Below are 57,671 nucleotides of genomic sequence, written 5' to 3'. Positions count from 1 at the left end.
TGTTAAAATTATACTTACATATAATTCATTATGGTTTAAACAACATTGTGACAAGTTGGGTTGCAGAACCTGCGACGACAACACCGATTGCCCACCGTACAAATGTATCTTTTCCGATGTAGCGTCCTGCATAACCAATTGCTAAGCACAAGAGGATAAGGGCAGCAGCAACAGGAATAATATGGTCAATAAGATCTGTTTTCAGAGTATCTAAAGCTGTCTTTGCCTTGCCCAAAACTTGCGCTTGAGTGCATATGGGATGTGCCATAGAGAATACGGTTAAAGCTGCAGAAAATGCAATAATTCGATTATTTTTTGATTTAGATTTACTTAATTGTTTCATTTTCTATTCTCTTAAGAGTTTTATCGTTATTTTCAACACCATTGAGATTATTACTAATTTATTTAAAATTAATAAGTAAAATCTATTTTGTTAAAATTATACTTACGTATAATTCATGGAGCTGTTCCAAATAGCATTTTGACAAGTTCAGCTGCTGAACCAGCGATGACAACACCAATTGCCCAGCGTACAAACGTATCCTTTCCGATGTATCGTCCTGCATAACCAATTGCTAAGCACAAGAGGATAACGGCAGCAGCAACAGGGATAATACTGTTAATAAGATCTGTTTTCAGAGCACCTAAAGCTGTCTTTGCGTTGTTTAAAACTTGCGCTTGAGCGCAGATGGGATGTGCCATAGAGAATACGGTTAAAGCTGCAGAAAATAAAGCAATTTTATTACGAGCTGTTGTGTGAAGAATATTTAATTGTTTCATGTTCTTTATCCTGATTAAGATTAAAACTCCCACAAATGACCCCTCGTTCATGAAGAAACTTAAAGAGATATTTTGGATCAGCCCAAGTTCTTAATTTTCCTCTTTGTGTAAGTAACGTATATTTATTTGGCTTTCCGGTGATTGGATCATCGGAAATAAACGTGAAATACCATTCTTTTTCTGAAAGCATCACGACCGTAATCTCACGTGCCGCTTTTTGACTAAATGCTATATCAACGCTGTTTTGTTCTATCATTTTCATTATCTTTGCCCTCAATTAGAAAAGATTTTGTTCAATCTTACTAATTAGAGCTTTAACATTTTCTTATCTACCTTTCATTATAATATCCTATCAAAATTCTAGTGTTTCGTGAAAATATCAGTTGTCACTCTAGCGATCCTCTCGATGAAGAAGAATCTTCAGCTGAAAAAGCATCGCGGGCGCCACTTTCTTTATGTGTAAATGCATCTTCCTCTCCTTTTGAAGAGAGAGGAAGAGAATCTACTTTAGTTGTCTGTTCTGGTTCTTCTTTTTTAAGCTTTACAGGCTCCTGCAAATCTTCATTTTCTTGTACAGCAGCCTTTGCTCCAATATATGAAGTAACTTTCTGCACAGAGATGTTGTTTGAATTTTCTGTATCGTAAAAATTCAGCACAGACTGCAAAGTCGCTTTTTCAAAGATGCGCTTTGATGTTGTTTGTTCATAGCAGTAAGTTAAAGCGCTTTGTTCAGCTTTAATATTTCTGCAAAAATCAAACACATCAAAAAGAGAACACAATTTCACATTTCCAACACTAATTTTCCCTGAAATTATGTTGAAATTATGTTTATTCTGTTTAAACTGTTCAGCTGTTGCGATTGTTTTCTCAAGCTGAGATGATTGATAAAACAAGTTATCTTTATCATCTGTTACATAGACATTGTCCTGTGCTTCTTGCTCGGCGATAACTGAAAATGTCATGGGGGGGGGCGTATTGGACATGTATGCAGCAGCAAAAAATGTTAAATCTGGAACAATCATTAGCAATACACCTTATTATGAAGAATTTTATTAATATAAATGCTCATTCTTTGTGGTGCTTTTTCTCGTTGTTTTTTGATTTTATAAATTTGCAGAACGAGATTGTTTAGCTTAGAATATCCCTTGTGATTATTGTTTTGTTTTCTCCTAAGAATATTTTTAATATATGCGAATATCCAACAAGAAAGATAAAAGCGTGGAACAAAATAGAGCATATTACGCCAACCAATATTATTGGAACCACGAGAAAAGACGGAGTTTTTAAAAAATAATAATCTTCGATACTGTATTGAAGCTGCTTGTTTTATATAATTCTCTAGTTGAAAAAATCTCTTCAAAAAACATTTATACGAAGTAAAAAGCCGCTGTGTGTGAGCGGAGGTTTTATTGTTATAACGAACTACACCATCATTATACAGAGAGGGCTTGTTCTTTGTTGCGTATTGCCATAACTTATAGAGTGATGATTTATATTTACTTTTGACACCTGATTTATGAGAGTCAGAGAGGTGTGATGGTGCTTGAGCACTGCATTTAGTAGTTCCAGCAATTGAACTGAAAAAAGATGCAGTGGTGGTAATTGATATACCAATAAATAGCTCTTTGTGGTCCAAAGCACATCTCCGTCAAAGTGATATATGTATCGTAATTTTAATTTCGATAATAAATAGACAGAAATTGTCTATAATTGTGTTTAAAATATGGCAAGAAAAGATTCTTTTTTGCAAGGGGAGTAATTAAGGTGAATGATCTCAAGAATATGAATTTTGATGAACTACAAGAGATGCGTACACAAATCGATGTGGAATTAAAAAAACGGCAAGCAAAGGAAAAGCAAAATGCGCGACGAAAAATTCTTGAAATTGCTAATGCCCATGGAATTGATATCGCTGATCTTGTAAGCAAAGAGCGCCATTATAGAAATCCCAATAACCAATGGGAATTATGGAATGGGCGTGGACGTAGACCTAAGTGGATTAAAGAGTGGTTGGAGAATGGGTATACACTTGATGAACTCGAAGTAACGTAACACGTGTGCGATATTTAAAAGATAAGGGAATACCAAGGAATGTAAATGCAAGAAGTGTGCTCTTTTGGGTAATTTGATTGTATAAACATACTGAACAAATATATTAAAGTATTGAGTGACCAAATACAATGATAGGGAGCATGAACAAATTTATTTAAATGCAAAAGGTTTTGTTGTTATAATCTGGCAAGCATAATGATAATGCCAGATTAAAATATTATAATTGCTTTTTGGCATTTGAGAGAGGGGGATATTTTGCTTCTTTTTATCGTTTTATTGACATTGCTCTTTTTCGTCTATGCAAATAAAGAGTTTTATCAATTAAGAGGTTGATAAATTAGCATACTTATATTTTTGAAATACTGTTCTGTAGAACAATCCTGATATTATAGAGTTTGTTTGGCCTTTTTTCTGTAAGATATATATGAGGCATTTACTTTGTTTATCGTTGGTTTAATTGAGATGAGTGAGTGTGTAGAAAATGAAAAATTTCTATGGCTGTTGTGGGTTTATAGAATTTATGACATATTTTTGAGCGTTTGTGATTAAAATTCATTTGTGAGCATTTATGAATAATGAATAAAGAGCGTATTTGAAAATAAAAGAATTGGGTTATTTCTATTGCGGTTTATCTTCTTTTATGGTGTGAAATAGGGGGGTGATATACAGGTTTACAATTGTGTGTGATGGTATAGAGTACGGAACACTTTAATTATATATCAGAATATTTTTCCTGAAATCATGTGGTATTCCACAATAAGTTAAAGAGTCTGTTTGAGAAACAGAATGCTCCAAACGCAATACATTTGTGTTACCAATTTACGCGCTTTTTTAAAAAAAACGTTTCAAAGCAATTAAGCTTATTTTACGGCGCTTCTCGTGAATAGTATAACGTAAAAGTTCCTATGATCATATAAGATCCATTGTAGTCCACCATTTTTTACTTCAATAAAAAGTGTAAGCTGGCGCCATTATACACTTACTTGCTTCCACTGCTGCTAAAGCTCTTGGTACTTGAGAGGGGGAGGCTTTTTATTGCTTTGTTTAATTGTTTTTATTTATAGGACACTCTCGCTTGTGATGTGCAAGCGAATGATTTTGATTGCTTTAACATGAGAGAGATTTGAAATAAGAGTATTTTATGATCTTCAGCTTTCTCATTCAATATAAGAATAATGAATTATTATTATAAATAAAAGTGTTGTGTGCTAAAAAGTCTTGTTTATTTCGTTATGACGTGAAATGTCTTCTTTTATGGTGTGGAGGTATAAGGCAACTTTTTTGAGACATTTTTTTTCAGTGCGTAGTGAATATTCTTAGAATGTAGCTTGCTTGTCGAGTCTTATGTGAAGTGAAATATGGGAGGAGGAAGTCAAGAGAGAATTACTCGACAGGAATCTGGTTTGTAAACAGATTGTATGAGATAGGAGTTTTTTGTTCTTTGAAGGAGAGAGGTAAAGGTTGTAGAATGGTATGAATTTTTTCTTAAAGTGGGAAGCCTTGTAGAAGACGTGGGGCATTTGGAGTGAGTCCGGCAGCTTCTTGAATGAAGTATTTTTTTATTTTGGGCGCTTGATTAATGATTCCAAGGCCGGTATCGCGGAGCATCCGTAAAAGAAGGCTATCATTAGAAAAGAGTTTATTAAGCCAATCATTGCTTAAAGCCATACGGACGATTTCAAAACGTCTCCAGCTTTGATAGCGCTCTAAAGCAGTGAGAGAGCCAATGTCAAGGCCTAGACGTGCTGTTTCAATAATCACTTCAGCGAGGGCAGCGCTATCGCGTAATCCTAAATTGAGTCCTTGTCCTGCAATGGGGTGGATGGTATGGGCGGCATCACCAACGAGAGCAAAACGTGGTTTAACGCATTGACGTGTTAAAGAAAGACTCAAAGGAAAAGCTTGACGTTCGCCATCCCAAGAGAGTTTGCCTAATCGATGGCCAATGCGTCTTTCGAGTTCTGCTTCAAAAATAAGTTCATCAGCTTTGAGATAATATTGCGCAGTTTTATGACCTTCATTCCACACAATGGCGGATCGGTTGCCTTTGAGAGGGAGAAGAGCAAAAGGACCGGCAGGTAAAAAATGTTGAATTGCTTGACCATTATGAGGTTTTTCATGTTCAACTGTGCAGATGATTGCTGTTTGTTTATAGGGATGAGAAAAGTTTTTAAGGCCTGCTTTTTGGCGTAATTTCGAATGGGCTCCATCGGCTGCAATAAGCAATTTTGTTTGCCAAACCTCTTCATTATTTAAAGTGACAGTTGTATGCTGGTCTTCTTGATGAAAATCAATGACACGCGTGTTTGCAATAACAGGGATATTGAGATCTTTGACACGTTTTTTTAAAGTGTTGATGAGCTCTCTATGCTCTACCATAGCAGCAAAGGGCTCACCAGGGTTAATGTCGCCTTCAAAGGTTAAAAGAGTGGGTTTGACAGGATCACTTGTGCTTGTATCTGTGATGATCATTGAATGAATGGGTTGCGCATAGGGTTTTATAGGTTCCCAACATTGTAATTGTTTTAACATACGAATAGAAGCAGCAGCAAGGGCAATGGTTCGTATGTTAGAAGCAGGGGTATCTCCTTGTGGAGCAGCATCAACGATTTTTATTTTCAGATTAGGGGCTGTTTGTTTGAGTGCTATCGCTAGAGTTAAACCGACAGCCGCTCCTCCTGCAATGAGCAGATCACATTGTTTCGTTTTATGAGATTTTATTTTTTTATTGGGTTGTACGTCTTTATTGCGATTAGAACACACAATACTTCTTCCATTGTTTATAGTTTGCTTTCTTTTAAAAAGAATATCTTTTTACATTGCCTAACATATCTTAACTTTTACTTTTCTCTCTGCTTTATAAAACGAGGTTTATTTTTAGCGCCAATCTGATGATAGATTGGTTTTTCAGAGTTCTTCTGCTTAATCATTTATGTGACTCATTTTGCAGATTTATCGGATAAGCTTTTTTTGAATATCCTCTTCAATTCTTTTTACACTTGGTTGATAAAAAAGAAAACTAAAAATAAACAAAGGTGGTCGTGTATTTTTAAGTTGTATGAGTTACTTCAGTGTTACCTGTTCTGAAGGGGGACATTTAGTTAGTATGATAGATAAAAAATTGTGTTCATTCGTGATGGTTAAAACAGTATTCATATTTTGCCGTTATCATGATGTAGCGTAAAAAACATCATCTGTTTAGGAAGGTGCTGTAGCACCCATGTAACACTTTACACATGAGGTATTTTTTGGTTGATCGTGTGATAAATATTCAGGAAAAGCTTTTTATCCGCCTTATGAAGGATTGTCTCTTAGAGTGGTAGTATATGAATGATATGAAGTGGTTAGAAGGTAGAACGCGCTAGATGAGAAGTCGGATTGTTTACAGGCTATTTGTTTACAAATCGGCATAGAGTTTAAGCTTCATCCTTTTTAAGAGAGAGAGGGAGTTATAACTCTTTAAAATATGAAAGTTTTGTATTTGGAATTGATAGATGCACCGAAGTTCTTCTCCTTATGATTCATTAGAAGTGCGAAATTCTCAAAGTTCGCGTCTTATTGAGATGTTTTTACGTCAGATAGGGGTGTTTATTGGGCTTGGGCTTTTGGGCTTTATTATTTTTTGTGTGTTTGCTTTGGCGACGTGGAATGTTGCGGACCCATCTTTAACCCATGCAAGTACAAATGAGGTTACAAACCTTATGGGGTGGATGGGGGCAATTTTTTCAGATTTTATTATGCAGTTTTTTGGCTTGGCAAGTCTTGCTGTTTTGTTGCCGCCGTTATTTTGGTCTTTTCTCTTGTTGGCGCAAAAGAATATCTACAATTTGACTTTTCGCTTTTTTTTATGGGTGCTATCAACCATTTGTTTTTTAATTGCTTTTGCCCTTATGTCACCTGTTGCTTCTTTTACTTATTGGCCATTGCCAATGGGATTGGGAGGGGTTTTAGGAGATAAAGTTTTAAGTGTTGCTTCTTCAGTCTTTCCTCTTTTTCTTTCTCCTCCTTACACGGTGTTTTTCAGTGTTGTTTTTATTCTTTTAGGGTTTTTTACTGCTGCTTTTGCTGGCAATGTGATATGGCGGCGTCGAACAAAGAAAAGAAAAGAAAAAAGTATTCCAAAAGACGAAATCGTTAATCCAGTTTTTGAGTTGGAAGAAGATACGGAATATGCCGCAGAGGATGAACGTGAAAATCATGGTTTTTTTGCGACAACTTGCGGCGCTTTTTTACATCTTTTTTATTTTTTACAAGCGCGTTTTTTTCGTTTGTTCTGTTTCAAAAGGCGTTTTCAAAGTAAAGGGAAAGGAAAGTCATTTGATCGGATTGAGCCAACTTTTTTGGGTGAAAAAGTAAAGTGTGAGGAAAATCAAAATAAAGCCTATGTTTCTCCTGCTAAAAATCGAAAGTCTTTAACAGCTTCTTCAAATGGTGGTTTTGTTCTTCCTCTTGTAGATTATCTTTCGGTTCCACCGCCGTCTGTTAGGGATGCAAAACTTTCTCCTGCTGTTTTAAGAGCAAATTCTCAGGAACTTGAAGGGGTTTTGTTAGATTTTGGAGTCAAGGGGCAAATTATTGATGCTTGTCCTGGACCGGTGGTAACTTTGTATGAATTTGAACCGGCTGCTGGCATTAAGTCCTCCCGTATCATTGGTTTGGCAGATGATATTGCACGCTCAATGCGTGCGATTTCGGCGCGTGTTGCGGTGGTTCCAGGACGCAATGTGATTGGAATAGAATTGCCTAATGCAAAGCGTGAGATGGTTTATTTACGAGAAATGTTGCAGGCGCAAGAATTTATTGACAGCAAAGCAAAGCTAGGACTTGCTTTGGGTAAGACAATCGGGGGAGAAGCTGTTATTGCAGATTTAGCAAAAATGCCCCATCTTTTGGTTGCTGGTACAACAGGATCGGGAAAGTCTGTTGCTATCAATACAATGATTTTATCATTGCTTTATCGTATGACACCTGAACAATGTCGTCTCATTATGGTGGATCCGAAAATGCTTGAGCTTTCAGTTTATGATGGCATTCCTCATTTATTAACACCCGTGGTGACAGATCCTAAAAAAGCCGTGATTGCTTTAAAGTGGGCTGTGCGTGAAATGGAAGAGCGCTATAGTAAAATGTCAAAATTAGGCGTTCGTAATATTGATGGGTTTAATGCACGTCTTAGGGAAGCAGCAAGTCAGGGAGAGACAATGGCGCGGACAATTCAAGTTGGATTTGATCGCGAGACCGGAGAGCCTCTTTATGAAACGGAAACGCTTGATTTTAGTCCTATGCCCTATATTGTTGTCATTATTGATGAAATGGCTGATTTGATGATGGTTGCTGGTAAAGATATTGAAGGCGCGGTTCAACGTTTAGCACAAATGGCACGTGCTGCCGGTATCCACGTAATTATGGCGACGCAGCGTCCTTCTGTCGATGTTATTACTGGGACGATCAAAGCTAATTTTCCTACACGTATTTCTTTTTCAGTGAGTTCAAAAATCGATAGCCGAACAATTTTAGGCGAGCAGGGGGCTGAGCAGTTATTGGGACAAGGAGATATGCTTTTTATGATGGGAGGAGGACGTGTTCAACGTGTGCATGGTCCTTTTGTTGCGGATGATGAAGTGGAGCAGGTTGTTGCGCATCTCAAAGCACAAGCACGACCGGATTATTTGGAAACAATTACGCAAGAAGTTGAAGAGGATGGTGCCGATGTTTCTTTGGCTTCTCCTTCAGAAGATGATCCTTATAGCCAAGCTGTTGCTATTGTGCTTCGTGATCGTAAGGCTTCGACTTCCTATATTCAACGCCGTTTAGGCATTGGTTATAACCGTGCTGCGACATTGATTGAGAGGATGGAAGAAGAAGGTATCATTAGTCCAGCAAATCACGCAGGGAAACGAGAAATTTTAGTGCCTGCCGAAGAAGAACGCTTTTGAAAAATCTTTATAGTTGCTTTTATAATATCTTATAAAACAAGTGTTTATTCTACTGTATCGTAGAAAGTCTGCATTTTCATATACCAGTTCTCGATTTGCGATAGCTCCTTGGCACTTGAGACTCTTTATAAGGGGATTCTTATATCTCATATAACTTTTATCCATACACCAACCTTGCTTGTAACGTGCAAGCAAATGATGTGAATTAATTCAATATGAGAGAGTATAAGATGAGAGAATCTTACTGTATTTGGCGTTATGATTTAAGTTAAAAAGATAATTTATTATAAATCAATATCTTGGTATAAAATAATGTCATTGCGAATGTAGGGGTATAAAAGCATGTAAGTCTTGATATTTAAGTGTCTTTTAAAGTGCGCTCTAAATATTTAGGGCAAGGCTTATCTGTCGAGCCTTATATAAATGAATCTATGGGGTAGGAAGCTAAGTGAAATCTGCTAAACTTCAAACTGTTTACAGATTGGTTCCGGTGGAAATTTTTATTCTTTTGGGTTGGAAGGAAGTCAAAAAAGCATTTTTGCCACTTAAAAAAGCTTTTAGATTCGCGAGCAATATGCTTAGTACTTAATCCGTTATGTATTGACTATAATTTATGTTGTTTCATAGATTAGGAGTGGGAAAGAATATATTATGCGTTTAGAAAAGCAGGAATTTGGATGCTTTCGGAAACTTAAATGCAGACTGATTATTTGGAAATGATACCGCAAGAGCTTGCAAGAAATAAAGAAGGATGTTTTTTATCTTTTTCTTTAGTAGATGATCCCTATAGTCAAGCTGTTGCTATTGTGTTTCGTGATCGTAAGGCTTCAGCTTCTTATATTCAATGTCTTTTAGGTATTGATTATAATCGTGCCACAACATTGATTGAAAAGATGGAAGAAGAAGGTATCATTAGTCTAGTAAATGATATGGTTAAGCGGAAAGTTTTTGAGACTGTCGAAGAAGAATACTTTTAAAAATCTTTTGATAGTTTTTTCAAACAATATCTTATATTTTATAAAGAAGGGTATTTATTCATCGTTGGTCACTTAAGTTATAAATTATAAAGTCAATTAAGCATTGCTTGGGAGCATTTTTTATGAAAACGTCTTTTTTGCCGCAAAGAAGAGTCTTTGGGTTGGTGGGAATTATTATCTTTTGGTATTTCACTTTTCCTGTTTTTTCGCAAGCATCTAATAAAGTGATAAAGGCGCAAAATGTTGTAAATCACTTTGCGGCAATCAAAACAATGACAGGTGATTTTATCCAGTTTAGTCCAAAGGGGAAAATGTCTCAGGGGACATTTTATTTAGAGCGCCCAGGGAAAATTCGTTTCATTTACAAAAAAATGCCTTTACAGATTATTGCAGATGGCCAATTTGTAGGTATTAACAATCGGGCTTTGAATACTTGGAATTTTTCACAACTTTCGCAAACGCCAATGAAGTTTTTGCTAGATGATAAAATTGATGTATCTTCTGGGCGGTTATTCGCATTTCGCGAAGATCCAGGGGCGGTGACGATTGTTCTGCGTGATAAAACGATTGGGGCAGGGCAAATAAGGATGGTTTTTGATTCTAAAGGCTCTGCTTTGCGGCAGTGGACAATTGTTGACCAACAAAATTTGGAAACTACTGTGCAGATTATGAATGTGCGGACAGACGTCCGGTTCGCTAATGGAATGTTTACACTTCCTTCGAAGAAATAGTGCTGTGTTATTTCATTGGGATTGAAATGGATGTTCTTTCGTATTGCAACTTGGAATATTAATTCTATTCGTTTGCGTCTTGCACAGGTTTTTCAGTATTTGGAACTCTTTTCCGCAGATGTTTTGTGCCTACAGGAAACGAAATGTCCAGATGCTTTATTTCCAGTGGAGGCTTTTGAAGCAGCGGGTTATAAGCATATCGCATTGAGTGGACAAAAATCTTATAACGGGGTGGCTATTGTTTCTCGTTTGCCTTTTAAAAAGGTAGAAAAGCGTTTCTTTTGCCAAAACCAAGATTGCCGTTATATCTCAGTTATTGTGGAAGCCTATGGGAGAAGCTTGCGGATTCATAATTTTTATGTTCCTGCTGGGGGAGATATTCCTGATGCTGATGTGAATGAAAAATTTCGGCATAAGCTTGATTTTTTAGAAGAAATGTCCTCCATTTGTGCTGATCAAGGAGATGGTCTTTCTTCTCTTTTGGTGGGCGATTTGAATATTGCTCCTTTGGCAGAGGATGTTTGGTCTCATCAGCAATTGTTGAAGGTTGTAAGCCATACTCCCATTGAAACCGAGCGTTTAAAAGCTTTGTGTTGTCAAGGTGGATGGGTTGATCTCATGCGGTTGCATATCCCTGTTCCTACCAAGCTTTACACATGGTGGAGTTATCGTGCACGCGATTGGGCATTTACCGATTATGGGCGGCGGCTTGATCATGTTTGGTCTTCTCAAGATTTAGTACCTTTTGTTGTAGATCTTTCGATTTTTCGTGATGCGCGCGGATGGGAACGTCCTTCAGATCATATTCCTGTGCAAACTGTGTTTGATTTTTCACGTCAAGTTTGAAATAAGAGGTAAATAAAGTATTAATATTAAATAATGATTCTGAAAGAATGCGGGAGACTGAATGTATATCAGAAATCTCAAATGGGGCGCTTCTCGTGGATTATTTTCTAGTGTCTTGTTGTGTTTGCTTTTGTCAGGATGTATGGTTGGTCCTAATTACCAGAAAACATCTTTTCGTGTTCCAGCAGTTTGGGGAGAAAAATCTGCACAGATTGCAAGGCAGTCAGTTGCGCTTGCCGGATGGTGGCGGCGTTTGAATGACCCTGTTCTAGATGCGTTAATGGATTACGCGATTTCTGGAAATAATAATGTTGCTGTTGCCAAAGCGCGGGTACGTGAGGCGCGTGCGGGTTTGGGACAGGTTGTGGGAACTCTTTTGCCAAATGTGTCCAATTCAATTTCAGGAACCCGTAGTCGTTCTGGACAGTCTGATGTGTCTTTAAACCAGTATAGTAGTGGTTTTGATGCAAGCTGGGAGCTTGATTTTTTTGGTGGGCATAAACGAGCGGTTGAAGCAGCGCGTTATGGTCTTGATGCGGCTGTGGAAGATATGCGCGCTACCATGGTGACACTGCTTGGAGATGTGGCAACAAATTATGTGCAAATGCGTGGTTGGCAACAAAAGTTGTTTATTGTGCGGCAAATTGCTGTATCACAACGTAAAACCTATGAATTGATGCGCGCTAGATTAAAAGCTGGTGATGTTTCAGAGCTCGATGTTTCAAATGCGCAAGCACAAATGGCAAATACAGAAGCAGATATATCACAGATGGAAGCGAATTTAGCAATGAGCGTTCATCGCCTTTCTGTCTTAACAGGTCGTGTGCCGACGGCATTGAAGGATCTTTTACAAAAAAATGCTAAGCATGCAAAGATACCACAACCACATTGGCCAATACCAGCAGGAATTCCGGCTGATATTTTATTAACACGTCCGGATTTACGACGGGCGGAGCGTCAATATGCGCAAGCGACAGCGCGAATTGGTCAACGTGAAGCAGATCGCTATCCATCACTTACTTTAACAGGTAATATTTCGACAGCAGCAACGGCAATTGATCAGTTATGGAAAAATTCAACGATTGGCTGGTCTTTTGGACCTGGTCTGCGTTTTCCTCTTTTTAATGGAGGTCAGGTTGAGGCTTCTATTGTGGTAGCGCGTGCACAGCGTGATCAAGCTTTTATTGCTTATCGAGCTGCTGTGTTGGAGGCTTTAGAAGATGTAGAAAATGCGCTTGTAAGATTAACGAAGGAACATCAACGCTTAGAAAAGCTAATCGTTGCGAATAAAGCGTCTCTTCATTCCTTAAAACTTTCACGGAGCCTTTTTGAGAATGGAAATACTAGTTTTCTTGAATTGTTAAATGCTGATCGCTCTTATTATTCTGCACAAATGGCGCTTAAAGATAGCCGTGTTTCTTTGGTTACGCAATATATCACGTTGATGAAAGCATTGGGGGGAGGCTGGGATGGCGTTGTTGATGTATCGCGTCCAGAAGTCGTTGATAATGCACCTCGTTCGCGTGCAAAGGTAGGGAAATGAAAAAAAACTTACTCAAAAATTTCATTACAAAACACAAAAAACTTTCCTTCTTTTTAACTGCTATATTTCTCATTCTCTTGTTGTGTTTACGTTCTGTTTTTTTTGGAACATCTACTCCAACTTATATCACAGCAGTGGTGAAGCGTGGAGATATTGAGGAAAGTGTTTTAGCTTCTGGTCTTGTGCGTCCTTATCGGTTGGTGGCTGTTGGTGCGCGTGCAACAGGGCGTGTGGTGTCAATGCGCGTTTCCCCTGGGAGTGTTGTGAAAGAAGGCGATCTCTTGGCAGAAATTGATCCTACAGATCAGGAAAATGATTTAAAAAGAAAAAAAGCAGCATTATCGCATTATTATGCGAGTTTAGTAGAGCAAGAAGCCTATCTTTCTCTTGCACAGAAAAATTTAGAGCGTCAGAAAAAAATGATCGAAACACGTGCGATTTCACGGGCGAACCTCGATGAGGCTACGACACAGGTGAAAATACGCGAGGCACAAATTGAACAACTTCGTCAGCAGATTGTGCAAGCACAAATTGATGTAGAAAGTGCAGAGGTTAATTTAGGTTATACACGCATCACGGCTCCTTCAGCGGGAACGGTTTTGGCAACAGTGGTGGAAGAAGGGCAAAATGTGAATGCGGTTCAGTCGGCGCCAACAATTGTTATTTTGGGTGATTTATCAAAGATGACGATCAAGGCGCAAATCTCAGAAGCCGATATTCTTAAAGTCCAAGCTGGACAACCACTTTATTTTACAGTTCTAGGTAATTCTCAGCGTCGTTATGAAGGCGTTTTAGAAAAGGTAGAACCGGCTCCTGAAGCAATTCGTGCTGATGTGAGTATTAATCCTGGTATGGTGGGCGGTTCTAGTGCTTTAATATCGTCGGCTATCTATTACAATGGAATTCTACATGTTGATAATGCGGACAATTTTTTGCGAACCTATATGACTGCTCAAGTTCATATTATCTTAGGGCGCGCGCAGAATGTCTTGTTGGTTCCAAGTGATGCTTTACGCGATGAGACAAGAGAGCGTAAAGCATGGGTTTCTGTTTTGGTGGGGGAAAATAAGGTGGTTACTAAACAGGTGAGCGTTGGGTTGAATAACAAGGTTATGGCAGAGATTGTTTCAGGACTTAACGAGGGTGATGTTGTCATCACCGGCTCGTCTGATGGAGTGATGCCAGAGTCTTCTAACATGCATAGCGAAGACGAGAGTTAAACCATGAACACGAACCAAGCAGATGCTGTCTTCGTCTTGGAAAATATTGTGCGCAAATTTCCCGCGGGCGAAACGTTTGTTACCGTTTTGAAAAATATCAATCTTACCATTAAACGTGGTGAAATGGTAGCGATTGTGGGAGCTTCTGGTTCAGGAAAATCTACATTGATGAATATCTTAGGCTGTCTTGATCGGGCAACTTCTGGCCGTTATTGGATCTCTGGTAAAGAAACAGCTTCCCTTTCTGCTGATGAATTGTCGGCTTTGCGACGTAATCATTTTGGTTTTATTTTTCAGCGCTACCATTTGTTGAATGAATTGACAGCTCTTGGTAATGTTGAAATTCCGGCTATTTATGCGGGATGTGCCGTGGAAGCAAGGAAAAAGCGTGCACAAGATCTTTTAACGCGTTTGGGCATGGGTGATCGGGTCAATCATCGTCCAAATCAGCTTTCCGGTGGTCAGCAACAACGTGTTTCTATTGCCCGTGCGCTCATGAATAATGCGGAGGTTATTCTTGCAGATGAACCAACTGGTGCATTGGACAAAAAGAGTGGGCAAGAAGTATTGCGTATTTTGGATGAACTTCATCAAGAAGGGCGTACCATTATCATTGTAACCCATGATATGCAGGTGGCTGAAAGAGCAGAGCGTATTATCGAAATCAGTGATGGGGAAATTATTGCCGATAAGCGGTCAAAGGTTGCAAAAACAAAAGTTGGTGGAAAATCTCTTCAGGAACAACAAAATCTAAAGGGCCAACAAAAACTGGGCTTTTTTCGTTCTTTTGTTGAGCGATTCCGTGAGGCGTTTGTCATGGCTTTGTTAGCAATGAATGCACATCGAATGCGAACTTTTTTAACAATGCTTGGGGTGATTATCGGTATTGGGGCGATTATTGCTATGGTGGCTTTAGGGAATGGTACACGAGAGAAGATTCTGGAAAATTTTAAAAGTTTGGGTGCTAATACATTAACTATTTTTCCTGGCAAAAGTTTTTCTGATCCACAAGCAGAGAAAATAACAAGTCTTGTTGAAGCTGATGCAGAAGCCTTGTCTGGGTTACCTTATGTTTCTGGTGTAACACCACAGATTTCAACAAGCTCGAAAGTGCGTTTTGGCGCAGTTGAAGTCAATGCCGTCATTGTGGGGGTGGGGGAACAATTTTTTCAGACACAGGGGCTTAAAATTTTCAAAGGACAGTTTTTTGATCAAAAAAGTGTGCATGATCGGGCGGTTGATCTCGTGATTGAGAAAGAAGCATTGTCTATTCTTTTTCCCCATAGCCATGAAAGCCCCCTTGGAAAGGTGGTGCTTGTGGGTAATGTTCCAGCGCGTATTATTGGTGTTGTTGATTCGCAAAACCAAGCAAGTGGAAACACATCGAATACATTACAGCTTTATTTACCTTATACAACAGTACAGACGCGTTTTCTTGGCACAACAGAAGTTCGTGCAATTACCGTTAGGGTTGCTGATGATATTGATTCACATTTAGCGGAGACCATGGTGAAACGTTTTCTCATTATGCGGCATGGCGGGGAAGATTTTTTCATTAGAAATTCTGAATTCTTCCGTGAACGTGTTATGGAGAGTACAAATGTTTTAACACTTTTAATTTCTTCAATTGCAGCTATTTCATTGATTGTGGGAGGTATTGGGGTGATGAATATTATGCTGGTCACCGTTTCTGAGCGGATTAATGAAATCGGCGTGCGTATGGCAGTTGGTGCACGGCAAAGTGATATTTTGCAGCAATTTCTCATTGAAGCGATTTTGGTTTGTGTGATTGGTGGTGGTTTGGGGATCTTGTTTGGATTTTCTATCGGTGGCTTGTTTCTTCTGTTTAAGGCACCTATCCATTTGGTTTATACCATTGAATCAGTCCTTATGTCTCTTACTTTTTCAACCCTCATTGGAATATGTTTTGGCTTTTCACCAGCGCGGCAAGCTTCACGGCTTGACCCTGTTGTTGCCCTCTCACGCGATTAGGCTGTATCAATAAGGGCATGTTTGTTGTGATGTTTTCCACTTGGATGAAACGTTTATGAAGCAAAACATGAATGGGAAGTTTAGTATTATTCGCTGCTCTATATTAGAAAATGTTTTATTCGATAAGTGGAGCGTACCACTAGAGGTGAACGTTTCTTATAGCGCGCCACATCATGTGAGATATGATAGGCATATAAGCCTTCTTGAGGTATTAAATGTTTTGAGAATGCATGATGAATATTTTTAAATCTTTCTTGTCGAGTCTTATGGAAGTAAATCCTATTAAGGAGAAGTTAAATGGAACCCGTTAGAATGAGATTGCTTGCAGACTGAATTTTGTTAAAAATCTTCGTCTTATGAGATGTGAAGGGGAGGACAAATGAAATATACTGCGCAACGATTTTTAAGATTTAATTTAAAAAGAGGCGGAGAAGTGAATAAGTATATCTGCTAACAAACAAAAGAACAAAAAAGAAGGTTGATGCCAAAAACAGTTTAAACCTCCATTCTTCCAAAAAAATGAACTGGTATCGAGATAGCTGAGTAGTTTAAGAGGTTTCGTTTAGTCTTTTTAAGATTTTCGGAAAAGAGGTTATGAGGATTTCTCACTTTTGGTTTTGCAGAGGGTGGTGCAAATTATAGGTTTTTAGGTTTATGCAAATAAATTATGATTGTGCTCAAGTTTTAAAATGTGCCCTAAGACACAGCCATTTTCTGTTCCTTTATGCGAGTAACTTAGCTTTCTTTAGAATATTTTGTTTAAGGCATCGCTTTTTTCTGCCTTATCTCATGATTTTGGAGCTGAAGGATAAACAAGCCATTTGAGTTTCTAGGGTAAGGATGCCGACAGATACTCGGTAGGGGGCGCTCCGATCTTAAGAACTAATACCGTGAGATGCGGGTTTGATTTCATGAGTTTGGTGAGGAATACAAAAAGTTTGAGAGGCGGATCGCTTCTTATTTTGAATGATGTATGAATGAAAGGGCTTTCATTTATTGAAAAAGAATAAGCTCATATTCAGCAGATGTGAGATGAAGTAAGAGAACATCGTAATACCAAGCTGCAGTTATGCTGCTAAAGAACATAATGGCGCTAGTGATGAGCAATGGTATATCTAGTTGGTATGGTATTCTCCCTCCTGTTACAAGTCCGATACAGATAAAAAAGAATTCTAAAACCACCCGCTATAAAGTATAAGAAGCGAATAATTAGTCTACTAAAGAACAAAAGATAAAGAAATATTTCAAAAATCAAAATTTTGAATATCACGACTAATATTTTTCGTATTATAGTGAAATTATATGCATGATCGTTTGTAAAATGCGCTGTTTTGTGTGTGGAGTTTCTTCCTTGGTGTCTTGAGTGTTCTCAGGTGTCGTATCCATTCCCCTCTCTCTCATTCTTAAGCTAAATCCTAAAATTATTGCGCACTTTATTTTGTATTCTTAACAAAAGGCAAAAAGTATTTTCAAAATCATCACGCCTTACCGTTTATTTCCATAGGGATATAGACATCACTAAATGCATCATATGATTTGGGGGATACTCAAAAGGATCAAAAGATTCTCTCTTGTTGATTTAATTAAGCATAGAAGAAATGTCTTAAAATCAAGCAATTTTAAGCTTTTTTTAAGTTTTTTGGGTAGAACAAGAGGCATTAATGAATAGGTCTCGATTCGATAATTGAAGATGTTTTTAATAGGGAGAAAAGCATGACGACGCTACAATCGCTTTTACAGACCTATCGTGATAAAGCGCGTACCGAACGGGACAAAGGTACATATTTTGAGCGTTTTGCTCTTGCTTATCTAACACATGATCCTCTTCAGTCTGGATGTTATGAAAAGGTTCAAACCTTTAAAGATTGGGCTCGTGAAAATGATTGGGATGTTCATGATACTGGTATCGATCTTGTGGCAAAGATTCGTAATGAAGAGGGTTTTGCGGCAATCCAATGTAAATTTTATGATGCCGCATATCGGATTAAAAAAGCAGATATTGATAGTTTTATTTCGGCATCAGGGAAAGCTCCATTCAAGCGGCGTGTTATTATAGATAGTACTGAAGGTGCTTGGAGTGATAACGCTGAAACAATGATACGGGGGCAGGATATTCCTGTTATACGGATTAATCTTTCCAATATACAACAAAGTCCGATCCGTTGGGAAACTTTTGCAGCCCAGGGCAAAGTTGTGTTGGAGGATAAAAAGAAAATCCGTCCACATCAGCAGGAGGCGTTGCGTGATGTGCGTGCTGGGCTTGCTCAAGCAGATCGGGGTAAGCTTATTATGGCTTGTGGTACTGGTAAGACATTTACCAGTCTTAAAATTGCTGAGGATTTAGCGGGTGAAGGCAAGTTTGTTTTGTTTCTTGTTCCTTCCTTGGCACTGATGTCACAGACGGTTCGTGAATGGACAACAGATGCAGAAATCGGATTGAGATCCTTTGCTGTCTGTTCAGATACACAAGTGGGAAAGCGTCGTAAAAATAGTGATGATGTTGCTGAAATTGATGTGTTTGATCTTGCTTTTCCAGCAACAACCAATGCTGCTAAACTTGCAGAACAGGCGGGTAAGAGTGTTGCAGATAAGATGAGCGTTGTATTTGCAACCTATCACTCGATTCAGGTGGTTGCGGATGCTCAGAAAAAGTATGGTTTGCCAATATTTGATCTTATTATTTGTGATGAAGCGCACCGTACAACAGGGGCAACGCTGGTTGGAGAGGATGAATCCAATTTTGTTAAGGTGCATTCTAATGATGTTATTCGTGCCAAGAAGCGCCTTTATATGACAGCAACACCACGTATTTTTGGTGATAATGCAAAAAGTCGCGCGAATGAAGCCAATGTTGTTCTTGCTTCGATGGATGATGAAAAGCTTTTTGGTAAAACACTTTTTTATCGGGGTTTTTCTTGGGCAGTACAGAATGATCTTTTAACGGATTATAAGGTTATTGTCTTAGCAATGGACGAAAAATTGGTCAGTTCAGCTGTTCAGAAGCGTCTTAGTGATGACCAGTCTTCGCTTGTTCTTGATGATGCTACGAAGATTATTGGCTGTTATAAGGCGCTGACAAAACAAGATCTGAAGGCTGATGTTGGTGCGGATCCACACCCCATGCGTCGTGCTTTAGCGTTTTGTAAAACTATTGAAAGTTCTGAACTGGTGTGTGATGAATTTTCTGCGGTTGTTAGAGAATATCTTGAATATACGAAAGAGGATACGGAAAATGAGCACTTTCTGAAGTGTGAAATTGAGCATGTTGATGGCACTTTCAATGCGAAGGATCGTGGTGCATTACTTGATTGGCTGAAAGCTGATAGTGGTGAAGATGTTTGTCGTATTTTGACCAATGCACGGTGTTTGTCTGAGGGGGTGGATGTTCCGGCTCTTGATGCGATCATGTTTTTAAATCCACGCAAGAGCCAGATTGATGTTGTGCAAGCGGTTGGGCGGGTGATGCGTCGCTCTGAGGGCAAAAAGATGGGGTATGTCATTTTGCCAATTGGTATTCCCTCTGGGATTCCAGTGGAACAGGCTTTGAACAACAATGATAAATATCGGGTTGTTTGGCAAATTTTAAATGCTTTGCGTGCGCATGATGATCGTTTTGATGCGACGATTAATAAGGCATCGTTGAGCCAAGATATCAGCAATGTGATTGAGATTATTGGCGTCACGCAGAGCACTGAGTTACAGGCTGTTACAGCTGTTGTAGACAATCTTCCGGTTCGCTCACAACCCGCACGAGCGGGAATTGGAACACCGGAATATGATTTAACTCTTACAGATCAGGTAAATGAGGAGCTTTCTTTCTGCGTGGATGAAATTTCTCGTGCGATTTTGGCAAAGATCGTCAAGAAATGTGGGACACGTGATTATTGGGAAGATTGGGCGAGCAACATTGCTGAAATTGCTAAGAATCATATCACGCGCTTAACAGGTATTCTGGCAGAGCCAAACACTGAGGCGCGTCAAGCCTTTGACAGGTTTGTAGCAGAACTGCGTGATGATTTAAATGATGCGATTACAGAGGCTGATGCGATTGAGATGTTGGCACAGCATATTATCACGCGTCCTGTCTTTCAGGTGTTGTTTGAAGGGTATCAGTTCACACGTGAGAATCCGGTATCGCGTGCTATGCAGCGTATGCTTGATGTGCTTGATGAGGCGAATCTCGATAAGGAATCCAAAGATCTCGAGAAATTTTACACAAGTGTAAAATTACGCGCCAGTGGCATTACGGATCCAAAAGCAAAACAGAGGTTGATTGTAGAGCTTTACGATAAGTTTTTTCGTTATGCTTTTCCACGTACTGTAGAGAAACTAGGCATTGTTTATACCCCCGTTGAGATTGTGGATTTTATTTTGCACTCTGTCAATGATGTTTTAGAGCAAGAATTTGGGCAAACGCTTGGCTCATCTGATGTGCATATCATGGATCCCTTTACAGGAACGGGAACTTTTCTCACGCGGCTTTTACAATCGGGTTTGATAAAACCAGAGGAGATGAAACACAAATTTTGTCATGAAATTCATGCCAATGAGATCGTGCTTTTAGCTTATTATATTGCAGCCATTAATATTGAGACGACTTATCATGGTCTTATGGGGGGAGATTATATTCCCTTTGAGGGAATTTGTTTAACCGATACATTCCAGCTTTATGAGCAAGAAAAAGACCTGATCAGTGATTTGCTGGTGGATAACAGCACACGTCGCTCACGCCAGAAGGAACTGGATATTCGTGTTATTGTTGGCAACCCCCCTTATTCTTCTGGGCAAAAAAGTGAAAACGACAATGCGAAAAATATTGGTTATCCTAAATTGGATAACCGCATTCGTGAAACTTATGCCGCTCAATCCAAAGCGAGCAATGTTAATGGACTTTATGACAGTTATATTCGTGCCATTCGCTGGGCGAGTGATCGCATAAAAGACTGTGGTGTTATTGGTTTTGTGACAAATGCAAGTTTTATCAATAGTCATTCTACGGATGGTTTACGAAAATGTTTAGTCGAGGAATTTAGCAGCCTTTATATTTTCCATTTGCGGGGGAATCAACGAACTTCTGGAGAACTTTCTCGAAAAGAAGGGGGTAAAATTTTTGGCTCTGGATCTCGAGCTCCCATTGCTATCTCTATTCTCGTAAAAAATCCCGAATCTCAACAGCGTGGGAAAATATATTTTCGTGATATTGGAGATTATCTCACGGCAAAAGAGAAGCTCCGTGAACTTCAGAGGTTGGGGAGTATTGGTGGTATCAAGTGTGAACACGGCTGGAAGATGCTTACACCAGATGAGCATGGTGATTGGCTGGATCAGCGGAACAGTGATTTTGAAAAATTTTTAGCCTTAGGTGATAAGAAGGGCAGTGATAAAAAGCTCTTTGAAGATTTTTCTGGTGGTGTACAAACTAGTCGTGATGCTTGGGCATATAATGCAAGCCGTGAAGATCTAGCGAAGAATATGAGCAATATGATTGCCTTCTATAATAGTGAAGTGGAACGTTTTAATAATACTTATTATGCACATTCTGACCGAAAGACACGTGCAAATGCTGTGAATGATTTTGTCAATACAGATGCTAGAAAGATCAGTTGGAGCAGTAGCCTTAAAGAAGAATTAGTAAGAGGAAAGTTTTCTGAATTTGAAAATAATTGCTTAGTTCAAAGTCTTTATCGTCCTTTTACACGACAATGGCTCTATTATAATCGTGTTTTTAACCATAGAGTCTTTCAAATTCCACGTATATTTCCTTTAGAAAAAGCGTTTGGAAACAGGGTAATACAAGTCACAGGAATTGGAGCAAGCAATGGCTTTTCTGTCCTTATGACTAAGAGTTTACCTAATTTTCATACAATGGATACTGGTCAATGTTTTCCACGATATATTTATGAAGATACTAAGTCTTTAGATAAAGAGGAAGATCAGGTTCATTTATTTGCAAATTTTGCAGAGGAAAGCAAAGAAGCTGGTTTGCAGCGGCGTGATGCTCTCACGGATGAAGGGTTGGCATATTTTAGGGCAGCATATCCTGGTGAAATGATAACAAAGGATGATTTGTTTTATTATGTTTATGGGATTTTGCATTCTGAGGATTATCGTTCTCGTTATGCGCATAATTTGTCTAAAGAATTGCCACGTATTCCAATAGTTAAAAGAGTAGAGGATTTTTGGGCTTTTGTAACAGCGGGGCGAAAGCTTGGTGATTTGCATATGAATTATGAAGAGGTTGAGCCCTATCCTGTTACCTATAAACAGGGTGATCCAAGAACTTGGATGGTTTCTGATGAGAAGAGTTTCTATCGTGTTGAAGCGATGAAATTTGCTGGTAAGCGTGGTGCTATTGATAAGAGCACAGTGGTTTATAATGCGCATATCACGATGCAGAATATTCCTCTTGAAGCTTATGAGTATGTGGTCAATGGCAGGCCTGCTCTTGAATGGGTTATGGAACGGCAGATTGTCAAAACGGATAAAGCGAGTGGGATTGTTAATGATGCCAATCGCTATGCTGTTGAAACGGTGGGTAATCCAGCTTATCCATTGGAATTGTTTCAGCGGGTTATTACTGTAAGCTTGGAAACAATGAAAATTGTGCGCAATCTGCCAAAATTGGAAGTGCGAGAAACTGAAAAGGTGAAATTATCCATTATGCGGTAAAACAGCGCCGTGTCGTAATAAACTGGTACTCTCATATGCTTTGCTAGTGTGTGGGTGTTGCAATAAGCTCTTAGCACTTGAGACGGACTATAAGAGAGGCGTGCCTTTTTTGTACAGTTTTACGCTACGCAGGCTCTCTTTCCTTGTGATGTGCAAGTCCTATGTGATGTGCAAGAAAAGGGTTTTGATTGATTCAACAGAAAACAGATTTGAAATGAAAGAATCTGATGATATTGAGAGCTATCATTCAAGTTGAAGAATACTTATCTTTATTAATCAATATGTTGCATGTGATAAAACACCTTAGGTAGTAGACGGATAAAATGATGACGCATGGACTTTAGCGACAGGGGAGAATAGCTTTAAGCAGGCTTGTTCGTCGAGTCTTATGTGAGTAAATCATATAAATGGGGAAGCTGAGTGGAATCTGCCCAGAGAAAGTGGATTATTTACAAATCGTCGCTGATAAGAATCATCGTCCTTTGAGACGTTGGGAGGAAATAACAACTCTTATGAAATCTGTCCTTTGAGCGGGGGTGATCGGAAGTAAGCAGGGAGAACGCGTTAGACAAGAAGCTGGATTGTTATTGTTTACAGATCGCTAGAGTTTAAAAATTTTCGTTCTTTTTTGGGGAGGCTGCCAAACAAAAAGTGTTTTTAGAGGGAAATGATTTATGCCAAAAGATATTGTTATAAAAAGTGTGGGATGTTCGTGGCGGTGTGCGTTTTGAGCTTATTCCTATCTCTGATCTAAAATGCTCTTATGAAGATGCTTTTTAGAATGAAGAGATTGTTACTAATATATCGATTTATCATAATAGTTTAACATTCTCTCTGTTGAATGAGAAATCTAAGTATCATAAATTTTCTTATTTTAAATCTATTAAAATTACTTCTTTTCATGTCATATGAGGTTGCTATGTTCGTTTTGAAAAAAGGCGTGAAGCATGCCTCTTACTAATCATCCCAAGTGGCTTAAGAGCTATCGTAATATTGGGGGGCGGAAAAATATAGGTGGGGCGGTTTTTATTTTTTATGAAGCGTAAAGACGGTGGTATAAATAGATCTCTATAACAAGTTTGAAGATCTTATAGTTGTCTGGGGGCTTTATTTACAAGAGCTTAATATATTGGGATGGCATGTACAATCCCGTGCTGTGAGAGATGTCTTGGGATGTAAGAGATGTCTTGGGTGAACGTGCAATACAGTGACACGTGTGGGGTGTTCTGTGTTGTATGAAGGTAGCTCTATTCGAGCTTTTATAGAGGCAACTTCGTGTGGAAGGGTATGGAAAGAACGGTATGAAGCGGTCAGAAGATGGCAAGGTTTTTAAAAAGTCAGAAGGATAAAGACTAGAATGCGGTTCTGAGATAGACTTGGAGCGTTTTAATATATTGAAATAGAAGAATGCGGATTTGATTGATCTGTTGTATTGCGCTTTCAGCATCGCTCTTTTTAACAGGATAGGCAATGAAATGGATATCAGGCATTAAATATTTAAGTTCTCGCATCGAGCGCCACATATGGTAATCATGGGTGACGATATAAAGGGTTTTATAGTGGTGTTTTTTGATCCAAGCAGCACTTTCTGTAGCGTTTCCTCTGGTGTTAATCGCTTGATGTCCAATGTCAATACAACAGGAGACAAGCCGTGGGGTAATATGCATGTTATGTATGAGACTTTTCAGATTGGTTGTGGTGTTTACGCCACTGATAAGGAGTCGTGAACCAAGCCCCCTTTGTAAGAGATGGAGTCCTGTCTCTATTCGGTTTTCTCCGCCTGTCAGCACAATGATGGCATCCGCTTTGGGGAGAGGTGTTGGGGGGACAAGTCCTTCAGTTTTTTCAGAAAAAACAATAAAACCGCCCCAGAAAATGAAAAAAATGATTGCAAGAGTAAGTGTTGTCGGTGGAAAATAGCAAAATAAAAAGCGGGGAGACCAACGATAATGGGGCCGTTTTAGAAGAGGACGTTCTAAATTTTTTTGCGTCAATGAGTTGGAATGGCAGGAGTGGTGAGTCATAAAATTAAAATAAACCGTTTTCACATTGATCGATTTTTTTCAGTTGCGCTAAAATAGTCATGCGGTTTGTAAGGGTGGTAAGAAAAGAAATGGAAATAATAAGAAAAATGATTTTTCCGTAAGGAACGGAACTTATGGAAAGATGTCCAAACAAAGCTGTTACTTGGCTAGCTTCCACTCTTCCCAAGTTATAATTCGTCCAGAGACAAAAAGCTGAAAACAGAAATATGCTTGTGAGACCACCATATAAAGCACCACGCAGCGCAGTTTTAAAAAAATGCCAGTCAAATTGGCGGGCAATGAAAAGAGTTTCAGTACCAAGGAAGTATAAGACATTGATAATATGTGTATTTTCTGCCAATGCATTGCGGGTGGCAAAAATGATGGTAAGAATAAGAGAGCCTAGAACCAATACTAAAATTGAAAAACCAATGAAAACAGTGGTGTGTGCCATGGTTGCAAAACGATGGACCCAAACACGGTGATCATCAAATTGACCTCCTGGAATTTGGGTTTTAATGGCGTGATTAATGGCTGCAAAATTGATTTTTTCATCTCTCTTCAGAGTCACAATGATAAGGCGGGGAAGGGGCAATTCATTGACATTGAGGCCTGTTCCAAGCCATGGCTCCAGTAATTTTTCTGTAGCTTTTTGGTCAACAATTTTTGCATCTTGTACACCAGAAAATGTTTTAACTAATTGTACGGCATCACGGAGAGCTTTGTTGATATCAACATTGTCCATGGGGCGTATTTGTATTGTTGCTTCATAGCTAATCTGATTACTCCAATTTTGGGCGGCACGTTGGACTAAATCAACACCGATTAAGGTGAGGCTTGAAAGGAATGTCATAATAGCAATCACGGCAACCAATGCTTTTCCAGAAATATTACCACTGGGAATAATCGCTGTTGTATTTTTTTTATTGCTTGTAAAAATGGGGAAAGACTTATTCATGAATCGTCATCCGTCCGTTATGGAGAAGCATACGTCGTGCTGCAACTTGTTCCATTAAGGCAATATCATGGGTAGCAATGATCACAGCCGTTCCAAAACGGTTTAATTCAATAAACAAACGGAGTAGGCGTTTTGCTAAGGGCGGATCGACATTTCCGGTGGGTTCATCGGCAAGTAGAATTTCAGGTTGATCAATGAGTGCGCGTGCAATGGCTACCCTTTGTTTTTCTCCGCCAGAAAGAACTGGTGGTAAAACATGAATATGATCTCCAAGACCTACCCAACAGAGAAGATCTTCTACTTCACTGCGATAGGTTGCTTCTTCTTGTCCTTTAATGCGTAAAGGTAAGGAGACATTTTCATAAGTGGTCATGTGGTCGAGTAAACGAAAATCTTGAAAAACTACACCGATACGTTGTCGCAGCGCAGGGAGCTCTTGTCGTTTGAGTAATGCTGTATCTGTTCCAAAGAGATCAATATGACCGCGGGTGGGTTTGAGTGCCAAAAACATAAGGCGCATCAACGACGTTTTCCCTGCTCCAGAGGCGCCAGTGAGAAATTGAAATGATCCAGGAGGAATATGAAAGCTAATATCACGAAGGACCTCAGGTCCCATTCCATAGCGTAGACCGACATTTTCAAAATGAATCACTTTTTATTATTACTCCTGATTTTATATTGCATCATTTATTCTAAGAACTCTTACTTTCATTGCTTTAGATTTTTGTTGTAAGATTGTTTATTTTAGATTTCATGGTTTTCAATATTTTTTATACACCCTCGTTATAGATAAATATTTTTGCTCAAAAATATTATCACTTATACTTTCTCTTTTTAGTTTTATTTATGATTTTAGCAGGAATTTCAAAGTGATTCTAGCATAAACATCAGAACTATTTTTCCTTCTTTATCAGAGGCTTTTTTGCATTGAGTGGGTATTGGGCGATTTTAAAAAGCTATGTTGCTCTTTTTATCTTACTTTCTTATTCTTGTTTGCATTCCATTCCTAAGGTTTTTGCTTAAATTATTTCTTACCTGTTATGAGAAAAGCGTTTGTTGTTAGAATTATTGAGCTTCTAATGAATTGTTTTGTTTTTTTATTCTCATCGGTGGTTTTCGTAACAATGCTGAGATAATTTTAGCAGAAAAACAAAAACCACCGTATGTTATATTTCTTTGTGGGTTCTTTAATTTTGTCGGTTAGCAATCAGATCTTCAACAACTTGTGGTTCGGCAAGCGTTGAAATATCTCCAAGAGTATCAAAATCGTTTTCGGCGATTTTTCGTAAAATACGTCTCATAATTTTCCCTGATCGCGTTTTGGGAAGCTGCGGAGCAAACTGAATTTTATCCAATATGGCAATAGAGCCTATTTCTTGTCTCACATGCTTGATAAGATCTTTTTGCAATTCTTCACTTGGCGCTGTCCCTTCCATGAGGGTCACAAAACTATAAATTCCTTGTCCTTTAATGGAATGCGGATAACCCACAATGGCTGCTTCTGATACAGCGGGATGAGAAACAAGGGCTGATTCAATTTCAGCGGTTCCTAACCTGTGTCCCGAGACATTGAGAATGTCATCAACCCGTCCTGTGATCCAATAATAGCCGTCGCTATCGCGCCTACAGCTATCGCCTGAAAAATATTTTCCTTTATAGGAGGAAAAATAAGTTTGAATAAAGCGCTCATGATCCTTATAAAGTGTGCGCATTTGTCCGGGCCATGAATCACTGATACAAAGATTGCCTTCTGCTTCACCCTCTAAAACATTGCCTTGAGCATCAACAATTTGGGGTTGAATACCAAAGAAAGGACGTGTGGCTGACCCTGCTTTAAGGGGTGTTGCACCAGGCAAGGGCGTGATCATATGCCCCCCTGTTTCTGTTTGCCACCATGTATCGAGAATCGGACAACGGTCATTTCCAACTGTATGATAAAACCATTCCCATGCTTCTGGGTTAATAGGTTCTCCTACCGTGCCTAAAAGACGCAACGATGTCCTGTCTGAGTGTTCAACAAACGAATTTCCTGCTCCCATTAAAGCGCGGATAGCTGTTGGTGCGGTATAGAGTGTATTGACTTGGTGCTTGTCGACAATTTCCCAAAATCTTCCTTTGTCAGGAAAGGTTGGTGTGCCTTCAAACATTAAAGTAGTCGCACCATTGCATAAAGGTCCATAAACCAAGTAAGAATGACCGGTAATCCAACCAATATCAGCTGTGCACCAGTAAACTTCATTGGGGTGATAATCAAAAACATATTGATGTGTCATCGAGGCAAAAACAAGATAGCCCGCTGTGGTATGTAAAACACCTTTGGGTTTGCCGGTGGAGCCGGAAGTATAAAGAATAAAAAGCGGATCTTCAGCGTTCATGGGTTCTGGTGGACAGTCTGTTTTGGCATGAGCTATCTCTTCATGGTACCAAAAATCACGCCCCTTTATCCATTGAATGGGTCCACAAGTTCGCCGTATAACCATGACTTGGTCTACATGCACGTTTTGGCGCGCTGCTATCTCAATAGCATGATCAACATTGTCTTTTAAGTTGATCCGTTTGCTGCCACGCAAGCCTTGATCAGCGGTAATGATGAAGGTTGATTCACAGTCAACAAGGCGTCCTGCTATTGCCTCAGCAGAAAAGCCAGCAAAAATAACCGAATGAACAGCACCAATGCGGGCGCAGGCGAGCATAGCATAGGCTGCTTCGGGAATCATAGGAAGATAAATGGTTACTTTATCGCCTTTCTTAATTCCACGACCTTTCAAAAGATTGGCAAAACGACAAACATGTTCATAAAGCTCGTTATAGGTTATTTTTTTATTGTGATAAGGATTATCTCCTTCCCAAATGAGCGCAATTTTGTCTCCATGGGTTTTCAGGTGGCGATCAATGCAATTATAGGCAACATTTGTTATCCCATCTTCGTACCATTGAATTGATACATCTCCGTTAAAAGAAGTGTTTTTTACTTTTGTAAAAGGTTTAAACCATTCAATGCGTTGACCATGTTTGGCCCAGAAGCTTTCTGGATCATTGATACTTTCTCGATACCATTGTTGATAAGTTTCCTCATCGAGTAAAGTATTTTTTTTGATCTCTTCTGATACTGGATAGATTTTTTCAGTCATGCTTCCCTCTTTTTATTTATTTTTTAGAAAAATCAGCCATTGTATTTTTATATTTGTGGCAGAGTTTTCCCAAAAGCTTTTCATTGTGAGGTTAGACTAAATGACAAAGATTAGAATAGTCAATTTTTAAATCTGATGTGATGATATTAAAGAGGGTATTCTATGCTTTTAGGATACTCAAATGTGGTAAAACCTATTGCGGTATAGCGCCTTTTATAAAGGCATAAAGACATTAAAAAATGTCTATTATAAAATATCCCTTACAAGTTGATATAAACCACTATCATTAAATAAAAGACTAACAAGAAAGAATATTGAGCTTATTAATAATGATTTTTTTAGAGAATCTTTCCAATAATAAAAAAGATATATTAAACCAAAAAAAATGTTGCTATAAGCGATTCAATGATTTTATAAGCAAAATCTGTCATCACGAAATCCAAGTTATAATATAATTACAAATTATAAATATCTCTGAAGTCCGTCTCAATAATAATTGTAGATAATATAATTTAGATATTTTTCGAAAAAAATTACAAATTATTATCTTCAGAGATATCTTTATAGTTGCTCTCTACAAATTAGAACCAACACTCATGAACTTTCTGTACGAACCCTAAACCAAAACCTCCGAAGAAACCAGTCGTGGCACCAGTAAGGCCACCCATAAGTGCACCTGGACCAGTTATAGCTCCCAGTGCTGCTCCGGTTATCCCTCCTGCAACTGCATAGTCAAAACCCTGTGCTTTCATGTGAGACATAAAAGCATTAGGACTACATGCATTTCCATGAGTAGGTCTTGAATTGTGCGAATGACCAAAAGAAGGCTTTGTCGCCATATGACCAAATGTGTTGAATGAACCAAACATATTAATTCTCCTTAATTATCTACATTAAAAGTAGCATCATAATGATACATTTCAAATGGATATCACGTATTTTAGAGAAATGACAAAGATAAACTTTAAAAATAGTAATAAAAATACTGTATAAATGATAAGTTATTTATGTATATATTAAATTTTATTCTTAATAGGATAATAGTATTATTTGTAATATTTTAAAATATAAGAAATTACACCATATTTTTGCTTAATTGAAGTTTAAAATTAGAAAAATTGCGCATATAAAAAGTTGAAGTTTTTCTCTTTGTTTACAAGAACGATAAAGGAATATCGTTATTGAAATCAGTCTCATTGCCATTGTTTCTCCTACGTGTATTATGCGCATATACATGGGATTCGTTCTTTTACTTTTCAGGCCAATATTGACTGTATTTACGCTTTGTAGAGCATAGAAAGCCTCTATGCTATCCTTGAACCATATAGATTGCTGTCATGTTGTTTAGCGCGGCTCTTGGTGCTCTATTGGGCATTTGAGATGTTTATTTTGCTCACGTGACTTACATGAAAGAGTTTTGTTACTGTATTATGCAGCTATAAGCCTTTTTTGCCTGCTTTACGCCATTGGCATGTGAGGAAATTGTTTACGCGTGTTGGAGAAGTTAAGAGAATTCGTGGTTTTTAATGGAAATCATTGCGACAATCCTATTGAATATTCTTTTGCTATTAGTGATTTTGCGACAGTTTTTTTATGAATGCACAACGCCTCTCTTATCATTTTGCCTTTATATAAGGATTTATTTTTATGTTGCTTTTGCTGGAGAGGCGGTCAGAGGGGAGGCGAAGTAGAGCCAATGTGTGGGAATATGAGAGCCTAAGCAGGGCTGTTTTGAAGTCATTTTATGGGTTGAGCAGGGCTGGTGAGAAGCTTAGGAAGAGCATTTTTGCTTATTTTGCTAACAGGATGAAAGAGGGACTGGAATCTTTTTTGCTAGAGTTGCGCTTTTCTTGATTTTGAGGGGAATGTTTTTTCTCATTTTTGTTGTTTTGGGTTTGTTCGTAGAATTTTCAATGGAGATTTATATGAAGGGAAATTGCTTTACATAGGGCGTTTTCCAAATAAAGCGGAGCCAATGCGAAGGACGTTAGAGCCAAACTGTAGAGCAATTTTGAAGTCACTGGACATGCCCATGGAAAGCTTTGGAAGACCGGCTTGTTTTGCTAATTTTGCTAAGAGTGCGAAATAGGGTCCGGGGTTTTCATCGACAGGGGGGATGCCCATAAGACCGATGATATTAAGTCCATAGTTGTTTTTGCATTGGTCGACAAAAGATGTCGCTTCTTGTGGTGCGATACCACTTTTTTGCGGTTCTAAGCCAATGTTAACCTGAACATAGCAGGGAAGATGCCTTTTTTGTTTTTGCATTTCTTCCGCCAAAATTTTGGCTATTTTTTCACGATCAACCGTTTGAATGACATCAAAAATTTTGATAGCTTCAGCGGCTTTATTTGATTGTAGGGGACCAATGAGATGAAGTTTAATATTTTCAAATTGTTGACGTAACTCGGGCCATTTTTGTGCCGCTTCTTGTACGCGGTTTTCTGCAAATAAAGATTGGCCTGCTTGCAAAAGGGGACGTATATCAGCGGCAGAAACAGTTTTTGAAACAGCGATAAGTTCAATTTCTTCTACGGGGCGTTGTAGCTCTTGACATGTTTCAGCAATGTCTTTTTGAAGGTTTTGCCATGTTTCAATGGAAGGGGCATCGAGGGGCGTTTGTGTATTCATATTTTTGTGCTTTACCTTTTTTGTTTAAGAGTTGGTCGTTTTTTTAAAAGTTTTATAAAATACTTAGGGAAATATTTCACGAAAATGTTGACGATGAGCTTAATCCATGGTCAAGCATAATAAAACAAGTTTTTTGGTGCAGTTTTATTAAAAGAGTATAATGGGAATGACGATTGAACATTATAATATAGGCGAACGCTATAATCCACGTGCGAGAGAAAAAAAATGGCAAGAAATTTGGGATGAAAAGAAAATTTTTCAGACTGTTCAAGAAGATGCTCGTGAAAAATATTATGTTTTAGAAATGTTTCCTTATCCGTCAGGCCGCATTCACATGGGGCATGTGCGCAATTATGCCATGGGGGATGTGGTGGCACGCTATAAAAGGGCAAAGGGTTTTAATGTACTTCATCCTATGGGCTGGGATGCTTTTGGTATGCCGGCTGAAAATGCTGCTCTGCAAAGCAAAGTGCATCCTAAAACTTGGACTTATCAAAATATTGCTGTAATGCGCGGGCAATTAAAGCAATTAGGGCTCTCACTCGATTGGACGCGTGAATTTGCGACTTGTGATGTGGAGTATTACCATCGTCAACAAATGTTGTTCCTTGATTTTTATCAGAAGGGGTTGGTTGCGCGTAAAGTGGCTAAGGTGAATTGGGACCCTGTTGATCATACTGTTTTGGCAAATGAGCAGGTTGTTGATGGGCGGGGATGGCGTTCTGGTGCGTTGGTGGAACAACGTGAGTTGACGCAGTGGTTTTTCAAAATTAGCGACTTTAGTGAAGAGCTCTTGGCCGGGCTTGAAGAGCTGGAGCAATGGCCGGAAAAAGTTCGCACGATGCAAAAAAATTGGATTGGAAAATCGCAAGGTTTACTGATTCGTTGGGCTTTAAAGTCGATTGCGGATACTGATGATGCAAGTGGTGTTGATGATGTTTGTGAGACATTTGATGAGGTTGTTTGTTATTCAACACGTCCTGATACACTTTTTGGCGCTTCTTTTTTAGCTGTGTCTGTTGATCATCCTATTGCACAAGCTTTAGCAAAGAAAGATAAAGCGTTGAGTGCTTTTATCGAAAATTGTCGATGTGGTGGAACGACAACGGCAGCACTTGAAACAGCTGAAAAACAAGGATTTCTTACGCCCCTTTTGGCAGTTCATCCTTTTGATTCAACAGTACATATTCCTGTTTATATCGCGAATTTTGTGCTTATGGATTATGGAACAGGGGTTGTTTTTGGTTGTCCGGCTCATGATCAGAGAGATTTTGATTTTGCGCGTAAATATGATCTTCCAATAAAACCGGTGGTTTTGCCAAAAGGAAAGCAAGCAGAAGATTTTGTCATTGCTGAAACAGCTTATACGGGTGATGGTGTGATGATCAACTCCAGCTTTTTGGATGGTTTGACACCTCAACAAGCTTTTGAAGAAGCAGCCAAAAGGCTTGAAGAACAAATGCTCAATGGGCAACCGCAAGGGAAAAAAACAGTGCAATTTCGTTTGCGTGATTGGGGGATTTCGCGTCAACGTTATTGGGGGTGCCCCATTCCGATGATCCATTGTACATCTTGCGGCGTTGTCCCTGTACCACGGACTGATTTGCCAGTTGTGTTGCCTGATGATGTTACTTTTGATCAACCTGGAAATCCTCTTGCACGGCATGAAAGGTGGCAGAACGTTACTTGTCCTTCCTGTGGTCAACCTGCCAAACGTGAAACCGATACCATGGATACATTTGTTGACTCTTCTTGGTATTATGCACGCTTTACGGCTCCTTTTGCGCAGGAACCTGTTGACAAACAAGCAATCTCTGAATGGTTGCCTGTGCAACAATATATTGGTGGAATTGAGCATGCCATTCTTCATCTTCTTTATGCACGCTTTTTTATGCGTGCCATGAAATTGATCGGCCATGTGAGGGTTGATGAGCCTTTTAAGGGGCTTTTTACCCAAGGTATGGTGGTGCATGAAACCTATCGGGATGATCAAGGGTGGGTTTCTCCAGCAGAAATTTCCATTGTTGAAAAGGATGGAAAACGACAGGCTTACAAATTGACTGATCAAAGTGAAGTGATGATTGGTTCGATTGAAAAAATGTCGAAATCCAAAAAGAATGTCGTTGATCCTGATGATATTATCGCATCCTATGGCGCGGATACTGTGCGTTGGTTTGTGTTGTCAGATTCTCCCCCTGATCGGGATGTCATCTGGACAGAATCTGGTGTTGAAGGAGCCCATCGCTTTGTACAGCGTGTTTGGCGCCATGTGGCTTTGAGTGCTTCTGTTTTAAAGGACGTGGCGCCTTGTGCAGGGCATCAGGGGGCAGCTTTGGAACTCTCAAAGGTCGCACATCGCACGCTTTGCGCTGTAGAAGATGATTTGGAAAAATTTGCTTTTAATCGGGCTATTGCACGCCTTTATGAATTCTTGAATATTATGGCACCGTTGCTCAACAAGATAGCAAGTGTTGACGATGAAATGAAAGCTTCTTTACGTCAAGCCATGGATTTTTTTCTTGCCATGATTGCACCCATGATGCCCCATTTAGCAGAAGAATGTCATGCTGCTTTAGGAGGAAAAACTTTAATGTCTGCGCTTGCTTGGCCTGTTTATGACAGCGCGTTAACCGTTGCGGAATGCTATACTTTGCCAGTACAAATTAATGGTAAAAAACGCGGTGAGGTGAGCGTTGCAGCAACTGCTGATGAAGCGATGATTAAAGAAGCGGTTTTGGCGTTAGATTTTGTAAAGGCGCAGCTGGTTGAAAAGCCTGTGAAAAAAATCATTATTGTTCCACAAAGGATTGTGAATGTCGTTTTTTAAAAGTTTTATTCTTGTCGTTTTAGCTGGTATATTCACACTGTTGTGTGGATGCAAAGTTGAGCCGCTTTACCGTCAAGAGTTGCAAAGTGCAATGACAATGAATTCTGCTTCCTATAGGAATCTTGTTTCTGGGCAAGCTTCTTTGGGGCTTTCAGCAAAGCTCGCCTCTATTGTTGTGGAAGAGCCTTCGGATCGTTTTGGTCAAATGGTGCGCAATCATCTGCTGTTTCTTTTGTATGGAAATGGTGCCAAACCTTCTCTACCTGCTTATCAATTGGCATTGCAGATATCCGTATTTACAAGAGAATCTATGCAGGTAGAGATTGATTTCGAGAAAAAACGAAAGGGACGACCTTCTGTTGGAACTGTTATGAGCAAAGCTTCTTACACTTTGCAGGATATGAAAAATACTCTTGTTGCAAAAGGAACAGCAATGATGAATGCATCTTTTGAGCGACTTCGTCAAGAATATGCAACGCTGCAAGCAGAAGAGGATGCAAAAAAACGTGTTGCGGAAGAGTTGGCTGAACAGATTTTTTTGTTACTTTCAAAAGATCTTTCGAATAAAACTTCTAGCCATTAAGCAATATTTTGTCCTGTTTTTTTCCAGTCGTTGAGAAATGTTTGCAATCCTTTCTCAGTGAGAGGGTGTTTGACCAGTGCTTTTAAGATTGCTGGTGGAACTGTTGCAACGTCAGCACCACTGAGTGCTGCTTCTTTGACATGATTAACGGTGCGGATTGAAGCGGCCAAGATTTGTGTTTCAAAGTTATAGTTATCATAAATTGTGCGAATTTCATGAAGCAGTTCACTTCCATCATTTCCGCAATCATCTAGTCTACCAATAAAAGGCGAAACAAATGTCGCGCCTGCTTTGGCTGCAAGTAAGGCTTGATTGGCAGAAAAACAAAGGGTGAGATTTGTTTTTAGTCCTTCTGCTGTAAGGGCTTTACAGGCTTTTAAACCATCGAGTGTTAAAGGAAGCTTGATACAAATATTGTCGGCAATCTTTGCTAAAACAGCCGCTTCTTTCATCATGCTTTCAAATTCCGTTGCTGCAACTTCAGCAGAAACAGGTCCGCTAATGAGAGCACAAATTTCTTTTGTAACATCAAGAATATTGCGTCCTGATTTTAGGATAAGAGAGGGATTGGTGGTGACACCATCAACAAGGCTTAAATTCTGTAACTCTTGGATTTCTTCAATATTGGCGCTATCCACAAAAAACTTCATCTCTAACCTCTTCTTGTTAGCTTTTATCCTATTTTTTGTTATGCGCTATTGTTGACTGCAAAAGCAAGAGAAAGAATTAATCTCTGTGTCAAAGAACAAGAATGCTATGGTGTTAACCATGTACCTGTTTGTAGTAAAGCAATATGATTCATTGTTTCCACACCCATTTTGTAGCGTTGCTCATGAAAGATATAGGACTCATTGTGTACAAACATTTTTGTGTATTGGCATCTTTGCGTAGCGGTATTTTTATACTTATGAAAATAAGCTAGCATTATCACATTCTTTGCTCATTTCCTATTTGCGATTGCTCTTGATATTTGAGAGTGCATCATAAGATCCCTTCCTTTTTCAGGAAGTAGGTTTAACCTCATTTTTAATAGAAGCGAATGGATTTATTTTATGGTAAAACACCATTGAAGAAGGCATGTAAAATTTTACACATGAAGTGTTTTTTATGGTCAATACATTGATTTATTCTGTGTTCCCCATTCTTCAACAATACGCTTTTGTGCTGCTTGTATTGTTGCTTGATTCTCAATCAAGCTGAAAGATGTATACACGTGTTTCCACGTTTTGGCACAAAGCCAAGGTGAATATTGTAAAGGTTCCATTTGCAATACTATTCTTCCTGTAATTCAAATCATGGGATACTCTCTCATCAATAAGGATTTACAAATGTTCCTCGATGAGTTTGAAATGAGAAAATTCACTGTATTGAGGGTTTTTTATTACAATAGGTAAAATGATGATTATATCTTTATAAATCAGTTTGTTGAAGATAAATTGAGATATGATGCGGTAAAAAAACAAACGTGTGTGTTGGGAAGAAGTCATAACTAGGGGATCGCTTTGTTGAAGAGCGCACTGACGATATCATGTTTAATGCGTATAGTGATGAGCTTTATTTGCACAGAAGAATGGCGCTGTTTTTTTGCTATAGAGTTTTTTGTTATAGAGGATAAGATTGGTTCTTTTATTGACACTTTGGTAGAGGGGATGAGTGTTAAAAAGAATTCTTGTGAGAGAAGTGTTATGATAGAGGGAAGAGATTGAATTCTGCAATGAATCTTATAAGAGTTTTTAAAGATAAGGTATAGACCTGTTGGTGTTCAAGAGGTCGTAGATTGGTTTAAAAGATGCATTCAAACGTGATAGAGGAAAAGATTGTATCCGTATTGGTTCCTCTTCCTGTTGCTCACGCTTATAGTTATAAAGTTCCCTCTTCTATGGAAGTGAATGTTGGTTCCTTTGTTCGAGTTCCGGTGATGGGGCGTGAGCTTTGCGGTTTTGTTGTGGATGTTGGAGAGAAGACAGCAGATGGGCAAAGGTCTGGTTCGGTGGCGCGTGAAAAATTACGCTCTCTGCTTCATGTTTTTGATTGCCCCCCCTTAAAGGCAGAAATGATCACATTTTTGCGTTTTGTTAGTCGCTATACAATGGCGCCTTTTGGTCTTATGGCGCGATTGGTTTTGTCTGTACCGGCTGCTTTAGAGCCGGAAGCGCAGATGCTGGGTTTGCGATATTGTGGTGGAAATGTAGAACGTCTCACACCAGCGCGATCACGGGTTTTGGAATTGGTGCGTAATGAGAAGATATGGACACGTTCTGGTCTGGCACATGCGGCTGGAACTTCGGTTTCTGTTGTTGAAGGTTTAAAAGCGCTAGGGGTTTTTGAAGATGTTATAGTTCCTGCTCCTGATCTTGTGGCAATGCCTGATCCTGACTTTTGTCCTCCTCAGTTGCAGGGAGCGCAAAATGAAGCAGCAACAATGTTGCGAGAAGGTGTTGTATCTTCTCAATTTCAAGTTTTTTTGCTTGATGGTGTTACGGGATCAGGAAAGACAGAGGTTTATTTTGAAGCGGTCGCTCAAGCCTTCAAAGGGGGTAGCCAAGTTTTAATTTTATTACCGGAAATTGCTTTAACACAGCAGTTTTTAGATCGTTTTTATGCACGCTTTGGAGCTGCGGCAGCAGAATGGCATTCTGATTTGACGCCACGACGTAGAGAACGCGTCTGGCGGCAAGTTGCAGAAGGGCGGGTGCGTGTTGTTGCGGGGGCTCGTTCAGCGCTTTTTCTTCCCTTTCATGAGCTTGGCTTGATTGTTGTCGATGAAGAACATGATAGCGCTTATAAACAAGAAGAGCGCATTTTTTATCATGCGCGTGATATGGCTGTTGCACGGGGCTCTTTTGAACATTTTCCTGTTATTTTATCTTCAGCTACACCGTCGATTGAAAGCCAAGCCAATGTTTTAAAAGGGCGTTATCAAAAGGTGCATTTACCTTCCCGTTTTAAAGAAGTAGCACTGCCACAGTTGCGGGTGGTTGATATGCGCCAAGGAGGGGTGCAAAAGGGGCGCTTTATTTCCTTTGCTCTTGAAAGGGCTTTAAAACAAACGCTTGAAAAGGGCGAACAAGCTCTTCTTTTTCTTAATCGTCGTGGTTATGCACCTTTAACTTTATGCCGAATTTGCGGACATCGTTTTCATTGTACCGATTGTTCAAGTTGGTTGGTAGAACATCGTGCGCAAGGGCAACTGAAATGTCATCATTGTGGATATCATGAACCACTTCCTCAAGCCTGTCCTGAATGTGGGACATTAGATCATCTCGTGGCTTGTGGACCGGGTGTGGAAAGAATTGCAGAAGAAACACAAATGCTTTTTCCTCAAGCGCGATCATTGATTCTTTCAACAGATCTCAAAGGGGGGATTGGGCAATTGCGAAGCGAATTACAAGCCATTGCAAATGGCGATGTGGACATTATTATTGGAACACAGTTGGTTGCTAAAGGACATCATTTTCCAAAGCTCTCTCTGGTTGGCGTTATTGATGCTGATCTTGGTCTTGCCAATGGTGATTTACGCGCAAGTGAACGTACCTACCAGCTGCTTTCTCAAGTTACCGGAAGAGCAGGGCGTGTGGGATTGGAAAGTTTAGGATTATTGCAAACTTATCAACCAGAGCATCCGGTCATCAAAGCCTTACTTTCATGCCAGCCAGAAGATTTTTACACACGTGAGATTGCAGCGCGTCAGCATTATCATTTGCCCCCCTATGGGCGGCTTGCCTCTTTGATTGTCTCTGCACAACAGCGCCAAGCAGCAGAACATTATGCGCGCGCATTGCGTCAAGCAGCGCCACGGGAGAAAAATATCTCGGTTATGGGACCAGCAGAAGCGCCTTTGGCTTTGGTTCGGGGGCGTTATCGTTTTCGGCTTTTGCTGCAAGGACAGCGCTCTTTTGATATACAAGGGTTTATACGTGCAATGCTTAGTGGTACACCCAAAATGCCCAGTTCTGTTCGGGTTCAAATTGATATTGATCCGCAAAGTTTTTTCTAAAACCAGTATCGCATAAAGTGAAGGTCTCTTTACTTAAGATGCTTTACTTTAATATTATCTTATTCAGAATAAGCATCCTAGCAGCAGAATATGATACATGTGCATTGCATTAAGCAGAGCCATAGGAAAAAATATCTTTATTATGAAACCAGCAGAAGCGCTTCTCTTATTTGAGGGCGCTATCATTTCGGCTTTTACTCCTTTTTTGTGTTAGGGCAGTATCCTTTTGATAGGCGGATTATAGGTTATAAAGGCGGATTATAGGGGCTGAAAATGCTTAGCGGTACACCCCAAAATATCCAATTTTATACGGGTTCAAATTGATATTGATCTATGCTTTTTCTAAAATCAGTGCACTATAATGCCATATAAAGTGAAGCTATGTGGACTTAATGAAGGTCGTGTTTTTGATGTTATTTGACCTTAAAACCTTATGAAGCAGCGTTCATAAGATGTATTAACGCTGTGCGAGTCGCACCTGCTTTTGTATGCTAGATTAAGGCGAGAGTATTGCATATATCTATTTTATTTATCTTTGGCGAGAACACAGACTCATTAATGCGTATTCATCGTTGTCGTCCTTATTTATGGCTCTAGAATTTTCAAAAGCGCCCATAATTATAATTTTTATAAATAATAAATATTGATTTATAATGATAATATGCTGTTATTCATATTAGAATCTCAACTATTGTAGGATTCACTTATTTCAAATCTGGTTATATTAATCTATCAAAACCATTCGTTTGCATGTTACAGATAGGAGAGCCTGTGTCGAGTGAAACTATACAAGATAGGACTAAAATTCTTAATCATCTCAAGTGTTAAGGGTTGTCGTAAAATTGGGAGATGGCAAAGTATGTGATGGTGCCAGCTTGTTCTTTCATAAGTGTAAAGATGGGGGTATTTTTATAGTATTCATGGGCGCTGTCGTGAAATAGAGATTATCCATTGTTTCATGCTTTTGTTACTTTCGTTCTCTAATGGGGGCACATTTTTCATGTAAAGCAGAACGTCCAAAACGGAATATTACCGAACATCTATTGTATTACTACATTCATATGCTTGTTTAAGGAAATGTTTCTCAGCATGCTCGAATTCATTTTATGATGTTTCTCGAGTGTGGAATGTAAAAGCTTTTATGAATGAAAACACCGCGGTAAGGCTCCTCGTCTTTATTTTATAAAGGTATAAAATGGCGCCATTTATTATTTAGCTTTTAGGATTACGAAAGCTCTTGGTACTTGAGAGCGTTTATACAAGGTGTTTTTTTTCTTTAATCATTTTCTTTTTTGTTTGTGATGGAGCAAGGGAGTGATTTTGATAAAAAGATTTGAAATAAGAGAATCTTTCGATGTTTGGGGCTTATCTGGTATGAAAAATGATATATTATCATTATAAATCAATGTATTGTATACTTAAAGAGTGTGTTTACAAGAAAATATACTTGGTAAAATTTTTTAAAAGGTGTGGGTATTTGAAGAAAAAAGATTAATTTTTAGGAGGATATTCATTACTTTTTTTCTTATCAGTTTGCAATAATAGACTTTTTCAGTCGCATTCGCATCTCGTTAAAGGTCTTGTGGTGATAAAGGGAGTGTTTTTTAGAGAAGAAGTGTTTTATTATGGTGGCAAGGGCATTTGAAGAAAAATCAAAGAGAGTGAAAAAATCGCTCAGAGAATGTCAAAAAGAGGCATAAAAAAACTGTGATGCCATCCTGTATATCTAAAAAAAATTCTTTTCAAAAATATTTTGAATATTTTATTAAAATTTTTAAAAAGCAGCGATTTGTGGTGTTGCGAGTCGGCTATGTCTATGCTAGAAACCAAGTGATTTTTATTCTAGGTTTTAAGAAGAAGATTCTTAAGATTGAGAATGTCTGTTTCATTTCATCTGATAACTATCAGAGAGTCGCTCAAGGGAAAGAGGCGGTATTTCGTGTCGGATTCATTTTCTCTCATACCGCTGCCGTTGGTAGATCAACGCTATGCGCAAGCGCTTTTTGATTGCGTTCAAGAAGCCGGAAACATTGAAAAGGTTGAAAAGGCAGTGGAAGATCTTTTGCTTGTTTTGGAGCAAAATAAAGATTTAAAACGCTTTGTGCTTAGTCCATTCTTTTCAGTTAAAGAGCAAGTTAAGGTGATGCAAACTGTTTGTGCAAACATCAAATTTGCTGATAAAAACGCAGGGCAGGTTATTGGTGATTTTTTACGCGTTGTTGCAATAAATCGTAGGCTTAGTGCCGTATTTGGTATTTTACATGCTTTCCAGCGTTGTGTTGCACGCGCTCGTAGGCAGGTTACTGCGCAAATTGTTTCTGCGCGCCCCTTAAGTTCTCAACAAAAACAAGAGTTGTGTGAGGCTTTGGAAGGTGTCGTTGGAGGAAAAGTTTTGCTACACATCATTGTGGATCCAACAATTCTTGGTGGATTAATCGTTCGTGTGGGGTCGTCTCAAATTGATACGTCTCTTCTCACAAAATTGTCTTCGCTTAAGCTTGCATTGAAAAAAGAGGTCAGCTGATGGATATTAGACCATCTGAAATTTCAAAAATTCTAAAAGAGCAAATCAAAAACTTTGACCAAAAGGCTGAGGTTTCAGAAATTGGTTGGGTTCTCTCTGTGGGGGATGGTATTGCTCGCGTTTATGGTTTGGATAATGTCCAAGCAGGGGAAATGGTCGCCTTTCCAAACGGTGTGCGGGGTATGGCCCTCAATTTGGAAGTTGATAATGTTGGTGTGGTCATTTTTGGCTCAGATCGTGATATTCGTGAAGGTGATTGTGTAAAGCGATTGGGCACTATCGTCGATGTTCCTGTGGGTCCCGCTTTGCTCGGGCGTGTGGTTGATGCGTTGGGAAACCCTATAGATGGTAAGGGGCCCATTAAAGCAACAGAGCGTCGTCGTGTTGATGTTAAGGCTCCTGGAATTATTCCGCGTCAGTCTGTGCATGAACCGATGTCGACCGGATTGAAAGCGATTGACGCACTCATCCCTATTGGACGGGGGCAACGTGAATTGGTGATTGGTGATCGCCAAACAGGAAAAACCGCAATTTTGCTTGATACATTTTTAAACCAAAAACCTTTTCATGAAAAAGGAGCTGGACGAGAGCAAGACAAAGTTTATTGTATTTATGTGGCTATCGGTCAAAAACGTTCGACGGTGGCACAATTCGTTAAAGTTTTAGAAGAACGTGGAGCGCTGGAATATTCTATTATTGTTGCAGCGACCGCTTCTGATCCAGCACCACTGCAATTTATTGCACCTCTTGCTGGATGTGCTATAGGTGAGTATTTCCGTGATAATGGGCAACATGCTTTGATCGGTTATGATGACTTGTCAAAACAGGCGGTGGCCTATCGTCAAATGTCTCTTTTGTTGCGTCGTCCTCCAGGTCGTGAAGCTTATCCGGGAGACGTTTTCTATCTGCATTCACGTCTTTTAGAGCGAGCTGCGAAGTTGAATGCGGAAAATGGATCTGGGTCGTTGACAGCTTTGCCGGTTATTGAAACGCAAGCCAATGATGTTTCTGCCTATATTCCTACAAATGTGATTTCGATTACGGATGGGCAAATTTTTCTAGAGACTAATTTGTTTTATCAAGGAATTCGTCCTGCTGTAAATGTTGGTCTTTCTGTGTCGCGTGTTGGTTCTGCCGCACAAATTAAGGCGATGAAGCAAGTTGCTGGCTCGATTAAAGGTGAATTGGCACAATATCGTGAAATAGCAGCTTTTGCACAGTTTGGTTCTGATTTGGATGCGTCAACCCAGCGTCTGTTGAATCGGGGTGCACGCTTGACAGAGCTGTTGAAGCAGCCACAATTTTCTCCACTCAAAACAGAAGAACAAGTAGTGGTTATTTTCGCGGGTGTGAATGGCTATCTTGATGCTTTAGCGGTTTCTGATGTTGCGCGGTTTGAGCAGGGACTTTTGGTGCTTTTGCGGAGTGATTATCAAGATCTCTTAAAGGCAATTGCTGAGCAAAAGCAAATAACAGATGAGCTGAAAGATAAGTTGATAACTGTTCTTGATACTTATGCGAAAAATTTCTCGTGATGAATTGATGGAATGCTTGAATGGCCTCACTAAAAGATCTTAGAGACCGTATCGCTTCGGTTAAAGCAACACAAAAGATTACCAAAGCCATGCAGATGGTTGCAGCGGCAAGGTTGCATCGTGCGCAAGAGGCAGCGCAGTCTGCGCGTCCTTATGCGAAGAAGATGGCTGATATTTTGACCAGTGTTGCTGCTGATGTAGATGGTGTTGATGCGCCTGCTCTTATGCGTGGTACGGGGCGAGATGATGTGCATCTCTTGGTGGTGTGTACTGCTGAGCGTGGTTTGTGTGGTGCTTTTAATGTGCAAATTGCTCGTCGTGCACGTGAACAGATTAAAGCATTGTTGGCGGCTGATAAAATAGTAAAAATTATCACTGTGGGCAAAAAAGGTGCGGATATTTTATCGCGTGATTACAAAGGCTTGATAATTGATCATATCGATTTGCATGCTGTAAAGCGAATTGGTTTTGCAGAGGCGGTGATGATTAGTCAACGGATTGTTGATTTATTCAATGAAGGCGCTTTCGATGTCTGTACGCTGTTTTATTCTGAATTTATTTCTGTGATTAATCAGCGTCCAACAGCTTTTGGCTTGATTCCGATGATTGCTCCAAAAGCAGCTGTTGAGGCACTCGATGTTGAGGAGCAAACTGATCATAGTAAAGGTTCACAATCAATTGTTTATGAGTATGAACCTGATGCGGCTTCTCTTTTAGAGGCGCTTGTGCCACGCAATCTTTCGGTGCAAATCTTTCGGGCTTTGCTAGAAAATATTGCTGGTGAGATGGGCGCAAAGATGACAGCTATGGACAATGCATCGCGCAATGCAGGTGAAATGATTAATAAATTGACGGTAGCTTATAATCGTCAACGTCAGGCACAGATTACGACAGAATTGATCGAAATTATTGCGGGCGCTGAAGCGCTTTAAATGGAAAAGGTAAAGATTGATGGTAAAAGCAGTAACCTCAAGCAAAGGAACAGAAAAAGGTGCAAAAAAGAAACCAGCTGCTCGTTCCAGCGTGAAAAAAGCCGCTTCGAAATCTCAAGTGGATGTAACGGCTTCAGCGGATGTAAAGGCTTCCTCTGCGTTTGCGCGTAGTGCAGCTAAAAATACACCTGTAAAAAAAGAGACATCTGCAAAAAAAGAAGAGCGTGCAAAAGGCGCTGTTGGTGAGATCAAGCAGGTTATTGGTGCTGTCGTTGATGTGCAATTTGAAGGTGAATTGCCAAATATTCTCAACGCTTTGGAAACAGAGAATTTAGGCAATCGCTTGGTATTAGAAGTTGCGCAGCACTTGGGTGAAAATACCGTGCGTACGATTGCTATGGATACCACTGATGGTTTGATGCGGGGCCAAAAGGTTGTGGATACAGGCACGCAAATTAGCGTTCCTGTAGGAGAAGCAACGTTGGGACGTATTATGAATGTGATTGGGGAACCGGTGGATAATGTGGGACCAATCGCTTCAACCAAAACACGTTCTATTCACCAAGAGGCACCTCCATATGTTGAGCAATCGACAGTTTCGGAAATTCTCGTCACCGGTATTAAAGTTGTGGATTTGTTAGCCCCTTATTCTAAAGGGGGTAAAATTGGCTTGTTTGGTGGTGCTGGTGTTGGAAAAACCGTTCTCATTATGGAGCTTATAAACAATATTGCAAAGGCACATGGTGGCTATTCTGTATTTGCTGGTGTGGGAGAACGTACACGTGAAGGAAATGATCTTTATTATGAAATGATCGAGAGCCGCGTGAATGTGAATCCAAAAGAGAATAATGGTTCAACGGAAGGGTCAAAGTGTGCCCTTGTTTACGGGCAAATGAATGAACCACCAGGAGCGCGTGCGCGTGTGGCTCTTTCAGGATTGACAATTGCAGAAAGTTTCCGTGATGAAGGACAAGATGTTCTCTTCTTTGTGGATAATATTTTCCGTTTCACGCAAGCAGGAGCTGAGGTATCGGCTCTTTTAGGGCGTATTCCTTCTGCTGTTGGGTATCAGCCTACCTTGGCAACGGATATGGGGGCGCTGCAAGAACGTATTACCAGTACAAAAACAGGCTCTATTACTTCCGTTCAGGCAATTTATGTTCCTGCTGATGACTTGACGGATCCGGCGCCGGCAGCGTCTTTTGCTCATTTGGATGCAACAACAGTTCTTTCGCGCTCTATTGCGGAAAAGGGAATTTATCCGGCGGTTGATCCGCTTGATTCTTTCTCGCGTATGTTAGATCCATTGATTGTGGGGGAAGAGCATTATACAGTTGCTTGTCAAGTGCAAACCATTTTACAACGTTATAGAGCGCTTCAGGATATTATTGCTATTCTTGGAATGGATGAACTTTCTGAAGATGACAAATTGCTGGTGGGGCGGGCGCGTAAAATTGAACGTTTCCTTTCGCAACCTTTCCATGTTGCGGAAGCCTTTACTGGTTCGCCGGGGAAACTCGTTCCTTTAGAAGAGACAATCAAAGGCTTTAAAGGTCTTTGTGCTGGCGATTATGATGATTTGCCAGAAGCTGCTTTTTATATGGTTGGTTCGATTGATGAAGCACTTGAAAAAGGAAAGCGTCTCATGGCAGAGGCTTCTAAGTAAGAAGCTTCTTATTCAAGAGAAAACTGTCATGGGTATTTTTCGTTAAAAAGGACAAGTCGTTGAAGAAAACAGAGAGTCCTTATATCGGGTATTGTGGAGACTTTTGTGGAAAACAATAGAGAAGAGCATTTTTTATTTGAGCTTATATCGCCTGAAAAAATTGTGTTTTCAGAGCAGGTAGTGTCTGTTGTTCTTCCTTCAGCCTCAGGTTATTTGACAGTTATGGCGCATCATGCGCCATTGGTGGCAAGTATTGTGTTGGGCAGTGTTCGTGTTCGCACCTCTTTGGGTGAAAAATTATTTGCTGTATGCGGGGGCGTTGCAAGTATTACCGTTTCGGGCTGCTCTTTATTGGTAGAGCGCGTTGTGGCTGTAGAGCATCTTTCTTTTGATGTATTAGAACAGCAGATTTTACAGATTCAAGCGATGTTAGAAGGAGGGACAAGTGATGAGGACAATCATAAAATAGAGTCTTTTTTCCAGCAGTTGTCAGCTGATGGTGCTGTATTGATAGAAGCGTAGCAGAGTATACAGGAAAAGGTGACATGAGCGGAAAAAAGAGTACGGTTGTGTCTGCTAAAAGGAGCGCAAAACCTTTTCCTCGTCCTGGTCGTGTTTTTGCGGGACCTTTACCAAAGTGCTTTGTTTATATTTTGGCTTCTCTTATTTTGCAATGGGCTTATGGTCTAGGGGCTAATATTGTTCAGTCTAACATTGTTCATCTTACGGGTGATTTTCATGCAACTTTGGCCGAGACGACATGGCTGGTAGCGGCCTATATGGCGCCAAATGTGAGTGTAGCGATTATGTTGATCAAAATCCGCTATCAATTTGGGCTGCGCGCTTTTGCTGAATTATCAATTCTTGGCTTTGTTTTGGTTTGCGTGTTGCAGCTCTTTGTTACGGATTTGCGTTCTGCATTGATTATTCGCTTTTTTGCTGGGATTGCTGCTGCTCCTTTGGCTTCGCTTGCGCTGCTTTATATGATGGAGGCTTTTGCTCCAGCAAAGAAATTTACTGTTGGTCTTAGTTTGAATTATATGAATGCAGCTTTAGCTGCACCTTTATCGCGTTTGATTTCTCCTGATTTGTTGGAAAATGGTGGTTTTTCCAGTCTTTCCGCTCTGGAAATGGGGTTGGTTCTCATCAGCTTGGTTTGTATCTATACATTACCTCTTACTCCTGTTGTGCGCAGTAAGGTTATTCAAAAATTAGATTGGATAAGCTATGGTTTGATTGCTCTTGGTCTTGGATTAAATGCTGTGATTATGTCTGTTGGCATATTGTATTGGTGGTATGAAGCACCATGGATTGGTTGGGGGCTCGCACTTGCTATTTTCTCGTTGGCTGTTGCTATTATTATTGAGCTTAATAGAGAAAAACCGTTGATTGATTTACGTTGGATTTTCAGTAAAGAAATGATCCAATCTGTTTTTATTTTATTGATATTTCATGTTTTTTTATTGGAGCGATCAAATTTGCCCGTAGGATTTTTTAATCTTTTTGGTTTGCTCAATCGTGAGATGGCGCCCATGTATCTTGCGGTGACATTAGGGATTCTGTTAGGGGGGGCTGTTTGTGTCTTTTTTTTACGGGCGGGGCGTGAGGATTATTTTTATTTGTTATCTTTAGGTTGTTTGGCGTTGGGAGCTTATTTAGACAGTCATGTAAACTATTTAACGCGTCCGAAAGATATGATGTTGAGCCAAGGGTTGGTGAGTTTTAGTTATGCACTTTTTTTGCCTCCTGCTCTTTTCAAAGGGTTTGTGATCGCTGGTGAGCGAGGACCGCGTTACGTTTTAAGTTTTATTGCTGTTTTTTTGTTAACGCAAGTGACAGGGGGATTGATGGGATCAGCTTTTTTTGGCAGCCTACAGTTTTATTTTGCCCATAAAAACTTTGAGTCCTTAACACAAAATATTATTATTACTGATCCGCTTATTTCTGGTGAGATGAATACTTTATTTTCGCCTTCTTATGGTGTTTCTGTTCCCAATGGCTTGAGAAGTGAGCAGGGTACTTCTATGTTGATAGAGAAATTTAAGTTAACAGCAAATATTTTTGCTTATGATGACGTTTTTCGGCTTTATTTTTATATTTCAATGGTTGTATTCGTTATTTTTCTTGTCACAATGATTGTTAAGTCATGCTCTTTGCGTGCATTAGAAAAGTAGAGTAATGTCATAGAAAGAGGGGTGCAAAAAAATGATAAAAAAATTACGGTCAAAAGCTACGATTGTTGCATTCCTATCGGGTATTACGGGTGTTTTGCTGATTTTGTGGGCTTGGAGACTTCCTCCTTTTGTGAGTAACATTCAAATAACGGATAATGCTTCCATTAAAGGCAATGTTACTCTGGTTAGTTCACAGATCTCTGGGGTGATTGCACGGATTTATGTGCAAGATTATCAACGTGTTGAAAAAGGAATGCTGCTCTTTGAGCTCGATGATTCTCTTTTTCGGCAGCAACTTGCACGGGCACAGGCTGTTCTCGATTCAAAAAATGCAAAACTGGCAAGTATTGAATTGCAAGCACAGCTTTTGCAGGGTGAAATTAATACAGCAGAGGTGGAATTGGCGCGTTCACGAGCATTTTCCAATGTTGTTCCAGATAGTAAAAAGTTAGGCTTTGGTGATGTGGCAAGTTCTGTTTCTCGCCCTCTTTCACAACTCTTGACAGCTCTCGAAACAAAACGCCAATTGCAAAAACAATTGGATCTTGAACGGCAAAGTTTACAGTCAGAGATTGCGGGAGCGAAGGTGAGTGTTGAGTTGGCAAAACTTAATCTCGATCATACAAAGATTTTGTCTCCTCGAACAGGATACATTGGATTAGTTGGAGCGCGGGTAGGGCAATATGTTATGCCGGGTACGCAATTGGTCTCTGTTATTTCTGATGATATTTGGATTATTGCTAATTATAAGGAAACGCAACTTTCTCAGATGCGTGTGGGACAACCGGTTGTTTTTTCTGTTGATGCATTGAACAACAAAAAATTAACAGGGCGTGTGGTTCGTTTTGCACCTGCTACAGGCTCAGAGTTTTCATTGTTAAAAACAGATACAACAATTGGTAATTTTATCAAAATTGCGCAACGTATTTCAGTACGGATTGCTTTAGATCCTGGGCAGGAGGGAATTGAAAAACTCATTCCTGGGATGTCTGTGGTTACGTATGTGGATACTTCGCAGCGGGTCGATTCTGGAGGATGAAATTTTGGGTTTGTTCAGTTTAATTTTTGCGTCATTTACGTATAGCAAATGGATATTCACATTGGAAGATTTCATTTGGTTTGCTATAATACATCTTTTGAAACTCTTAAGCTTAGTACTCTTCTATGTCATGATGTAAAATAATGTTCCTTAGAATATTAAAGCGCATGCATCTTTACTCACTTCTATTTCCTTTGAAATAACTCAGTAGGGGGGAATATTAGAAGCTTTGCCTGTAGTTTCTAGCAACATCATCTTTTGAGGCATGGAAAGAAGGTGCTTCTTTTTATCTGAGTGTAATCTTTGTGTGATGTTTGCAATGATGTGAGGCAGATCATTGGGAAATGTATCTCGGATACATGTGTTGCTATTATCAATGTGTATTGCATGTATAACAGTGATGCTAAGTTTGAAAACTGTTGTAATAATCCAGCTAAAAAACGCCCGTACATAATATTATACCCATGGACACACTATAGAGCGTATAAAATGTAGTTACCGGAGGATATAGACGATGAAAGATGTGAATGGTGTATTGTAAGGGATTAAATCGTTATCTATCTAGGTCAATATCCCTTCGTTTTCTGTTGCCATTTAAATACCAAGATATCTATTGTGTGTTTTGATAATTTCTTGAAGAGTGCTTAAAGAACCATTTCTTTCAGTTTTATGCAGTTTGAGCACAATTTTTAAATTGTGCTTTGTTATAATTTTTGTAATCAATTCTGATCAATTAGGCTAAAGACAATGCTGCCATGAATGTTTTTCTGATTTAGCCGTTTTCTTTTTGTTTTTAAGTTCCAAACATTTTACGAATATTCTCTTCTTATAGTCGCTGTAATTCTTAAAGTTTAGCTCCTCCTCTAGCTTCACTTTCGGTTCTCCGTTTTTCATCTCCAGCTTCCCATTTCATATTCGGCTTTTTTCTGACGTTCTATGGCAAGTTTGTGATCAGCTATTCGTAGGTTTTCACAATTTTTTGAAGTTCCTGACTATCTACATCTCATAGCCCATTCGTCGAATCATTTTTTATCTTTTTTAAATTCTGCTACGCTATAGGTTCTTTCGCAACCAGCAGAGACAAGAGCCGTGCAGAGTAGCAAGTGTTGTAATAATGACTTTGTTATGATTTTTCTCCTTTTTCCAGTTTAATGACCACAGAGTGGTGGGGTATAACCTTTGTGTCGTTTTCTAAATTCTTTCGCTTCACGTTCTTCTTTTTTTTGTTGGATTATTGCCGATGTTTCCATTTGTAGAACTCTTGTTTGTGAATCTGTAGGGCTGCGTAGGGTGTTTGAATGGGCTGAATTTGATCCGTATTTTTAGGATTTTTAAGTTAGTCAATGAGCTGTTTGATGGTTTTTTGTTTTTCACGCGCTTTTTCGTAAATAGCTTGTTTTATGTTGTGCTTTGACTTTTTGTTCATCAAAAATATCAACTGCGGCCTTTGATTTTGCGTTTTTCAATGGCTCTTTGTATAAGCATTTTTTTTCCTCTTTTCAGTATTTTCGCTGTCGCTGCTACCTGTCAATTTTTGAAAGTGACTAAAATTAGTGCGATGGGGGTCATGACCTTTTTGCTTTTTGAATGTTCTTTGAAGAGCTGCGGGTGTTTTATTTAAGAAACCATGTCGTTTTTTATTTCATCGAGTAGATTTTTAAAATGTGCAATCTGTTGTTTTAATTGTTTAATTTGTTCTATGTTCTGGTAAAATGAGTTGAAAAAAATAGAATAATTATTGCAAATGCGTTCGTTTGAAATTCAAAGGAAAATGCAACGATTGTCGTTGAGAAAAAATTCTTTTGTTTAAAGGCATTTTTTGTAAAAATATCTGTTAGTGAGAGGAGTGTAGGTTTTCAATATCAAAATATCCTTCCCTTTCCCCAATTAAAATGACAATCAAAGGTACATAGAGTAAAAGTATAAGTTTTTGCAGTATTAATTTGTTGTTTTTAGTCTCTATACATAATGAAGTTTTGGAAAGTCTGCGAAATTAGGGGAAGTTTTGGATTGAATATTTGAGTTGTTATCTTATGGTACCGTGAATATCCTTATTTGAGGTGTTGTATCAGACGTCTTTTTGACACGTTAAGTTGTTCGTGTGGGAGCACATTCATCGTAGGGCTTGCTTGTTGCCTTTAGAAATGTCGTCCTTTGAGGTGTGGTGATGTGAATCGCATGTGTGGATAGGTTTCCGATAGACAAAAGCTGGATTATAGACTGGTCGGATGGATAGAAAACTTATCCTTTAGGGAGGGGGCGTAAAGTTAGGGGGAAGACGTAAAGTTTATATTTTGTAAACTATAAAAAATGCCCGCTTTGAGTCGGGCATTAAAAGGGAAGGTTGTTGGTTGTGTTGTTAATTTTTACGGATTAGCAAGAAGCTTACTAAAGCAACTCCTGCTGCTAATGCGAGGGTTTTTTTAGGATTTTCTTTCGCTTTTTTCTTTAATTCTGTAGCATGTTCGTTGAGGTGATAAAGCGCGTGACGGCCTTTTTGTTTCCATGTGTTAAACAGCTCAGAAATGTTTTCAAAGCTATCATTTTGAGAACTCCAATGATTTACAGGGACCAGCTCTCTTTTTAATTGTGCTATACGTTTTTTAATTTTAGCATTTTTTCTATGGGGTGAAAATAGACACATTTATTGACTCCTTCATGTGTTAAATTGTTGCGTGACAGTTGGAATTGTGTTTGGGGTTTTGCTATAACGGCTTGAAAATTGAAAGGTTGCATTGATAATGCCGCGTGTGGGTGAGGTGCGAATTAAGAGTTTGGGTTTAATGAGGTATTTCTTAATGTGCTCGAGCTCATTTTGTGATGGTGTTTGTTAAGGATGTAAGGTAAAAATTTTTACAAAATGGTGTGAGATTCATTTTTTTGTTTGTTTAAAGTGTTAGGGTAGTTTTTGGCACTTGAAATAGTTTATAAGGAATTTTTATCTACATGTTCTCTTGTGGTTGTAGGGAGTGGTGTTGATTGATTCAATTAGGAAGATTTAAAATGAGAAAATCTTGCGATATTTTGGTTTGCTATCCAAATTTGTAAAAAATAGATTATTATAAATCAACATGTTGGATTAATTTGGCGGTGTCTTTCATGCAATTTTTAAAAATTGCGCTTTGATAGGCGTTATCTGTTGTGCTGTAAAACACTGTTTTGCGATGACGTTGATGTAAGGTATAGGAATGCAACTTAAAAATACAGTATTGTCTCTATTTTGTTCAGTTTCTTTTTGAATCAACCAAGTATAGAAGTATAGATTTGAACAGAAGTAGTAGAACTTATCCGATGCGTCTATAGAATGAATCGCACTTATGAATTGTATTGCATCAGTGTTAGTAGGTGGAACCTTTTGAGAGCAATCTGTTAAGATTGGTAGGCGGTGTAATTTTCGTCCTTTGAAGCGCGGAGGAAGTCAATGTAAATGATGATTGATAGCGCAGGTTTTAAAAATTTGAGGACTTGATGAGTACGACCTATTTTTTATCTAAACCACTTGAGCGTCGTCGGTCTGTTGGTGTTGCTGTTGGTGATGTGATCATTGGGGGGCAGAGCCCGATAGTTGTACAGTCAATGACCAATACAGATACAGCTGATGTTGATGCAACTGTTGCTCAAGTGGCTGCTCTTTGGCAAGCTGGTTCACAATTGGTTCGAATTACTGTTGATCGTGATGAAGCCGCGGCAGCTGTACCAAAAATACGGGAGCGATTGGAGAGGTTAGGATTTTTTGTACCATTGGTCGGGGATTTTCATTATATTGGTCATAAGCTTTTATCTGAGCATTCTGCGTGTGCTGAGGCGCTTGCAAAATATCGCATCAATCCTGGAAATGTTGGTTTTGGCGCAAAAAAAGATCGTCAATTTGCAGAAATTATTGAGATTGCTTGTCGGTATCATAAACCTATTCGCATTGGCGTGAATTGGGGCTCTCTTGATAATGCGTTGTTAACACGGCTTATGAATGAAAATGCACAGCAAGAAAATCCTTTATCGGTTGCTGAAGTGATGCGGGAAACTGTTGTGCAATCTGCTCTGCAATCGGCTCTTTGCGCTGAAGAGATGGGGTTGGGACGTGATAAAATTATTCTTTCTGCTAAAGTGAGTGATGTCCAAGATCTTATTGCTGTCTATACCACCTTGGCGGCGCGTTGTGATTATGCTCTTCATTTGGGATTAACGGAAGCGGGGATGGGAACAAAGGGCGTTGTTGCTTCTTCGGTGGCTTTGGGCATTTTATTACAACAAGGGATTGGCGATACGATACGAATTTCCTTAACACCAAAACCTGGTGGTGATCGGACACGAGAAGTAAAGGTGGGGCAAGAACTTTTGCAAGTAATGGGTTTTCGGCAATTTTTGCCTGTGGTTGCGGCTTGTCCTGGTTGTGGGCGCACAACCTCAACGGTCTTTCAACAATTGGCGCAAAAAATTGAAGCAGATTTATACAAAAATATGCCTGTTTGGCGTGAAAAATACCCTGGCGTTGAAAGTTTGAAGGTTGCCGTGATGGGATGTATCGTCAATGGACCGGGGGAGTCAAAACATGCGGATATTGGAATCTCTTTGCCTGGAGTGGGGGAAAGTCCTGCGGCACCTGTTTTTATTGATGGACAAAAGGTGAAAACTTTGCGGGGTGATCACATTGCTGAAGAATTTGAAGCGCTTTTGAGTGATTATATTCATACACGCTTTGGACAGGGGTGAGGTAAACAATCGCATAAAGTTAAAAAAAGAGGAGCGGGTTAAAAAAACATCTCTTAAGATCCCCAAGTCCATTTCACGACGATGTTTGTGAAGAATATAATGGTAAAGCTTCCTCATGAATAATATAAAACTTACGGAATACCCACCCTCTTTACGCTTATAAGTAACAAGTCGGTACCATTAATATATCTGCCTGCCCTTATAGGGTCTTTAACATTTGAGACACTTCATAAAAGGCATTTTTACTCCACATGGGCTCTCTTGTTTGTGACGTGAAAGAGATTTTGATTCAACATAAAACAAAACAGTTTTGAAATGATAGGATTTTATAATATTCGGGATTCTCATTCAATATGCAAAACAATGAATACTCTTTATAAATCACTATGTTGTTTTGCTACGGTAAATACTGTTGTTGGGCTGCTTATTATTTCAAAGTAAATCAGAGGTTATACATGTTATGAATCAGAAGCCTATAAAGGATATCGATTTGTTTTAGTTTGTTAAGACTATTAAGCAAAACTATATGAATACTTTGATAGATCCGTATCATGCGGTTGCTGGTTTTTTGGCTGCTCTTGAGGCAGTAAAATATTTAACGGATTTTGACAAATGTCAAATTATAGAAAAAACATTATTTATTAATTTTTCCAGCTATAAAATTGATAGGATTGGAGATCCATATAGCGGTTATTGCCCTATTTGTCGTAAAATTTAAGCTTTTATCTTTATATAAAAGGATGTATAGGTTGCCCTTTTTTGGCGTTATTGGGGGGATGCATGACAAGTATATTAGCATTTGGATTTTTATTTAACGGTATAAGAATTTTAACAGGTGCCTTTATTGTATTTTATATGCTTGAAAAAGGGCTAACTCTTATTGATATCGGGATCATTAAGTCGTTTCAGGCTTTTATTATGATGGTTACAGATATTCCTCTGGGATATTTTGCCGATAGAAAAAGTTATAAAATATCGATCGTTTTGGCAGCGGCTTTTGCTGCTACATGGCTGTGTCTCATGGGATTTTCTACAAGCTTTTATGGTTTTCTTTTGGCAGAATCTTTTAATGCCTTATCGCTGACATTGATTGCGGGGGCTTATAATGCTTTACTTGTTCAATATGCAAAAGCAAAAGTGACATCGACTAAAAAAGTGCTGGGAGCGAGCTCTCAGTATAATTACATCGGCATGTTTATATTCAGTTTAATTGGCGCATATTTTGCTGATTATTCGAGCCAATATATATGGTATATTGCGGCGTTTTTAATGTTGATGACAACACTCTTTGGGTTGTTTTTTCTTGATGACCTGAAAGGAGAGAAAAAACCAAATAAAGCGAATTCTCTTATTTGTGATGCTAAAGAGATGTTGTCTATTTTTATTAAGGTTCCTTATATCTCTTTATGCTTTTATTTTTCATTGATCTTTTTCAATATATTCTCGCAGTATTGGCAGTGGATATTTAAAGATCATAATATTAATGTCACTTATTTTGATCTTGGTGTGACATTTTCACTGATATTGCTCTCTCAGCTCTTGGCTAGTTTTCTCTTTACAAAACTAAGTGAAAGGGTGAATTTTGTTTTATTGTTGTTTCTTTTGGTTTCACTGATTTTTACAGTGGTTTTCTTTGAGCCGAAAAAAGAAATTGCTATTATTTTAGTCTGTATGATTTTTTACTTAATTAAGTATACATATCTTCGTGTAGAAGTTGTTTTGCATGATAGTATTAGTGATCATTTCAGGGCTACATATGAATCTTTCTTGTCAACCGTTGGGAGATTTAGCCTCTTGGTATTTTTTTACATGAGTGCGTATATGGTCGATATATTTGGCTTTTTTTCACTCGTTTATATTTTGGGTATTTATTTATTGGTTTACCTGTTGGCAATGTTTTTTTTAGAAGGAACTTTCAAAAAAGCTCAGTGAAAATAGTAACGTATTTCACGTGTGTTTCATGGGGTTTATAGTGAATCAAGGCTTTTATTTATTAAGGCGCATCATTGTTTTGAATGTTGAATGGGAAAGCAGAATGTTATCCGTTACTCTTATTTCAAATCTATGTATGTTCAAGAAATCAAAGTCATCTGCTTGTACGTTATAAGTGTGCGTAGCATAACAATCATTAAAAAAGAAATAAAAATGCTTCTCATGAATATTGCACCAAGAGTTGCTGACAAGATTGGACGCTGATAAAGAAAATGATTGTGCCGGATTATATGCTTATTAAGGAATAGTGATTGCGCATTGTTTTACATTTTGTTTCTTTTATTCTTTAATGGAAGGCATTTTTCATGCAAAATAGGATACCAGAATGCACTTGTGTTATAAATTCACGTGGCTTGTTTTAATGAAATCCCTCTCAAGGTTTATTGCACCTATTTCATGATAAGGACTATAATGAAGATTAATGGTAACTTTTCTTTGAAAAGTCTATCATGCATTCAATACAGATGACGGTGTACATTATGTGCAATGGGGCGGATGGAGTTTAATTTTTGCGTAGTGCACTAAAGTGTGCTGCTTGTTGGAGGGGGAGTGCTTTAGCGCCAAAAGGATGTAAGAATGTTTCTGCTTTACTGATGAGTGTATCTCGCTTTTTTTGGGTTTCTTCAATGCCATAAAGATGAACAAAAGTTGCTTTTTGTGCCGTTTCATCTTTTCCAGCCGTTTTTCCTAGGGTTTGTGTGTTGGCGGTGACATCAAGAAGGTCATCGGTTAATTGAAAGGCTAAACCAAGATAGGTACCAAATTCAGTAAGCTTTTCGGTTAATTCTTTAGATGCATTGCCAATGATGGCACCTGCTTGGCAAGCAAAGCTTATCAGGGCTGCTGTTTTCATGCGTTGTAGAGTGGTGATGTCAGTACTTTCTTGCGGTCTTTTTTCAGCTTCAAGGTCCAGCATTTGTCCACCTAACATACCGCCAAGTCCTGCCGATTGTGCAAGAGATGTGATCAGCTTTATTCTAATGTCTGTCGATAGAGTACTGGCTTTATGGGCAATGATTTCAAAGGCAAATGTTAAGAGGGCATTGCCTGCTAGAATTGCTGTTGCTTCATCAAATGCTATATGGACGGTGGGTTTTCCACGCCGGAGTATATCGTTATCCATAGCGGGAAGATCATCATGAATGAGCGAATAACAATGGATACATTCTAAGGCACATGCAACATCAAGAGAATGTTCTACAGGGACATCAAATAGTGCAGCACTTTGAATCACAAGAAAAGGACGCAGGCGTTTTCCACCGTTCAGCACACCATAGCGCATGGCTTTGATTAAGTTTTTAGGGCGTGAAATTTCACCATTTTGAACTTGCTCACTTAACAGGGTCTCAAGCCGCTTTTCAACGGTATGTCCATGTTTTGCAAGAAGGGTGGTAAATTCGTGCATTCTTGCTTCCTTTGTTTTTACAAAAATGAAATTAAGAAGTTTAAGAGAAAGAGAGAAAGGTTGTCGCTTTTTCTTGTTGTCATAAATTGGCGTCGTTTTTTATTAAAAATCAATTTCTCTTTTTATCCGTATCTCTATTGTATGTGCAAATCCATTTTTAAACTAAATAAAAATTAAATGAAGGTCTTATAAAAAAGCTTTCATTGATGTATAAAATTCTTAAATTTTGCGGTGTTTTTGATATTCATTTGATCACTGTGACACCATTTTTGATGAAAAGAAGGTCATTTTTGGTAAGAGAAGGATCATTTTGACATTGCCTCTTCTTTTTTATCAGTGTATAATATCTTCAAATTTTATGGTGTTTTTAAATGAAGCATTGTCATTTTTGACATTGCTTTTTCTGTTTTAATGGATTTGGAGTGTCTTTTTATGGCTGTACCTAAACGAAAAACCTCTCCAGCGAAGAGGGGCATGCGCCGTTCGGCTGATGCTCTGAAGGCGCCGACTTATATCGAAGATAAAAATTCTGGTGAATTGCGTCGTCCTCATCACATTGATTTGAAAACGGGAATGTATCGCGGGCGTTCCGTTTTAGTGGTTAAAACTTTAGCGTTTTATCTCTTTCCAGTAGTAAGCTTCTTTTGATTCATGAGTGAATGCACGTTTGTGGCGTGCATTTTCGCTTTAAGATGGATGTTGAGGTGTCTTTGCATCGCTCTCATCACATTGATTTGAAAACGGGAATGTATCGCGGGCGTTCCGTTTTAGTGGTTAAAACTTTAGCGTTTTATCTC

At 39.0% G+C, this 57,671-nt stretch carries 37 protein-coding genes and 1 pseudogene; 23 read left to right on the top strand and 15 right to left on the bottom strand.

Annotated features, from left to right (window positions below):
* Positions 1-28: 28 nt before the first annotated feature.
* The 5 genes from trwL (ACFIK6_RS04120) to ACFIK6_RS04100 form a co-directional block, all read right to left on the bottom strand.
* Positions 29-343, bottom strand: a complete 315-nt coding sequence (trwL, locus tag ACFIK6_RS04120) for a VirB2 family type IV secretion system major pilin TrwL (RefSeq protein ID WP_375677397.1) — start codon at positions 341-343, stop codon at positions 29-31.
* Positions 344-456: 113 nt separating this feature from the next.
* Entirely contained in the window at positions 457-780 is a 324-nt protein-coding gene (gene trwL / locus ACFIK6_RS04115) for a VirB2 family type IV secretion system major pilin TrwL (RefSeq protein ID WP_375677396.1), read from the bottom strand.
* Complete coding sequence (gene korA, locus ACFIK6_RS04110; protein WP_375656496.1) at positions 743-1,042, bottom strand: KorA family transcriptional regulator; 300 nt, start codon at positions 1,040-1,042, stop codon at positions 743-745. The genes trwL (ACFIK6_RS04115) and korA overlap by 38 nt, the downstream gene beginning before the upstream one ends.
* 124 nt (positions 1,043-1,166) lie before the next feature.
* Complete coding sequence (locus ACFIK6_RS04105; RefSeq protein WP_375677395.1) at positions 1,167-1,802, bottom strand: TrwN protein; 636 nt, start codon at positions 1,800-1,802, stop codon at positions 1,167-1,169.
* Entirely contained in the window at positions 1,802-2,416 is a 615-nt protein-coding gene (locus ACFIK6_RS04100) for a hypothetical protein (protein WP_375641886.1), read from the bottom strand. The genes ACFIK6_RS04105 and ACFIK6_RS04100 overlap by 1 nt, the downstream gene beginning before the upstream one ends.
* 128 nt (positions 2,417-2,544) lie before the next feature.
* Here ACFIK6_RS04100 and ACFIK6_RS04095 point away from each other — a divergent pair, with 128 nt between their 5' ends.
* Complete coding sequence (locus tag ACFIK6_RS04095) at positions 2,545-2,832, top strand: H-NS family nucleoid-associated regulatory protein (RefSeq protein ID WP_015857007.1); 288 nt, start codon at positions 2,545-2,547, stop codon at positions 2,830-2,832.
* A 1,485-nt stretch (positions 2,833-4,317) separates the two neighbouring features.
* Here ACFIK6_RS04095 and ACFIK6_RS04090 read toward each other — a convergent pair.
* Entirely contained in the window at positions 4,318-5,595 is a 1,278-nt protein-coding gene (locus tag ACFIK6_RS04090) for a ubiquinone biosynthesis hydroxylase (RefSeq protein ID WP_375677394.1), read from the bottom strand.
* Between the two features lie 731 nt (positions 5,596-6,326).
* On the opposite strand from ACFIK6_RS04090, the gene ACFIK6_RS04085 reads away from it, so the two are divergent.
* The 8 genes and pseudogenes from ACFIK6_RS04085 (at position 6,327) to ACFIK6_RS04050 (ending at position 22,746) form a co-directional block, all read left to right on the top strand.
* A complete protein-coding gene (locus tag ACFIK6_RS04085; RefSeq protein WP_375641884.1) occupies positions 6,327-8,768 on the top strand; it encodes a DNA translocase FtsK 4TM domain-containing protein in 2,442 nt (813 codons plus the stop codon).
* A 704-nt stretch (positions 8,769-9,472) separates the two neighbouring features.
* Positions 9,473-9,745, top strand: a pseudogene (locus ACFIK6_RS04080) (DNA translocase FtsK); the annotation flags it as partial.
* Between the two features lie 122 nt (positions 9,746-9,867).
* The gene (locus ACFIK6_RS04075) at positions 9,868-10,476 is read left to right on the top strand and encodes an outer membrane lipoprotein carrier protein LolA (protein ID WP_375641883.1); all 609 of its coding nucleotides are present in this window, start codon (positions 9,868-9,870) and stop codon (positions 10,474-10,476) included.
* A gap of 30 nt (positions 10,477-10,506) precedes the next feature.
* Complete coding sequence (locus tag ACFIK6_RS04070; protein WP_375641882.1) at positions 10,507-11,322, top strand: exodeoxyribonuclease III; 816 nt, start codon at positions 10,507-10,509, stop codon at positions 11,320-11,322.
* A 61-nt stretch (positions 11,323-11,383) separates the two neighbouring features.
* Entirely contained in the window at positions 11,384-12,865 is a 1,482-nt protein-coding gene (locus tag ACFIK6_RS04065) for an efflux transporter outer membrane subunit (protein ID WP_375641881.1), read from the top strand.
* A complete protein-coding gene (locus ACFIK6_RS04060) occupies positions 12,862-14,085 on the top strand; it encodes an efflux RND transporter periplasmic adaptor subunit (RefSeq protein ID WP_375641880.1) in 1,224 nt (407 codons plus the stop codon). The genes ACFIK6_RS04065 and ACFIK6_RS04060 overlap by 4 nt, the downstream gene beginning before the upstream one ends.
* Before the next feature lie 3 nt (positions 14,086-14,088).
* Positions 14,089-16,077 (top strand): MacB family efflux pump subunit, encoded by a 1,989-nt coding sequence (locus ACFIK6_RS04055; RefSeq protein WP_375641879.1) that lies wholly within the window; start codon positions 14,089-14,091, stop codon positions 16,075-16,077.
* A gap of 1,713 nt (positions 16,078-17,790) precedes the next feature.
* Positions 17,791-22,746 carry a DEAD/DEAH box helicase gene (locus ACFIK6_RS04050; protein ID WP_375641878.1) on the top strand — a complete coding sequence of 1,652 codons (4,956 nt, stop codon included), beginning with the start codon at positions 17,791-17,793 and terminating at the stop codon, positions 22,744-22,746.
* A gap of 1,352 nt (positions 22,747-24,098) precedes the next feature.
* On the opposite strand, the gene ACFIK6_RS04045 is transcribed toward ACFIK6_RS04050, so the two are convergent.
* The 6 genes from ACFIK6_RS04045 to ACFIK6_RS04020 form a co-directional block, all read right to left on the bottom strand.
* On the bottom strand, positions 24,099-24,770 hold the full coding sequence (locus ACFIK6_RS04045; protein ID WP_375641877.1) for a YdcF family protein: 672 nt from the start codon (positions 24,768-24,770) through the stop codon (positions 24,099-24,101).
* A gap of 4 nt (positions 24,771-24,774) precedes the next feature.
* Complete coding sequence (locus tag ACFIK6_RS04040) at positions 24,775-25,728, bottom strand: cell division protein FtsX (protein WP_375641876.1); 954 nt, start codon at positions 25,726-25,728, stop codon at positions 24,775-24,777.
* The gene (gene ftsE / locus ACFIK6_RS04035) at positions 25,721-26,380 is read right to left on the bottom strand and encodes a cell division ATP-binding protein FtsE (protein WP_273723097.1); all 660 of its coding nucleotides are present in this window, start codon (positions 26,378-26,380) and stop codon (positions 25,721-25,723) included. The genes ACFIK6_RS04040 and ftsE overlap by 8 nt, the downstream gene beginning before the upstream one ends.
* 535 nt (positions 26,381-26,915) lie before the next feature.
* Positions 26,916-28,859, bottom strand: coding sequence for an acetate--CoA ligase (gene acs, locus ACFIK6_RS04030; RefSeq protein WP_375641875.1), 1,944 nt, complete (start codon positions 28,857-28,859; stop codon positions 26,916-26,918).
* Positions 28,860-29,440: 581 nt separating this feature from the next.
* Positions 29,441-29,728, bottom strand: coding sequence for a hypothetical protein (locus tag ACFIK6_RS04025; RefSeq protein WP_375641874.1), 288 nt, complete (start codon positions 29,726-29,728; stop codon positions 29,441-29,443).
* Between the two features lie 1,072 nt (positions 29,729-30,800).
* Complete coding sequence (locus ACFIK6_RS04020) at positions 30,801-31,490, bottom strand: YggS family pyridoxal phosphate-dependent enzyme (protein WP_375641873.1); 690 nt, start codon at positions 31,488-31,490, stop codon at positions 30,801-30,803.
* 166 nt (positions 31,491-31,656) lie between these two features.
* On the opposite strand from ACFIK6_RS04020, the gene leuS reads away from it, so the two are divergent.
* Together leuS and ACFIK6_RS04010 are read left to right on the top strand one after the other, a co-directional pair.
* The gene (leuS, locus tag ACFIK6_RS04015) at positions 31,657-34,317 is read left to right on the top strand and encodes a leucine--tRNA ligase (protein WP_375677393.1); all 2,661 of its coding nucleotides are present in this window, start codon (positions 31,657-31,659) and stop codon (positions 34,315-34,317) included.
* Positions 34,304-34,900 (top strand): hypothetical protein, encoded by a 597-nt coding sequence (locus ACFIK6_RS04010; protein ID WP_375677392.1) that lies wholly within the window; start codon positions 34,304-34,306, stop codon positions 34,898-34,900. The genes leuS and ACFIK6_RS04010 overlap by 14 nt, the downstream gene beginning before the upstream one ends.
* On the opposite strand, the gene fsa is transcribed toward ACFIK6_RS04010, so the two are convergent.
* Entirely contained in the window at positions 34,897-35,550 is a 654-nt protein-coding gene (fsa, locus tag ACFIK6_RS04005; protein ID WP_375641870.1) for a fructose-6-phosphate aldolase, read from the bottom strand. The two genes, ACFIK6_RS04010 and fsa, sit on opposite strands and share 4 nt — an antisense overlap.
* A 1,139-nt stretch (positions 35,551-36,689) precedes the next feature.
* Here fsa and ACFIK6_RS04000 point away from each other — a divergent pair.
* The 8 genes from ACFIK6_RS04000 to ACFIK6_RS03965 all read left to right on the top strand — a co-directional run bounded on the left by ACFIK6_RS04000 (position 36,690) and on the right by ACFIK6_RS03965 (position 48,767).
* Positions 36,690-38,897, top strand: a complete 2,208-nt coding sequence (locus ACFIK6_RS04000) for a primosomal protein N' (RefSeq protein WP_375641869.1) — start codon at positions 36,690-36,692, stop codon at positions 38,895-38,897.
* A 1,939-nt stretch (positions 38,898-40,836) separates the two neighbouring features.
* Positions 40,837-41,421, top strand: a complete 585-nt coding sequence (gene atpH, locus ACFIK6_RS03995; protein ID WP_375677391.1) for an ATP synthase F1 subunit delta — start codon at positions 40,837-40,839, stop codon at positions 41,419-41,421.
* Positions 41,421-42,956 (top strand): F0F1 ATP synthase subunit alpha, encoded by a 1,536-nt coding sequence (gene atpA, locus ACFIK6_RS03990; protein WP_375677390.1) that lies wholly within the window; start codon positions 41,421-41,423, stop codon positions 42,954-42,956. The genes atpH and atpA overlap by 1 nt, the downstream gene beginning before the upstream one ends.
* Positions 42,957-42,976: 20 nt before the next feature.
* Positions 42,977-43,888, top strand: a complete 912-nt coding sequence (locus ACFIK6_RS03985; protein ID WP_375641866.1) for a F0F1 ATP synthase subunit gamma — start codon at positions 42,977-42,979, stop codon at positions 43,886-43,888.
* Between the two features lie 19 nt (positions 43,889-43,907).
* Positions 43,908-45,554 (top strand): F0F1 ATP synthase subunit beta, encoded by a 1,647-nt coding sequence (gene atpD, locus ACFIK6_RS03980; RefSeq protein ID WP_375641865.1) that lies wholly within the window; start codon positions 43,908-43,910, stop codon positions 45,552-45,554.
* Positions 45,555-45,659: 105 nt separating this feature from the next.
* A complete protein-coding gene (gene atpC / locus ACFIK6_RS03975; protein WP_375641864.1) occupies positions 45,660-46,076 on the top strand; it encodes an ATP synthase F1 subunit epsilon in 417 nt (138 codons plus the stop codon).
* A 23-nt stretch (positions 46,077-46,099) separates the two neighbouring features.
* A complete protein-coding gene (locus ACFIK6_RS03970; RefSeq protein WP_375641863.1) occupies positions 46,100-47,728 on the top strand; it encodes an MFS transporter in 1,629 nt (542 codons plus the stop codon).
* A 31-nt stretch (positions 47,729-47,759) separates the two neighbouring features.
* The gene (locus ACFIK6_RS03965) at positions 47,760-48,767 is read left to right on the top strand and encodes an HlyD family secretion protein (protein WP_375641862.1); all 1,008 of its coding nucleotides are present in this window, start codon (positions 47,760-47,762) and stop codon (positions 48,765-48,767) included.
* Positions 48,768-51,126: 2,359 nt separating this feature from the next.
* On the opposite strand, the gene ACFIK6_RS03960 is transcribed toward ACFIK6_RS03965, so the two are convergent.
* Entirely contained in the window at positions 51,127-51,411 is a 285-nt protein-coding gene (locus ACFIK6_RS03960; RefSeq protein WP_375641861.1) for a hypothetical protein, read from the bottom strand.
* 824 nt (positions 51,412-52,235) lie between these two features.
* On the opposite strand from ACFIK6_RS03960, the gene ispG reads away from it, so the two are divergent.
* The 3 genes from ispG (at position 52,236) to ACFIK6_RS03945 (ending at position 55,409) form a co-directional block, all read left to right on the top strand.
* On the top strand, positions 52,236-53,477 hold the full coding sequence (gene ispG / locus ACFIK6_RS03955) for a flavodoxin-dependent (E)-4-hydroxy-3-methylbut-2-enyl-diphosphate synthase (protein WP_375677389.1): 1,242 nt from the start codon (positions 52,236-52,238) through the stop codon (positions 53,475-53,477).
* A 526-nt stretch (positions 53,478-54,003) separates the two neighbouring features.
* A complete protein-coding gene (locus tag ACFIK6_RS03950) occupies positions 54,004-54,195 on the top strand; it encodes a hypothetical protein (protein WP_375641859.1) in 192 nt (63 codons plus the stop codon).
* Positions 54,196-54,257: 62 nt separating this feature from the next.
* Entirely contained in the window at positions 54,258-55,409 is a 1,152-nt protein-coding gene (locus tag ACFIK6_RS03945) for an MFS transporter (RefSeq protein ID WP_375641858.1), read from the top strand.
* A 562-nt stretch (positions 55,410-55,971) separates the two neighbouring features.
* Here ACFIK6_RS03945 and ACFIK6_RS03940 read toward each other — a convergent pair.
* The gene (locus tag ACFIK6_RS03940) at positions 55,972-56,874 is read right to left on the bottom strand and encodes a polyprenyl synthetase family protein (RefSeq protein WP_375641857.1); all 903 of its coding nucleotides are present in this window, start codon (positions 56,872-56,874) and stop codon (positions 55,972-55,974) included.
* 432 nt (positions 56,875-57,306) lie between these two features.
* On the opposite strand from ACFIK6_RS03940, the gene rpmF reads away from it, so the two are divergent.
* A complete protein-coding gene (gene rpmF, locus ACFIK6_RS03935; protein ID WP_375641856.1) occupies positions 57,307-57,522 on the top strand; it encodes a 50S ribosomal protein L32 in 216 nt (71 codons plus the stop codon).
* Positions 57,523-57,671: the final 149 nt, after the last annotated feature.

Origin of the sequence: Bartonella sp. AS69XJJH, from assembly GCF_042195585.1 — a bacterium.
Lineage (GTDB): Bacteria > Pseudomonadota > Alphaproteobacteria > Rhizobiales > Rhizobiaceae > Bartonella.
Note: the sequence above shows the minus strand (reverse complement) of the source record. Positions and strands in the feature narration are given on the sequence as shown.

Coding starts and splice junctions, on each gene's coding strand:
- trwL (WP_375677397.1), bottom strand. CDS start 343: ATGAAACAATTAAGTAAATCTAAATCAAAAAATAATCGAATTATTGCA.
- trwL (WP_375677396.1), bottom strand. CDS start 780: ATGAAACAATTAAATATTCTTCACACAACAGCTCGTAATAAAATTGCT.
- korA (WP_375656496.1), bottom strand. CDS start 1,042: ATGAAAATGATAGAACAAAACAGCGTTGATATAGCATTTAGTCAAAAA.
- ACFIK6_RS04105 (WP_375677395.1), bottom strand. CDS start 1,802: ATGATTGTTCCAGATTTAACATTTTTTGCTGCTGCATACATGTCCAAT.
- ACFIK6_RS04085 (WP_375641884.1), top strand. CDS start 6,327: ATGCACCGAAGTTCTTCTCCTTATGATTCATTAGAAGTGCGAAATTCT.
- ACFIK6_RS04075 (WP_375641883.1), top strand. CDS start 9,868: ATGAAAACGTCTTTTTTGCCGCAAAGAAGAGTCTTTGGGTTGGTGGGA.
- ACFIK6_RS04070 (WP_375641882.1), top strand. CDS start 10,507: ATGTTCTTTCGTATTGCAACTTGGAATATTAATTCTATTCGTTTGCGT.
- ACFIK6_RS04065 (WP_375641881.1), top strand. CDS start 11,384: ATGTATATCAGAAATCTCAAATGGGGCGCTTCTCGTGGATTATTTTCT.
- ACFIK6_RS04060 (WP_375641880.1), top strand. CDS start 12,862: ATGAAAAAAAACTTACTCAAAAATTTCATTACAAAACACAAAAAACTT.
- ACFIK6_RS04055 (WP_375641879.1), top strand. CDS start 14,089: ATGAACACGAACCAAGCAGATGCTGTCTTCGTCTTGGAAAATATTGTG.
- ACFIK6_RS04050 (WP_375641878.1), top strand. CDS start 17,791: ATGACGACGCTACAATCGCTTTTACAGACCTATCGTGATAAAGCGCGT.
- ACFIK6_RS04045 (WP_375641877.1), bottom strand. CDS start 24,770: ATGACTCACCACTCCTGCCATTCCAACTCATTGACGCAAAAAAATTTA.
- ACFIK6_RS04040 (WP_375641876.1), bottom strand. CDS start 25,728: ATGAATAAGTCTTTCCCCATTTTTACAAGCAATAAAAAAAATACAACA.
- acs (WP_375641875.1), bottom strand. CDS start 28,859: ATGACTGAAAAAATCTATCCAGTATCAGAAGAGATCAAAAAAAATACT.
- ACFIK6_RS04025 (WP_375641874.1), bottom strand. CDS start 29,728: ATGTTTGGTTCATTCAACACATTTGGTCATATGGCGACAAAGCCTTCT.
- ACFIK6_RS04020 (WP_375641873.1), bottom strand. CDS start 31,490: ATGAATACACAAACGCCCCTCGATGCCCCTTCCATTGAAACATGGCAA.
- leuS (WP_375677393.1), top strand. CDS start 31,657: ATGACGATTGAACATTATAATATAGGCGAACGCTATAATCCACGTGCG.
- ACFIK6_RS04010 (WP_375677392.1), top strand. CDS start 34,304: ATGTCGTTTTTTAAAAGTTTTATTCTTGTCGTTTTAGCTGGTATATTC.
- fsa (WP_375641870.1), bottom strand. CDS start 35,550: ATGAAGTTTTTTGTGGATAGCGCCAATATTGAAGAAATCCAAGAGTTA.
- ACFIK6_RS04000 (WP_375641869.1), top strand. CDS start 36,690: ATGCATTCAAACGTGATAGAGGAAAAGATTGTATCCGTATTGGTTCCT.
- atpA (WP_375677390.1), top strand. CDS start 41,421: ATGGATATTAGACCATCTGAAATTTCAAAAATTCTAAAAGAGCAAATC.
- ACFIK6_RS03985 (WP_375641866.1), top strand. CDS start 42,977: ATGGCCTCACTAAAAGATCTTAGAGACCGTATCGCTTCGGTTAAAGCA.
- atpD (WP_375641865.1), top strand. CDS start 43,908: ATGGTAAAAGCAGTAACCTCAAGCAAAGGAACAGAAAAAGGTGCAAAA.
- ACFIK6_RS03970 (WP_375641863.1), top strand. CDS start 46,100: ATGAGCGGAAAAAAGAGTACGGTTGTGTCTGCTAAAAGGAGCGCAAAA.
- ACFIK6_RS03965 (WP_375641862.1), top strand. CDS start 47,760: ATGATAAAAAAATTACGGTCAAAAGCTACGATTGTTGCATTCCTATCG.
- ACFIK6_RS03960 (WP_375641861.1), bottom strand. CDS start 51,411: ATGTGTCTATTTTCACCCCATAGAAAAAATGCTAAAATTAAAAAACGT.
- ispG (WP_375677389.1), top strand. CDS start 52,236: ATGAGTACGACCTATTTTTTATCTAAACCACTTGAGCGTCGTCGGTCT.
- ACFIK6_RS03950 (WP_375641859.1), top strand. CDS start 54,004: ATGAATACTTTGATAGATCCGTATCATGCGGTTGCTGGTTTTTTGGCT.
- ACFIK6_RS03945 (WP_375641858.1), top strand. CDS start 54,258: ATGACAAGTATATTAGCATTTGGATTTTTATTTAACGGTATAAGAATT.
- ACFIK6_RS03940 (WP_375641857.1), bottom strand. CDS start 56,874: ATGCACGAATTTACCACCCTTCTTGCAAAACATGGACATACCGTTGAA.
- rpmF (WP_375641856.1), top strand. CDS start 57,307: ATGGCTGTACCTAAACGAAAAACCTCTCCAGCGAAGAGGGGCATGCGC.